The 44,141-nt window shown below is 63.4% G+C and carries 38 protein-coding genes and 1 pseudogene (1 of these 39 cut by a window edge); 25 read left to right on the top strand and 14 right to left on the bottom strand.

Annotated elements, in window-relative coordinates:
* Positions 1–157 precede the first annotated feature (157 nt).
* Both ACIQUF_RS19740 and ACIQUF_RS19735 read right to left on the bottom strand, forming a co-directional pair.
* Complete coding sequence (locus ACIQUF_RS19740) at positions 158–1,651, bottom strand: CoA-acylating methylmalonate-semialdehyde dehydrogenase (protein ID WP_403134435.1); 1,494 nt, start codon at positions 1,649–1,651, stop codon at positions 158–160.
* Between the two features lie 71 nt (positions 1,652–1,722).
* Positions 1,723–3,069, bottom strand: coding sequence for an aspartate aminotransferase family protein (locus ACIQUF_RS19735; RefSeq protein WP_403134433.1), 1,347 nt, complete (start codon positions 3,067–3,069; stop codon positions 1,723–1,725).
* Between the two features lie 118 nt (positions 3,070–3,187).
* On the opposite strand from ACIQUF_RS19735, the gene ACIQUF_RS19730 reads away from it, so the two are divergent.
* From ACIQUF_RS19730 to ACIQUF_RS19710, 5 genes are all read left to right on the top strand, one after another.
* Positions 3,188–4,105 (top strand): LysR family transcriptional regulator, encoded by a 918-nt coding sequence (locus ACIQUF_RS19730; RefSeq protein ID WP_403134430.1) that lies wholly within the window; start codon positions 3,188–3,190, stop codon positions 4,103–4,105.
* Positions 4,106–4,195: 90 nt separating this feature from the next.
* Complete coding sequence (locus tag ACIQUF_RS19725) at positions 4,196–4,858, top strand: TetR/AcrR family transcriptional regulator (protein WP_403134428.1); 663 nt, start codon at positions 4,196–4,198, stop codon at positions 4,856–4,858.
* A gap of 9 nt (positions 4,859–4,867) precedes the next feature.
* Positions 4,868–5,452, top strand: a complete 585-nt coding sequence (locus ACIQUF_RS19720; protein ID WP_403134426.1) for an IMPACT family protein — start codon at positions 4,868–4,870, stop codon at positions 5,450–5,452.
* A gap of 366 nt (positions 5,453–5,818) precedes the next feature.
* Complete coding sequence (locus ACIQUF_RS19715) at positions 5,819–6,505, top strand: SDR family oxidoreductase (protein WP_403134424.1); 687 nt, start codon at positions 5,819–5,821, stop codon at positions 6,503–6,505.
* 82 nt (positions 6,506–6,587) lie between these two features.
* On the top strand, positions 6,588–7,535 hold the full coding sequence (locus tag ACIQUF_RS19710) for an adenosine deaminase (RefSeq protein ID WP_403134422.1): 948 nt from the start codon (positions 6,588–6,590) through the stop codon (positions 7,533–7,535).
* An 18-nt stretch (positions 7,536–7,553) separates the two neighbouring features.
* Here ACIQUF_RS19710 and ACIQUF_RS19705 read toward each other — a convergent pair whose 3' ends face one another.
* Complete coding sequence (locus tag ACIQUF_RS19705; RefSeq protein WP_403134419.1) at positions 7,554–8,261, bottom strand: transcriptional regulator; 708 nt, start codon at positions 8,259–8,261, stop codon at positions 7,554–7,556.
* 486 nt (positions 8,262–8,747) lie between these two features.
* Between ACIQUF_RS19705 and ACIQUF_RS19700 the strand changes: the two genes are divergently transcribed.
* A complete protein-coding gene (locus ACIQUF_RS19700) occupies positions 8,748–8,945 on the top strand; it encodes a hypothetical protein (RefSeq protein WP_403134416.1) in 198 nt (65 codons plus the stop codon).
* Here ACIQUF_RS19700 and ACIQUF_RS19695 read toward each other — a convergent pair.
* Both ACIQUF_RS19695 and ACIQUF_RS19690 read right to left on the bottom strand, forming a co-directional pair.
* Positions 8,896–10,077, bottom strand: coding sequence for a multidrug effflux MFS transporter (locus ACIQUF_RS19695; protein WP_403134414.1), 1,182 nt, complete (start codon positions 10,075–10,077; stop codon positions 8,896–8,898). The two genes, ACIQUF_RS19700 and ACIQUF_RS19695, sit on opposite strands and share 50 nt — an antisense overlap.
* Before the next feature lie 105 nt (positions 10,078–10,182).
* Positions 10,183–10,380, bottom strand: a complete 198-nt coding sequence (locus ACIQUF_RS19690) for a heavy-metal-associated domain-containing protein (RefSeq protein ID WP_403134411.1) — start codon at positions 10,378–10,380, stop codon at positions 10,183–10,185.
* A 145-nt stretch (positions 10,381–10,525) separates the two neighbouring features.
* On the opposite strand from ACIQUF_RS19690, the gene ACIQUF_RS19685 reads away from it, so the two are divergent.
* From ACIQUF_RS19685 to ACIQUF_RS19665, 5 genes and pseudogenes are all read left to right on the top strand, one after another.
* Positions 10,526–10,912: a hypothetical protein gene (locus ACIQUF_RS19685; RefSeq protein ID WP_403134409.1), complete on the top strand. Its 387-nt coding sequence runs from the start codon at positions 10,526–10,528 to the stop codon at positions 10,910–10,912.
* A gap of 53 nt (positions 10,913–10,965) precedes the next feature.
* Positions 10,966–13,365 (top strand): heavy metal translocating P-type ATPase, encoded by a 2,400-nt coding sequence (locus ACIQUF_RS19680; RefSeq protein ID WP_403134406.1) that lies wholly within the window; start codon positions 10,966–10,968, stop codon positions 13,363–13,365.
* Positions 13,362–13,766 carry a Cu(I)-responsive transcriptional regulator gene (gene cueR / locus ACIQUF_RS19675; RefSeq protein ID WP_403134403.1) on the top strand — a complete coding sequence of 135 codons (405 nt, stop codon included), beginning with the start codon at positions 13,362–13,364 and terminating at the stop codon, positions 13,764–13,766. The genes ACIQUF_RS19680 and cueR overlap by 4 nt, the downstream gene beginning before the upstream one ends.
* Positions 13,767–13,886: 120 nt before the next feature.
* Positions 13,887–15,029, top strand: a pseudogene (locus ACIQUF_RS19670) (sensor histidine kinase); the annotation flags it as partial.
* 90 nt (positions 15,030–15,119) lie between these two features.
* Complete coding sequence (locus tag ACIQUF_RS19665) at positions 15,120–15,887, top strand: methyl-accepting chemotaxis protein (protein ID WP_403134495.1); 768 nt, start codon at positions 15,120–15,122, stop codon at positions 15,885–15,887.
* A 1-nt stretch (position 15,888) separates the two neighbouring features.
* Here the strand turns inward: ACIQUF_RS19665 and ACIQUF_RS19660 are convergent, their stop codons facing one another.
* A complete protein-coding gene (locus tag ACIQUF_RS19660) occupies positions 15,889–16,668 on the bottom strand; it encodes an AraC family transcriptional regulator (protein ID WP_403134400.1) in 780 nt (259 codons plus the stop codon).
* A gap of 55 nt (positions 16,669–16,723) precedes the next feature.
* Positions 16,724–18,001 (bottom strand): acetyl-CoA C-acetyltransferase, encoded by a 1,278-nt coding sequence (locus ACIQUF_RS19655; protein WP_403134397.1) that lies wholly within the window; start codon positions 17,999–18,001, stop codon positions 16,724–16,726.
* 117 nt (positions 18,002–18,118) lie between these two features.
* Here ACIQUF_RS19655 and ACIQUF_RS19650 point away from each other — a divergent pair, with 117 nt between their 5' ends.
* The 8 genes from ACIQUF_RS19650 to ACIQUF_RS19615 all read left to right on the top strand — a co-directional run bounded on the left by ACIQUF_RS19650 (position 18,119) and on the right by ACIQUF_RS19615 (position 24,201).
* Positions 18,119–19,471: a 3-oxoacyl-ACP reductase gene (locus tag ACIQUF_RS19650; protein WP_403134394.1), complete on the top strand. Its 1,353-nt coding sequence runs from the start codon at positions 18,119–18,121 to the stop codon at positions 19,469–19,471.
* A gap of 2 nt (positions 19,472–19,473) precedes the next feature.
* A complete protein-coding gene (locus tag ACIQUF_RS19645; RefSeq protein ID WP_403134391.1) occupies positions 19,474–20,325 on the top strand; it encodes a MaoC family dehydratase in 852 nt (283 codons plus the stop codon).
* Positions 20,326–20,439: 114 nt separating this feature from the next.
* Positions 20,440–20,745: a MazG-like family protein gene (locus ACIQUF_RS19640; RefSeq protein WP_403134388.1), complete on the top strand. Its 306-nt coding sequence runs from the start codon at positions 20,440–20,442 to the stop codon at positions 20,743–20,745.
* Positions 20,742–21,491, top strand: a complete 750-nt coding sequence (locus tag ACIQUF_RS19635) for a methyltransferase (protein WP_400797050.1) — start codon at positions 20,742–20,744, stop codon at positions 21,489–21,491. The genes ACIQUF_RS19640 and ACIQUF_RS19635 overlap by 4 nt, the downstream gene beginning before the upstream one ends.
* A 21-nt stretch (positions 21,492–21,512) precedes the next feature.
* Entirely contained in the window at positions 21,513–22,148 is a 636-nt protein-coding gene (locus ACIQUF_RS19630) for a DUF4136 domain-containing protein (protein ID WP_403134385.1), read from the top strand.
* 19 nt (positions 22,149–22,167) lie between these two features.
* Entirely contained in the window at positions 22,168–22,737 is a 570-nt protein-coding gene (locus ACIQUF_RS19625; protein ID WP_403134383.1) for a DUF4136 domain-containing protein, read from the top strand.
* Between the two features lie 97 nt (positions 22,738–22,834).
* Entirely contained in the window at positions 22,835–23,305 is a 471-nt protein-coding gene (locus ACIQUF_RS19620) for an A24 family peptidase (protein ID WP_403134380.1), read from the top strand.
* Positions 23,306–23,418: 113 nt separating this feature from the next.
* Entirely contained in the window at positions 23,419–24,201 is a 783-nt protein-coding gene (locus ACIQUF_RS19615; RefSeq protein WP_403134378.1) for a response regulator, read from the top strand.
* 129 nt (positions 24,202–24,330) lie between these two features.
* On the opposite strand, the gene ACIQUF_RS19610 is transcribed toward ACIQUF_RS19615, so the two are convergent.
* On the bottom strand, positions 24,331–25,851 hold the full coding sequence (locus ACIQUF_RS19610; RefSeq protein ID WP_403134375.1) for a ShlB/FhaC/HecB family hemolysin secretion/activation protein: 1,521 nt from the start codon (positions 25,849–25,851) through the stop codon (positions 24,331–24,333).
* A 92-nt stretch (positions 25,852–25,943) separates the two neighbouring features.
* Positions 25,944–28,298, bottom strand: a complete 2,355-nt coding sequence (pbpC, locus tag ACIQUF_RS19605) for a peptidoglycan glycosyltransferase PbpC (protein ID WP_403134373.1) — start codon at positions 28,296–28,298, stop codon at positions 25,944–25,946.
* A gap of 77 nt (positions 28,299–28,375) precedes the next feature.
* Between pbpC and ACIQUF_RS19600 the strand changes: the two genes are divergently transcribed.
* Entirely contained in the window at positions 28,376–28,669 is a 294-nt protein-coding gene (locus ACIQUF_RS19600) for a hypothetical protein (RefSeq protein WP_403134371.1), read from the top strand.
* Between the two features lie 24 nt (positions 28,670–28,693).
* Here ACIQUF_RS19600 and ACIQUF_RS19595 read toward each other — a convergent pair whose 3' ends face one another.
* Complete coding sequence (locus ACIQUF_RS19595; RefSeq protein ID WP_403134369.1) at positions 28,694–33,595, bottom strand: alpha-2-macroglobulin; 4,902 nt, start codon at positions 33,593–33,595, stop codon at positions 28,694–28,696.
* 118 nt (positions 33,596–33,713) lie between these two features.
* On the opposite strand from ACIQUF_RS19595, the gene ACIQUF_RS19590 reads away from it, so the two are divergent.
* A complete protein-coding gene (locus tag ACIQUF_RS19590; RefSeq protein ID WP_403134367.1) occupies positions 33,714–35,051 on the top strand; it encodes an MATE family efflux transporter in 1,338 nt (445 codons plus the stop codon).
* 263 nt (positions 35,052–35,314) lie between these two features.
* A complete protein-coding gene (locus ACIQUF_RS19585) occupies positions 35,315–35,647 on the top strand; it encodes a hypothetical protein (RefSeq protein WP_403134365.1) in 333 nt (110 codons plus the stop codon).
* A 38-nt stretch (positions 35,648–35,685) separates the two neighbouring features.
* On the opposite strand, the gene speA is transcribed toward ACIQUF_RS19585, so the two are convergent.
* The 4 genes from speA to ACIQUF_RS19565 all read right to left on the bottom strand — a co-directional run bounded on the left by speA (position 35,686) and on the right by ACIQUF_RS19565 (position 39,935).
* A complete protein-coding gene (gene speA / locus ACIQUF_RS19580) occupies positions 35,686–37,599 on the bottom strand; it encodes an arginine decarboxylase (RefSeq protein WP_400797026.1) in 1,914 nt (637 codons plus the stop codon).
* Between the two features lie 151 nt (positions 37,600–37,750).
* Positions 37,751–38,122, bottom strand: a complete 372-nt coding sequence (locus tag ACIQUF_RS19575; RefSeq protein WP_400797023.1) for a translation initiation factor Sui1 — start codon at positions 38,120–38,122, stop codon at positions 37,751–37,753.
* Between the two features lie 206 nt (positions 38,123–38,328).
* Positions 38,329–38,865 (bottom strand): NUDIX hydrolase, encoded by a 537-nt coding sequence (locus ACIQUF_RS19570; RefSeq protein ID WP_403134361.1) that lies wholly within the window; start codon positions 38,863–38,865, stop codon positions 38,329–38,331.
* 2 nt (positions 38,866–38,867) lie between these two features.
* Complete coding sequence (locus ACIQUF_RS19565) at positions 38,868–39,935, bottom strand: DUF2333 family protein (protein WP_400797017.1); 1,068 nt, start codon at positions 39,933–39,935, stop codon at positions 38,868–38,870.
* A gap of 247 nt (positions 39,936–40,182) precedes the next feature.
* Here ACIQUF_RS19565 and ACIQUF_RS19560 point away from each other — a divergent pair, with 247 nt between their 5' ends.
* The 3 genes from ACIQUF_RS19560 to ACIQUF_RS19550 form a co-directional block, all read left to right on the top strand.
* Positions 40,183–41,562, top strand: a complete 1,380-nt coding sequence (locus ACIQUF_RS19560; protein ID WP_403134356.1) for a diguanylate cyclase — start codon at positions 40,183–40,185, stop codon at positions 41,560–41,562.
* Positions 41,563–41,684: 122 nt separating this feature from the next.
* Complete coding sequence (locus tag ACIQUF_RS19555) at positions 41,685–43,646, top strand: methyl-accepting chemotaxis protein (RefSeq protein WP_403134352.1); 1,962 nt, start codon at positions 41,685–41,687, stop codon at positions 43,644–43,646.
* Between the two features lie 121 nt (positions 43,647–43,767).
* Positions 43,768–44,141, top strand: the beginning of a protein-coding gene (locus tag ACIQUF_RS19550) for a protein-disulfide reductase DsbD (RefSeq protein ID WP_403134350.1). Its footprint extends 1,390 nt past the window's final position; the window shows 374 of its 1,764 coding nt (coding positions 1–374); the start codon lies at positions 43,768–43,770; its stop codon lies beyond the right edge, outside the window.

Below are 44,141 nucleotides of genomic sequence, written 5' to 3'. Positions count from 1 at the left end.
CATTGAATTTCAAGGAGTTTGTCGTTCCGATGTCGCTGGAAGTGGGGCGCATTATAAGGGGATTCGAAAGTGCGTCAAGGCTTAATTTCAAGAAAGCTTCATATTGCTGAAAAACAAAGCGGGGAGGCCTGCCGGCCTCCCCGCTTCATCTCATCCCTTAAAGACTAGGGAACGCGAACTGCGATGCCTCATGGCTGGCACGTTGCGGCCAGCGTTGGGTAATCGCTTTGCGACGCGTATAGAAGCGCACACCATCCGGACCATATGCATGCAGGTCACCAAACAGCGAGCGCTTCCAGCCACCAAAGCTGTGATAAGCCACCGGCACCGGCAACGGCACGTTGACGCCGACCATACCCACTTCGATTTCGTCACAGAACAGCCGCGCGGCCTCACCGTCACGGGTGAAGATGCAGGTGCCGTTGCCATACTCGTGATCATTGATCAGTTGCATGGCCTGCTCGAGGCTGTTCACACGCACCACGCACAGTACTGGGCCGAAGATCTCTTCTTTATATATACGCATTTCAGGGGTCACCTTGTCGAACAAGGTGCCACCGACGAAGTAACCATCTTCGTTACCTGCAACACGCAAGCCACGGCCATCCACCACCAGCCTGGCGCCGGCTGCGACACCATCATCGATGTAGCCGACCACTTTGTCTCGGGCAGCTGCCGTTACCAGCGGGCCCATGTCCAGGCCACAAGACGTGCCCGCACCGATTTTCAAGGCCTTGATCTGCGGCTCCAGCTTGGCAATCAGCGCATCGGCAACCTGGTCACCCACACACACCGCCACCGAAATCGCCATGCAGCGCTCGCCGCAAGAACCGTAGGCTGCGCCCATCAGCGCGCTGACTGCATTATCCAGGTCGGCATCAGGCATCAGCACCGCATGGTTCTTCGCGCCGCCCAGAGCCTGAACACGCTTGCCGCGCTTGGTACCTTCGGCATAGATGTACTCGGCGATCGGGGTCGAGCCGACGAAGCTCAGCGCCTTCACCTCTGGCGCTTCGATCAGCGCGTCCACGGCTTCCTTGTCGCCATGCACGACGTTGAGGATGCCCTTCGGCAGCCCGGCCTCCAGTAGCAGCTGGGCGATATACAGAGTTGAACTCGGGTCACGCTCGGACGGTTTCAGGATAAAGGCGTTACCACAGGCAATGGCCAGCGGGTACATCCACAGCGGGACCATGGCCGGGAAGTTGAACGGGGTGATACCGGCCACCACGCCCAGCGGCTGGAAGTCGGACCAGGCGTCGATGTTCGGGCCGACGTTACGGCTGTACTCGCCCTTCAGCACTTCAGGCGCCGCGCAGGCAAACTCGACGTTCTCGATGCCACGCTTCAGTTCGCCAGCGGCATCTTCCAGGGTCTTGCCATGCTCTTCGCTGATCATCTGCGAGATGCGGGCTTCGTTCTGCTCCAGTAGTTGCTTGAAGCGGAACATCACCTGGGCGCGCTTGGCCGGTGGGGTATTGCGCCAGGCCGGAAAGGCAGCCTTGGCCGAGTCGATCGCTTCCTGCACGGTCGCACGGCTGGCCAGCTCGACCTTGCGTACCGCCTGGCCCGTCGACGGGTTGAAGACATCGGCGGTGCGCTCACCCTTGGTAACCAGCTCGCCGTGAATCAGGTGCTGAACAATGCTCATGAAAACTCCAGATAAAGAAGGTTGATACCGGCGCGCAATCGGCTCACGCGCCTTACTCAAATTCGGAAAGATCAGTCGACCTTGTTCAGCGCTTCACCGACCGCGTCGAACAGGCGGTCCAGCTCTTGCGGCTGGGTATTGAAGGTTGGGCCGAATTGCAGGGTGTCGCCACCGAAGCGAACATAGAAGCCGGCTTGCCACAGTTTCATCGCAGCCTCGTAGGGGCGGACGATGGCATCACCATCGCGGCCAGCGATCTGGATCGCCCCCGCCAGACCGTAGTTGCGGATGTCGACGACGTTCTTGGTACCTTTTATCCCGTGCAGCAACTTCTCGAAGTGGGGTGCCAGTTCGGCAGCCGATTGCACCAGGTTTTCCTTCTGCAGCAGGTCGAGCGCGGCGATACCGGCGGCGCAGGCGACCGGGTGCGCCGAGTAGGTATAGCCGTGTGGGAATTCCACGGCATATTCCGGGGTCGGCTGGTTCATGAAGGTCTGGTAGATCTCGCTGCTGGCGATCACCGCGCCCATTGGGATGGCGCCGTTGGTGACCTGCTTGGCGATGCACATCAGGTCCGGGGTGACGCCAAAGGCTTCGGCCCCCGTCATGGCGCCCATGCGACCGAAACCGGTGATGACTTCGTCGAAGATCAGCAGGATGTTGTGCTGGGTGCAGATTTCACGCAGGCGTTTCAGATAACCCTTCGGCGGAGGCAGTACACCGGCAGAACCTGCAAGCGGCTCGACGATTACGGCCGCGATGTTCGAGGCATCGTGCAGTTCGATCAGCTTGAGCATCTCGTCAGCCAGAGCGATACCGCCCTCTTCCGGCAGGCCCTTGGAGAAGGCGTTCACCGGCAACACGGTGTGCGGCAGGTGGTCGACGTCGAGCAACTGGCCAAACATCTTGCGGTTGCCGTTGACGCCGCCCAGGCTGGTGCCGGCGATGTTCACACCGTGATAACCACGCGCGCGGCCGATAATCTTGGTCTTGGTGGCCTGCCCTTTAAGGCGCCAATAGGCACGTACCATTTTCAGCGCGGTGTCGGCACACTCGGAACCGGAGTTGGTATAGAAGACATGATTTAGATCGCCCGGCGTCAGCTCGGTGATCTTTTCGGCCAGCTGAAACGACAGCGGGTGGCCGAACTGGAATGCCGGGGAGTAGTCCAGGGTATTCAGCTGACGCGAGACTGCCTCGGCGATCTCCTTGCGGGTATGCCCGGCGCCGCAGGTCCACAGACCCGACAGGGCGTCGAAGATCTTGCGCCCTTTGTCGTCGACCAGGTAATTGCCCTCGGCTGCCACGATCAGCCGTGGGTCGCGATGGAAGTTGCGGTTGGCGGTGTAGGGCATCCAGTGCGCATCCAGCTTGAGCTGGCTGGCAATACTGGTGGTGGCGGTTTCGGGCATGTTCATCGGCGGTTCCTCGAAAGACGATTAGGCAACGATGGCTGTTGTTGCAGCTAAATTGGCATGCGGATAAAGTCTGGAAAAGCCTGCATTTCTAATCTTCAGGTAGCACAAGACTAAACTTATGAGCCGACGCCCCGACCCTCTGGCACAAGTCAGCGATTTCGACATCCGCCTGCTGAAAATCTACCGAAGCGTAGTTGAATGCGGTGGCTTCTCGGCCGCCGAGAATGTGCTGGGCATCGGCCGTTCAGCTATCAGCCAGCAAATGAATGACCTCGAGCAGCGCCTGGGCCTGCGCCTGTGCCAGCGCGGGCGCGCCGGTTTTTCGCTGACTGAAGAAGGCCGCGAGGTCTACCACTCGGCGCTGCAGTTGCTCAGTGCGCTGGAAACGTTTCGCACCGAGGTCAATGGCCTGCACCAGCATTTGCGCGGCGAGCTGAACATCGGCCTGACCGACAACCTGGTGACGCTGCCGCACATGCGCATCACTCATGCCCTGGCCGAGCTGAAGGACCGAGGCCCGGATGTGCGCATCCAGATCCGCATGATCGCGCCCAGCCAGGTCGAGCAAGGGGTGCTCGACGGCAGCCTGCATGTCGGCGTGGTGCCACAGACCAGTCCACTCTCTGGCCTGGAATACCAGCCGCTGTATAGCGAACGCTCGCTGCTCTACTGCGCGGTCGGCCACCCATTGTTCTACGCCGATGACCAGCAGATCATCGATGAACGCCTCAACGGCCAGGAAGCGATTGCGCCGACCTTCCGTTTGCCGGCCGATATCCAGGCCCATTATCAGGTGCTGAACTGCACCGCCAGCGCGTCCGACCGGGAAGGCATGGCGTTTCTGATCCTGACCGGCCGCTATATCGGCTACCTGCCTGACCACTACGCCAGCTTTTGGGTTCAGCAAGGCCGACTGCGCGCACTCAAACCTGACCAGCGCTTCTACGATCTGGGCCTGAGCTGGGTAACGCGCAAAGGCCGACGGCCAAACCTGGTACTGGAAAGCTTCCTCGAAAGCCTGGCTGCGACACGCTGATGCCTGCTTGTGACGCTAATGCTTGTTACTTGCGCGCAGGCAGGTAATCTTGTCCGACATCCGTTGCCACAGACCCGTACGGAATCGTCCATGACCCTAGAAGTCCCTGCGCATCGCCCTCCCGCCTCGGGCAAGCCCGCCGGCCGCATTCGTCAGAAGAACGAACAGGCCATCATCCAGGCCGCCGAAGACGAATTCGCCCGCCACGGCTTCAAGGGCACCAGCATGAATACCATCGCGCTGAAAGCCGGCTTGCCCAAGGCCAACCTGCATTATTACTTCACCAATAAGCTCGGCCTGTACATCGCCGTGCTGAGCAACATCATCGAACTGTGGGACAGCACCTTCAACGCCTTGAGCGTCGAGGACGACCCCGCTGCCGCGCTGAGCCAGTACATCCGCACCAAAATGGAATTTTCCCGGCGCAATCCGCAGGCCTCACGCATCTTCGCCATGGAGGTGATCAGCGGCGGCACCTGCCTGACCGAATACTTCAGCGCCGACTACCGCGAGTGGTTCCGAGGCCGGGCTGCGGTGTTCCAGGCCTGGATCGAAGCGGGCAAGATGGATCCGGTCGACCCGGTACACCTGATTTTCCTGCTGTGGGGCAGCACCCAGCACTACGCCGACTTCGCCACTCAGATCTGCCAGGTCACCGGCCGCAGCCGCCTGACCAAGCAGGACATGGAAGACGCGAGCAACAACCTTATCCACATCATCCTCAAGGGGTGCGGCATCAAGCCGAATGCCTGACTTCTATTTATGCCTTCTACCCTGCTCGACCTCTGCGAGTTTCGCGAGGAAATCCGCAAGAGCCGTTTCATTACGTTCGCCGGCCCTATCGCCAGCGCCGCCGAAGCGATGAGCTTCATCGAACGCCATAGCGACCTGGCGGCCACTCACAACTGCTGGGCCTGGAAACTGGGCGGACAATACCGCAGCAGCGATGACGGCGAGCCTGGCGGCACGGCCGGCAGGCCGATCCTGGCCGCCATAGAAGCCCAGGACTGCGACCAGGTGGTGGTGTTGGTGATTCGCTGGTACGGCGGCATTCAGCTGGGCACCGGCGGTTTGGCCCGGGCTTATGGCGGCGGTGCCAACAAGTGCCTGCAGCAGGCACCGAAAAGGCTGCTGGTGCAACGTAGCGAGTATTGCTGTAGCTGCAGTTTCAGCGAATTGGCGCTGGTGAAGTTGCGTTTGGCCGAAGTCGATGGCCTGGTGCTGGACGAACAGTTCACCGCCAATGGGGTAGACCTGCAGATTGCTGTTGGCCAGGCGCATATTGGTGTGCTCCAGCAGCAACTGGCAGACATCAGCCGTGGTCGGATTCTCCTGGAGGCCTGCTGAAGGTTGCTCACAACAACTGTGGGCCTGCCTGTGGATAAGCTTGGGGCACTCTGTTGCGGCCCTTGCTGATCAAGGCTTGTAGCGCTTTGAGCATATTTTGATCACTGTTTGATGACAGCCGTAAAGTACTGAGTCGTTGAGAGTTATCCCCAGTGTCTCAAGCAGAGGTCGTTGCCACTTAGGCCCACATTGCACACATTAACTGTGGACCATCCTGTGGATAACCCGTTAGCCAACCAGCGAAGCGCCCGTCTGCGCAAGGCCAAACGCAAGTGATCATTTTTTAGGCAGGCGCAATCTGGGCGTATATCCACAGCCTGCAGTATGCTGGCTTCCTTTTCTCAACACCGATAAAGGAATGTTCCAATGGCAACTTCAAGAACTGCCCTCATCATCGGCGCCTCCCGCGGGCTTGGTTTGGGTTTGGTACAACGTCTGCGGGAGGACGGCTGGAACATCACTGCCACGGTTCGTGACCCCAAGAACCCCGGCGACCTGAAAGATGTGCCTGGTGTCCACATTGAACAGCTGGAAATGAATGACACCGCGCAACTCGACGGACTGAAGCAGCGCTTGAATGGCCAGGTTTTCGACCTGGTGTTCGTCAATGCCGGGGTCATGGGCCCTCTTCCGCAAGACATTGAAACCGTGCAACCCACGGACATCGGCAGCCTGTTCATGACCAATGCCGTGGCGCCGATCCGTGTCGCCCGACGCCTGGCCGGCCAGATCCGCGAGGGCAGCGGGGTGCTGGCATTCATGAGCTCGATCCTGGGCAGCGTGACCATCCCCGACGGCGGCGAAATCTGCCTGTACAAAGCCAGCAAGGCCGCACTGAACTCGATGATCAACAGTTTCGTCGTCGACCTGCAGCGCCCCGACCTGTGCGTGCTGGCCATGCACCCCGGCTGGGTGAAAACCGACATGGGCGGTGAGAATGCTGAAATCGATGTCCACACCAGCACCCGCGGCATGCTCGACCAGATCAATGAACAGAGCGGCAACGGCGGCCTGCGCTTCATCAACTACAAGGGCGAGTCGCTCACCTGGTGAGCCGATTAGCGACCAGCCGGGCGCAATGCCCGGCCAGGCCCTGTAGAATGGCGGCAACCGTACCTGATTCGAGACATCCCCTATGTATGACTGGCTCAATGCCCTGCCCAAGGCCGAACTGCACCTGCACCTCGAAGGTTCACTGGAACCCGAGTTGTTGTTCGCCCTCGCCGAGCGCAACAAGATCGCCCTGCCCTGGAACGACGTCGAAGCCCTGCGCAGTGCCTATGCCTTCAACAACCTGCAAGAATTCCTCGACCTCTATTACCAAGGCGCGGACGTGCTGCGCACCGAGCAGGACTTCTACGACCTGACCTGGGCCTACCTGCAGCGCTGCAAGGCGCAGAACGTCATCCACACCGAACCCTTCTTCGACCCGCAAACTCACACCGACCGCGGCATCCCGTTCGAAGTCGTGCTCAACGGCATCGACAAGGCACTCAAAGATGGCCGTGAACAACTGGGTATCAGCAGCGGGCTGATCCTGAGCTTCCTGCGCCACCTGAGTGAAGACGAGGCCCAGAAGACCCTCGATCAGGCCCTGCCCTTCCGCGACGCGTTCATCGCTGTGGGCCTGGACAGCTCTGAAAAAGGCCACCCGCCGAGCAAGTTCCAGCGCGTCTTCGACCGCGCCCGCAGCGAAGGCTTCGTCGCAGTGGCCCATGCCGGCGAGGAGGGCCCGCCCGAGTACATCTGGGAAGCCCTGGACCTGCTCAAGATCAAGCGTATCGACCATGGCGTACGTGCCATTGAAGACGAACGCCTGATGCAGCGGATCATCGACGAGCAGATCCCGCTCACCGTGTGCCCCTTGTCCAACACCAAGCTCTGCGTGTTCGACCACATGAGCCAACACAACATCCTCGACATGCTCGAACGTGGCGTGAAGGTAACGGTGAACTCGGACGACCCGGCCTACTTCGGCGGCTACGTGACCGAGAACTTCCATGCCTTGCACACCCACCTGGGCATGACCGAAGACCAAGCTCGACGACTGGCTCAGAATAGCCTGGACGCCCGTTTGGTCTGACCCGATACGGCGTTGCAGTCACCCCATCTGCAACGCCGGTAAGCGGGCAATGCGGTTGATCTGCTGTACACCCAGTGCAGTGATCTGCAACGCACGTGTATCCTCGGCTTCACGAATCCAGCCTGACTGCAGGAAAAGCTTGAGCAAAGCCTCGCCCAGACTCCCCCCCAGGTGCGGCCCTTGATCACTCCACTCGTTGCAATGGCAGATCACGCAGCCGCGTTTCTGACGCGGTGCCAGAGCATCGATGTAGACACCAAAAGCCGCCAATTGCACGCGCCCTTCCTCGCTGACCATCAGCTGCTGCTCGTTACCCTCCAACCAGCCCGCAACCACCAGCCGGTGATACAACTCACCCGCCAGCTCCCCCCCCAGGTGATCGCCACAACGACGGGCCCGGCGCATCGACATCGGCAGTTGCAATGGCGTTGCTTGCCCGCCCTTGATGCGCCCAAGCTGCACGCTGGCCAGAGCTTCTACTGCCGCTCCTACCTGAGGTGTAGCCAGCCTGAAGTAGCGTTTGCGCCCACGCGCTTCCAGCCTGAGCAGGCCTGCCGAAGACAACAACGACAGGTGGGCGCAGGCTGAAGATGACGTCAACCCGGTCATCACCGCCAGCTCATCGGTCGGCCGCGGCATGCCATCAATCAACGCCCATAACATTGCGCTGCGCTTGGGGTCGGCCATCAGGCCGGCGATCTGACTGATACTGCTGACTGTATTCATGCCCCTTCAACTCCCTGCAAAACCCCATGTGATTTTCACTGGCCAACCTTGGCAACGCCGATTGCCACCCCAGCAGCTGCCGGCCTGACACTTGCGCCAGTATAAGCCGCAAGATCCATCTCTCCGGCAGCCAAGCCCGTAGGCGGATGCCCTGAAACAGGCATGGGTAGGGCGACCCTCGCACTATTTGCATAGGCAGGCAGAATGTGCGGTGAAGGGCAAAAAGGCCGTAAGCAACTGGGAAGCGGCGACGCAATAGGAATCGTACCCCCGGGACATCTGAGATTCTGCCCACAGGGGAAGCCTAAAAATCACGCAAAAGAAAACGAAGCTTCCGCACCTGCTCAAATTTTGCATCTGGGTGTTTCAGATACGCTTGCAAACGGCATCCCGACCGCCAGTCAGGACACTCATTCAAGCCGTGGCGTCGGGTGACCGCAGCGCTACACTTGATCCGCTATCCCCACCGTTCGGAGGTATGCCGCGATGAAGATTGTCGTCAGTGCGTCGAACCGCAACCCCAACTGCCCCTGGCAGGTGAGGCTTGACCAGCATGTGGTCAGTTTCCGCAGCGAGGCCGAAGCACGCGCCTTCGTCGCCACGCTGGAAACGCGCCTGCAGGCACCCCACTCGCTTATGCCGAACGCCTGGCCTGCAAACGCCGGGTCAGCAGCGCGACACTGACCACCAGTGCCCCGCACAAGCTGATAACCAAAGTCATTGGCACAGCACTGCCGTCATGCAGCACGCCCACCAACGCCGCCGCGCCTGCGGCGACGCTGAACTGCAGGCAGCCCATCAAGGCCGAGGCGCTGCCGGCCCGTGCGCCCTGCCCGCTCATGGCACACGCCGAAGCATTGGGAATGATGCAGCCCAGGCTGGCAATGCAGACGAACAGCGGTACCAGCAATGGCCACAGTTGCGCCGGGCGCATTGCGGCCACACCGAGCAATACCAGCCCCGCCGCAAGGTACAGCCAGACTGCACGCACCAGCAGGAACGCCGGGCCCCGCTTGGCCAGCAGGCGTGCATTGAGTTGCGCAACGAGAATGAACCCCGCTGCGTTAGTGCCGAACAGCCAGCCGTAATGCTCAGCGGGTACTCCGTAAAGCTTGATAAATACGAAAGGAGACCCGGCGATGTAGGCAAACATCCCGGCAATGGCAATTCCCCCCGTCAGTGCATGCCCCACGAACACGCGGTCAGCGAAAAGCCGCAAGTATTGACGTAAAGCGCCCGAGAGCGGCTGGCGCGGCATATACGCGGGCAAGCTCTCAGGTAATCCCAGCCCGACCGCAACCAGACAGGCAGCACTGAACAGGCTCAAGGCCAGGAAGATCGACTGCCACCCGGCCAGGTTCACCAGTACCCCACCGAGCATCGGCGCGAGAATCGGCGCCAGCCCCATCACCAGCATCAATTGCGAGAACACCTTGGCCGAGGCCACCGGGTCGCATTTGTCGCTGACGATCGCCCGCGACAACACCATGCCGGCGCACCCGCCCAGCGCCTGAACGAAGCGCGCCAGGATCAGTGTGTCGAGGTTGGGCGCGTAGGCGCAGGCCAATGAGGCCAAGGTAAACAGGCCGACGCCAAACAGCAGCGGAATGCGCCGGCCAAAGCGGTCGGCCACCGGCCCGTAAGCCAGTTGCCCGAGCGACAGGCCGAGGAAATAGGCAGCCAGTGTGGTCTGGACATGTTTTTCATCGGTGGCGAACGCCTGCGCCATTGCCGGGAAGGCGGGCAGGTAGAAGTCGATCGCCAAGGGCCCGAACGCACTGAGTGCACCCAGGATCAGCACCATTCTCAGGTTCATCAGGAATCCATAGCAGGCTAAGCAAGCGCACAAGTCTACCTGCAGTGGACGCCATCAGTATGAAAACATTTGCAACAATACAGGGCCGCCAAGCGGCCCCTGGCCTCACGCCACTTCGGCCTGATAGCCCTCGTCACGTATCGCCGCCAGCAGTTGCTCGGCAGCCAGCGTGCTTTGCACACGCACCTGCTTGCCCGCCAGGTCGACTTCGACTTGAGCCGTTGCGTCCTGCTCCTGCACCGCGCGGGTCACCGCTTTCACGCAATGGCCACAGGTCATGCCTTGTACATTGAACACTTGCATCGGTAGCACCTCCTTCAGGGTTTTGCGCAGTTTCAAGCTTGCCATCGGGGCAAGGTCAAGTTCTGACTGCAACGGCCGGGCTGGAAATCCATGCAAACCTCGGCCAAGCTGCGCCTTTGACGATTTGGCAAGCAGGAGATACTTCATGTTCAGGGCAGCAGTGAGCGTAGTCGGGCTATTGGCCGCACTGGCCGTTGTGCCACCGGCCAGCGCCGAGGGCAACTCGGACTACAGCGTGCTGATCATTTCGCGGGAGCGCCTGGAAGTAGCCACCAGTTGTGAAATCGGCGTGTACCTCAACGATCAGCTTTCCGGGCGCGTGTTCCAGGAGCAGTCGACTTCGTTCAACCTGCCGCCCGGCCCGGTCGATGTACGTTTGCGTCTGCTGCCAGGGCAGATGCCCGGTTGCGCCCCCGGCATCGAGGACCAGCGCAGCACCCGGCTGACCCTGCGGGCGGGCCAGATCAGCAAATACCGCATTGCCATGGGCCACAATGGGCTGGAGCTCAAACGCGCCAATCTGGGGTATTGACCTTCCCCACATGGCAAGGTTGATGCTGAAGGCCTGTCCAAGGAGGAGAGCCCATGCCTGCATCCACCACTTTCGACCTGCCGATCTCCGGCATGACCTGCGCCAGCTGTGCCGGCCGCGTCGAGCGCGCCCTGCGCAAGGTCAGCGGCGCTGACCACGTCAGCGTCAATCTCGCCACCGAACAGGCCCGGGTCCAGGCCCCGGCCGGCAGCCTGCCCGCCCTGGTCGACGCCGTGCGTGACGCGGGCTACGGCGTGCCGACCCGCACCGTGGAGTTGCAGATCGGCGGCATGACCTGCGCCAGCTGCGTCGGCCGTGTCGAACGCGCCCTCGGCAAACTGCCAGGCGTCGAACAAGTCAGCGTCAACCTGGCCAGCGAACGCGCCCATCTGGAGGTATTGAAAGCGCTGGATGACAGCACGCTGATCGACGCTGTCGAGAAAGCCGGCTACAGCGCCAGCCTGCCGCAGTTGGCCAACGACGACCAACAAGAGGCTCAGCGCCGCCTGCATAAAGAGCGCCTGGCGGTCGCTGCCGCCTTGATACTGGCCCTGCCACTGGTACTGCCGATGGTCGTACAGCCGTTCGGCCTGCACTGGATGTTGCCGGCCTGGGCACAATTCCTGTTGGCCACACCGGTGCAGTTCATTCTTGGCGCACGCTTTTATGTGGCGGCCTACAAGGCCGTGCGCGCCGGTGCCGGCAACATGGACCTGCTGGTGGCACTGGGCACCAGCGCGGGTTACGGCCTGAGCCTGTACCAGTGGGGCCAGGCCCCGGCCGGCACAACCCCGCACCTGTACTTCGAAGCATCGGCGGTGGTCATCGCCCTGGTGCTGCTGGGCAAATACCTGGAAAGCCGCGCCAAACGCCAGACCGCCAGTGCCATCCGCGCGCTCGAAGCGCTGCGCCCCGAACGCGCAGTCCGGCTGGTCGATGGCCGTGAGGAAGATGTCGCAATTGCCCAACTGCGGCTTGGTGACCTGGTGCTGGTCAAACCCGGTGAGCGCTTCCCGGTCGATGGCGAAGTGGAAGAAGGCAGCAGCCACGCCGACGAAGCCCTGATCAGCGGCGAGAGCCTGCCGGTACCCAAGCAGCCCGGCGACAGCGTGACGGGTGGCGCCATCAACGGCGAAGGCCGCCTGCTGATACGCACCCAGGCTTTGGGCACCGAGACTGTGCTGGCCCGGATCATCCGCCTGGTCGAGGACGCCCAGGCGGCCAAGGCGCCGATCCAGAAACTGGTGGACCGGGTCAGCCAGGTATTCGTCCCGGCCGTGCTGGTCATCGCCTTGATCACCCTCGTCGGCTGGTGGCTGGCCGGCGCGCCGCTGGAGACCGCGCTGATCAACGCCGTTGCCGTATTGGTAATTGCCTGCCCTTGTGCCCTGGGCCTTGCCACGCCAGCAGCGATCATGGCCGGAACCGGAGTCGCGGCACGTCACGGCATCCTGATCAAGGACGCAGAAGCATTGGAGCGCGCCCATGCGGTGAACCGTGTGGTGTTCGACAAGACCGGCACGCTCACCTCCGGCAGGCCGCGTGTGGTGCATAGCCAGGCCGTGACGGGTGATACCGGCGAGCTGCATCGCCTCGCCGGGGCCTTGCAACGCGGCAGCGAACATCCATTGGCCAAGGCCGTACTGGAGGCCTGCAGCGAGCAAGGCCTGATTGTTCCCGATGTGGCCAACAGCCAGTCGCTGACTGGGCGGGGTATCGCAGGCCTTGTGGAAGGCCGCGACCTGGCGCTGGGCAACCGCCGCCTGCTCGACGAAAGCGGCTTGCAGCCCGGAGACTTGGCCAGCAAAGCCGATGCCTGGGAGGCCGAAGGTCGTACCCTGTCATGGCTCATCAAGCGTGGCGCGCAGCCCCGAGTCATCGGTCTGTTCGCCTTCGGTGACAGCCTCAAGCCCGGTGCCGGACAGGCGATCACTGCCCTGCACCAGCAACGCATCAGCAGCCACCTGCTGACCGGTGACAACCGTGGCAGCGCCAAGGTGGTGGCCGAGGCCCTCGGCATCGACGACGTACACGCCGAAGTGCTGCCCGCCGACAAGGCCGCCACCGTGGCCGAGCTGAAAAAGGACGGCGTGGTGGCGATGGTCGGCGACGGCATCAACGATGCCCCGGCCCTGGCCGCCGCCGACATCGGCATCGCCATGGGCGGCGGCACCGATGTGGCCATGCAGGCCGCCGGCATCACCTTGATGCGCGGCGACCCGCGCCTGGTACCGGCCGCCCTGGAAATCAGCCGCAAGACCTATGCGAAAATTCGCCAGAACCTGTTCTGGGCCTTTATCTTCAACCTCGTCGGCATCCCTCTGGCCGCGCTGGGCTATCTCAACCCGGTCCTCGCCGGCGCCGCCATGGCGCTGTCCAGCGTCAGCGTGGTGAGCAATGCCCTGTGGCTGAAAACCTGGAAACCCACCAGCACCTCGCAGGAGGCCCCATGAACATCGGCCAGGCCGCCCGCCGCAGCGGGCTCAGCACCAAGATGATCCGCTATTACGAGTCCATCGGCCTGCTCAAGCCAGCCACCCGCAGCGACAGCGGCTACCGCCTGTACCAGCCGGAAGACCTGCACAGCCTGGCCTTCATCAAGCGCTCACGCGATTTGGGGTTTTCGCTGGAGGAAGTGGGCAAGCTGCTGACCCTCTGGCAGGACCGGCAACGCGCCAGTGCCGACGTCAAGGCGCTGGCCTTGCAGCACATCGATGAGCTGAACCGGCGCATCGAGGAACTGGTAAGCCTGCGTGACACGCTGAGCGAACTGGTTGCCCACTGCAAGGGCAACGACCGGCCTGACTGCCCGATTCTCAAAGACCTGGCGAACGGCGGCGAGTGCTGCCACTGACGAAGTCGAACACGCCGCCAGCCTTTTGGTATGCCGTATTAGCCTAAACCCGACCGAATAGTCACCAAATGCGACTTCGCTCAATGATTACGGGCATTTGCGCTCAAAAAAATCCGGACGATGCCGATGCAGATGTACCTGCCTCGCGTATCGAAAAAAATAATTCCGGGAGCGTCGATGAACATCAAACAGAAACTGACCTGGGCCTTCGCGGTGATTGCCGCGTTGCCCATCGTCCTCGTGGCCACGCTGGTGGTCATCAACTTGCGGGGTGAAGCCCGCGAAGGCTTTCTCGACAGCAGCAGCCGGGAAATCCGCCAGGTCAGCAACGCGATGGATATCTTCTTCCAGGGCATCGACCAGAACGTCGCCTACCTGGCTTCGCAGCCGATGGTCGCCGCCACGGGCAGCAACCTGAACAAGTTCATGAGCGCCAACCCTTCCTACGAGCTGGGCGAGCAGGACAAGCAACTGCTGGAATTCTTCACCCGCCTGGCAGAATCCCACCCTGGTTATGCCTACGTTTCCTACGGAGTCAGTGACGGTGGCTACGTCGGCTGGCCCGCCGGCCAGAAGTTCACCAATTACGACCCGCGCCCGCGCCCCTGGTATCAGCTGGCCATGGCCAACCCCGGCAAGACGCTGCGCACCGGCGCCTACTACTGGGCCGCCGACGACGCCGTGTTGGTCAGCACGGTGCGCGCCGTGGCCAACCAATTGGGTAACCCAGGTGGTGTGGTGAACATCGACGTCTCCCTCAAGGGCCTGACCGAAATCGTCAAGCAGATCAAACTGGGCGAAAGCGGCTACCTGATGCTCATGGAAAACAACGGCAACGTGATGGTCGACCCACGCGATGCCAGCCATAACTTCAAGCAGCTGGCCAGCTTCGGTGACGGCTACGCAGAGCTGGCCAAGGCCGGCAAAGGTTTGGTCGAAGTCGAGCTCGGCGGCGTGCGCTACATGGCCAACATCTATCCCGACGAGAAGCTCGGTTGGACCTTCATCGGCCTGATCCAGCAAAGCGAAGTGATGCAGACCACCACCCGTCTGACCTGGCTGGTGGGCAGCATCGCGCTGATTCTCGCCGCCTTGTTCGCCGTGGTTGGCGCCGCTTTCGCCAAGCTCATCGTGCGCCCGATCAACAGTGTCTCCAGCGGCCTGGAAGACATCGCCCAGGGCGAAGGCGACCTGACCCGCAACCTCGACGTGCGTGGCCGCGACGAAACCGCGCAACTGGCCAGCTGGTTCAACCAGTTCCTCGGCGCCATCCGCAGCCTGATCCAGCACATCGGCGCGGCTGCCGGCAACATCCTCGCCACCTCCACCCGCTCGACCCAGGTTTCCGGCGATATGGCCGAGGCCGCCGGGCGCCAGCGTGAGGCCGTGGACATGGTCTCTACCGCCTTCCACGAAATGGTCGCCACCGCCAACGAGGTCGCCCGCTCCTGCAGCCAGGCCGCGCAGTCGGCCGACAGCGGCCAGCAGCAGGCCCGTGAAGGCCAGCAGCAGATCGATGCGGCGGTGAACAGCGTCGACCGGCTGAGCCAGGAAATCGAACAGTCGGCGCAGTCGATCCAACAACTGGAGCGCGACAGCAACGCCATCCAGTCGATCCTCGGCACCATTCGGTCAATTGCCGAACAAACCAATTTGCTGGCGCTGAACGCGGCGATCGAGGCGGCCCGCGCAGGCGAACAGGGTCGTGGCTTTGCCGTGGTTGCCGACGAGGTGCGGGCCTTGGCCAAGCGTACCGCCGATTCCACCGCCGAGATCGATGGCTTGCTCGGCAATCTTGCCAACCGCACTGCCGAAGTGGCCGAGCAGATGCATGCCAGCCTTGAAGTGTCGCAGCAGTCGGTCAGCCGCATTGGCCTGGCCCGCGACAGCTTTGGCCAGATCCGCGAGTCGGTGGACATCATCCGCGACATGAACACGCAGATCGCCACGGCGGCGGAAGAACAGCACCAGGTGGCCGAGGACATCAATCGCCATATCAGCCAGATTCATGGCGATGCGCAGCTGGTGGCCGATCTGGCCCAGGCGGCGCGACAGGATTCGCAGAGCCTGGCCGGGTTGTCCAACGAGCTGGATGCGCTGGTGCGGCGCTTCCGGACCTGATCTACAGCTTCAGTTCACCTGGAGTTGAGCCAAACAACTGCTTGAAGGCGGCGATGTAAGCTGAGGTCGAATCATAACCACAGCCCAACGCCGCCTCTGTCACACTTTCCCCGGCCTCAAGCAATGCCAGCGACGACAGCAGCCGCATGCGCTGGCGCCAGTTTCGGAAGCTCAGCCCGGTTTCACGCTGGAACAGGCGCATCAGGGTCTTCTCCGAACAGCCTAGTTCCAGTGACCACTGCTGCAGCGTCTGCTGCTGATCCGGCGCGGCAATCAGGCCGTTGCACAGTGCCAGCAACCCTGGGTGGCGTGGCAGCGGCAGAGAAAACCCAACCTCGGGCAAGGTGCGCAACTGATCGAGCAGCACCCCAACCAAGCGGGCTTCGTTGCTGTCGCCTTCCGGGTAATGCACCGGGAACAGGCAGAACGCCTTGATCAGCTCGCGCGCCAGCGGCGTCACCTCAAGCACACGGCAATGCGCCGAAGCCCATGGGCAGGCATCGCGGCGCACGTACAGGCTGCGCATCTCGGCTTGCCCGGAGGTGACCACTTCGTGCTCGGCATCCGCTGGAATCCACACCCCCCACTGCGGCGGCGCGAAATAACTGCCGTCACGGGTATACACACCCAATACGCCACTGATGGCATACGAGAATTGCACCCAGTCATGGTGGTGGCGGGTAGTCCAGGAGCCCGCGCCCAGGCTTTCGGCGCGGGCATACAGCGGCCTGGGCAGATGGTCCAGAGCGGGGATGGCGCGGGGATGTCCGACAGTCGACATAGTGGTTTCTTGTAGTTTTCAGCAGGCAAGGTTACCACCGCACTGCCCGGGAGACTTACCGCTCGACGATAACCGTCACGCCTTGCCCACCCGCCGCGCAAATCGAAATCAGCCCTCGCCCCTTCCCCGCCGTGGCCAACAGCTTGGCCAGGTTGGCCAGAATCCGCCCCCCGGTCGCCGCAAACGGGTGCCCGGCCGCCAACGAACTGCCCTTGACGTTGAGCTTGCTACGGTCGATGGCACCCAGCGGTGCCTCCAGCCCCAGCCGCTCACGGCAGAAGTCGGCATCTTCCCAGGCTTTGAGCGTGCACAGCACTTGGGCGGCGAAGGCCTCGTGGATTTCGTAGTAGTCGAAGTCCTGCAGGTTCAGGCCATTGCGGGCCAGCAGCCGCGGCACCGCGTAGACCGGCGCCATCAGCAGGCCGTCCTGGCCTCTGACAAAGTCCACTGCGGCAGTTTCGCCATCGACCAGGTAGGCCAGCACCGGCAATCCCTGGGCCTCGGCCCACGCCTCGCTGCCCAGCAACACCAATGACGCACCATCGGTCAGCGGTGTGGAGTTACCTGGCGTCAGCGTGCCCTGAACACTGTGGTCGAAAGACGGCTTGAGCTTGCTCAATTGCTCCAGGGTCAGGTCCGGCCGCAGGTTGTTGTCGCGGGTCAGGCCGAAAAACGGCGTCAGCAGGTCGTCCTGCCAGCCTTCGGCATAGGAAGCCGTCAGGTGCTGATGGCTGAGCAATGCCAGTTCGTCCTGCTCGGCGCGGCCGATCTGCCAGGTTTGCGCCATGCGCTCGCAATGCTCGCCCATCGACAGACCGGTGCGTGGCTCGCCATTGCGTGGCAACTCAGGCTTCAGATGCCCAGGACGCATCTGCACAAAGGGCTTGAGCCGCTCGCCCAGCGTCTTGCCTCGGTTGGCCTGCAACAGAATTCGCCGCAGGCCTTCATTGACCGCGATCGGCGCATCGGATGTGGTGTCGACGCCGCCGGCAATGCCGCTGTCGATTTGCCCCAGGGCAATCTTGTTGGCCACCAACAGCGCCGCTTCCAGGCCCGTACCGCAGGCTTGCTGGATGTCGTAGGCCGGCGTTTGCGGCGACAGGCGCGAACCGAGCACGCATTCGCGGGTGAGGCTCATGTCGCGCGAGTGCTTGAGCACGGCGCCCGCCACCACTTCGCCCAGGCGCAGCCCGTGCAGGCGATAACGCTCGATCAGGCCCTCCAGGGTGACCGTGAGCATCGCCTGGTTGCTGGCAGTGGCGTAGGCGCCGTTGGAGCGGGCGAAGGGGATTCGGTTGCCGCCCAGAATCGCGACCCGGCGAAGTGAACGCATGCGTGGCTTCCTCCTGAAACAATTAGATCCGAACAGACTAGGTGTTTTTACCGCATTCGAACGACCCTGCCACAAAGTTGGTCCACACTGCATGCTTGCCTTCAGGGAGACCCGCACATGAGTGATCGCTACCTCGGCTTTGCCAACTCCAACCTCGGCCGCCGCCTCGTCGATGCCCTCGGGCTGCCACGCCCGGCCCCGCTGGAGCGCTGGCAGGCCGGCCGTCTGCGTCCGGTGGAAGGCGCGCTGGTCATGGGCGGCGGTCCGCTGGCCCACACAGTCGAAGCCATCGCTCCACGCCTGACCGACGAACTCTACAGCTTCAATGGTGAAGGCCTGCAGGCGCCCGCCTGGGTCGCAGGTCTAGGCCCCAGGCTCAAGGCCGTGGTGTTCGATGCCAGTCACCTGTCCGACAGCGACCAGCTGAAGCAGTTGCGCGAATTCTTCCAGCCGTTGCTGCGCAGCCTGGCGCCGTGCGCGCATATCGTGATTCTCGGCCGTGCGCCGGATGCCATCGACGACCCACTGGCCAGCGTCGCCCAACGCGCGCTGGAGGGCTTCAGCCGTTCACTGGCCAAAGAGCTGCGCAACGGCGCGACGGCCCAGCTGCTGTATGTCGACGAGGGTGCCGATGATCAGCTGGAGGGCGCCTTGCGCTTCTTCCTGTCGCCCAAGAGTGCGTTCATTTCTGGTCAGGTCCTGCGCCTGCAAGCCTGCGCCAGTCAAGTCGGGGACTGGACCCGCCCACTCGCCGGCCGACGCGCGCTGGTGACCGGGGCCGCGCGCGGCATTGGCGCCGCCATCGCCGAAACCCTGGCCCGCGATGGCGCCGAGGTGATGCTGCTGGACGTGCCTCAAGCACAACAAGACCTCGACGCCCTCGCCGCGCGCCTGGGCGGCAAGGCGCTGGCCCTGGACATCTGCGCCAGCGACGCCGCCGCGCAATTGCTTCAGGCGCTGCCCGACGGGATCGACATTGTCGTACACAATGCCGGTATAACCCGCGATAAAACCCTCGCCAACATGACCCCGGACTACTGGGACGCCGTGATGGCGGTCAACCTCAAAGCCCCGCAGGTGCTCACCCAGGCGTTATTCGACGCGGGCGCGCTGGGCGAAAACGCACGCATCACCCTGCTGGCCTCGGTCAGCGGCATCGCCGGCAACCGCGGCCAGGCCAACTATGCCGCGAGCAAGGCCGGGTTGATCGGTTTCGCCCAAGCCTGGGCGCCGAAGCTCGCCGAGCGCGGAGGCAGCATCAATGCCGTAGCCCCCGGCTTCATCGAAACCCATATGACCGCCGCCATGCCCATGGGCCTGCGCGAAGCCGGGCGGCGTTTGAGTTCGCTGGGCCAGGGCGGGCGCCCGCAGGATGTTGCCGAGGCCATCGCCTGGCTCAGCCAGCCGGGCTCCGGTGCGGTCAACGGCCAGGTGCTGCGCGTCTGTGGCCAGGCACTGATGGGGGCATGAACATGAATCGGCACTGGCACGACCTGCACAGCCCCGACTCACGCGCCAGCCTCTACCTGCGCGCGGCCGGCAAGCGCAAGATCAGCGGCGACACACTGCCCGCAGACGGCCTGCGCTGTTTCATTCGCGTACAGCCCGACAACCTCGCCGCGTACCGGCGGCTTTGCCACTTCACCGAAGATGGCCGCCTGCCGGGCACCTATCCGCACGTGATGGCCTTCACCTTGCAGTTGCAACTGCTGACGGCCCATGACTTCCCGTTCCCGCTGCTCGGCCTGGTGCACCTGCACAACCGCATCGAAGTGCTGCGCCCCTTGGGTGGCATTGATGGGCTGCGCTTCGCCGTGCATGCCGACAACCTGCAGCCGCATCCCAAGGGCGGCACCTTTGACCTGGTTACCGAAGCCGAGGATGGGCTTGGTCTGCTGTGGCGCGAGACCAGCCGCATGCTGGTGCGTGGCTTGAAGCTTGAAGGCCAGTCCGAACAAAGCGAAGAACGTGAGCCCCAGACTCTCCCCGAGGCGACTCGCTGGTACGCCGACGGTGACATTGGCCGGCGCTACGCCAAGGTCTGTGGCGATTACAACCCGATTCACCTGAGCGCCGCCAGTGCCCGGCTGTTCGGCTTTCCCAAGGCGATTGCCCACGGCATGTGGAGCAAGGCCATGGCCTTGGCCGCACTGCGCGGGCACCTGCCGAACAGTGGTTATGCCTTCGAAGTGGATTTCCGCAAGCCGGTGCGATTGCCTTCAGAGGTGATACTAAGCGCCAGCGAAGTGGGGCCTGCAGGTGATCTGCGCTTGGATGGCCATGGCGAACTGTTGCACATGGTCGGGAGATGGGCTGAGCTTTAGGCCGTCTTCGCGGGGCGATCCGGCTTGCCCCGCGAATGGGTTGCGCAGCGGCCCAATTACACTTGCTTTGCAACAGGCCTCCATCGAAGCTATGCAGCATTAGGAGAGCCCCCGATGAACCTGCAAGAACTCACTCAACGTCTGCACCAGATCCGTGACAACAACGCCTGGCGCGGTTTCCACAGCCCGAAGAACCTGGCCATGGCCGCCAGCGTGGAAATGGCCGAGCTGGTGGAAATCTTCCAGTGGCTGAGCGAGGACGAATCGCGCCAGTTACCAGAAGACAAACTCGCCCACGCCGGCCAGGAGGTAGGCGACGTCGTCCTCTATCTGCTGCTGTTGTGCAGCGAACTGGGTCTGGACATGGAGCAAGTGGTACGGGCCAAGCTGGCCGACACTGAAAGGCGCTTCGCAAAATGAATGACCGTCACTTCGATGAGCTGGCCACCCGCTTCGCCGAGAAGATCTACGGCGGCGCCAAGGGCGCCATCCGCCTGGCTGTGCTCCAGGCCGACCTCGCCGACGCCCTGCCCGACCGACCGCTGCGCGTGCTCGACATCGGCGCCGGGCTCGGCCACATGGCGCTATGGCTGGCCCAGCGCGGTCACCATGTAACCTTGGCCGAACCGGCCGCCCCGATGCTCGAAGGTGCCCGTGCGCGCTTTGCCGAAGCCGGCCAGCCGGCCACGTTCATCCAGGCGCCCTGGCAGGACCTGCTTGGACAGCTCACCGAGCCTTACGACCTGGTGCTGTGCCACGCCGTGCTCGAATGGCTGGCCGAACCTGAGAGCATCCTGCCGGTGCTGCATCAGCTGACCGCACCCGGCGGCTGGCTGTCGCTGGCGTTCTACAACCGCGATGCGCTGGTGTATCGCAACCTGCTCAAGGGCCATTTCCGCAAGTTGCGCAGCAACCGCCTGGAAGGTGAAAAGCAGAGCCTTACCCCGCAGAAACCACTTGATCCACGTGAGCTCAAGGCGCAACTTGAGCCTATCTGGCAAGTCGAAAGCGAAAGTGGCGTGAGGGTGTTCCACGACTACATGCCCAAGGACTTCCAGGCCAAGGCCGAGTTGCTCGATCTGCTGGAAATGGAACTGGCCCACCGCCGTCACCCAAGCTTCGCCGGGCTTGGCCGCTACCTGCACTGGATGTGCCGCCCCCGCTGACCCGCCCGCCGGGAGGAATTCATGCCGTATCGCCTGTTGTGCCTGGCCTTGTTGCCGCTCACCCTGTGCGCCTGCCAGGGCAGCAACCCCTATGTTGCCAGCAGCCGACCGTTGCCGCCTGCCCCGCCACAGGCGGCCTCAACCTTTGACGCCAGTGCCTATCCGGCAGCGCCACGCGACTATGGGCGCTACCGCAGCTGGAGCTGGCGAGGCGGCCAACTGCCCAGCGGCACGGCCGATGCCGACCCGGCGCAGCTGGCCGACGCCGTCAGCGGCGCACTCGACCAGCATGGCCTGCGCCCGGCCCGGGGCAATAGCGCCGACCTGCTGGTCAGCGCCGACATGCGCCTGGAACGTCGCTTACGCCAGGTGCGCGACTATGACTACTACGATCCTTACTACGGCCCGTACCCCTACGGCGGCGTCGGTGTCGGCGGCTACCGTAATGGATACGGCGCCTATGGCAGTGTGCCGATCGTGCGTACTTACGAAGTTGAAGTGATGGTGGTGCGTATCGACCTGTTCGATGCCCGCAACGGCCAGCCGGTGTGGAGCGCGAGCGCTGAAAGCGGCAGCGACAAGAGCTCGCCGCGCGATCGCGAAAGCGCCTTGCGCGAAGCGGTACACAAGGCGCTCAGCGGCTATCCTCCCAGTTAACCACTCACGGAGAACCATCATGTTGCGTCGCCTCGTTCTACTGTCATTCGCGTTGCTGCTGGCGGCCTGCTCCAGCAACAACGTCCAGCAGGATTTCGACGCCAGTCGCGATTTCGCCGCCTATCGCAGCTGGGCGTGGCAAGAGCCGGGCTTGCAATACCGTCCGGATGATCCGCGCATCAAGAGTGACCTCACCGAGCAGCGCATCCGCGCCGCCGTCGCCGACCAGCTCGACCAGCGCGGCCTGCGCCCGGCCCAGGGCAACGCCCGGGCTGACCTCAAGGTGCGCGCCTACCTGATCGTCGAACAGCGCCAGCAGCAGATCACCACCAATTACGGCGGTGGCTGGGGTGGCTATTGGGGCGGCTACTGGGGCGGGCCGATGTACAACGAGACCCGCAGCGTCGACTACAAGGTGGCGACCATCCAGGTCGACATGTTCGACGGCCGCGACGGCAAACTGGTGTGGCGCGGCAGTGCCGAACAGATCATGAACAACTACCCGCCAAGCCCCGAAGAGCGCAACAGCGCGATTCAGAAGACCGTGAGCCAGGTGCTGGGCAACTATCCGCCAGGCAGGGCCAAATAATCGTCACGTAGCCCGTTCGTCAGATCGCGTCTACCCTGAAGGAGAAACCTGACTGAACGGGTAGACGTGTTTAACGAATAGGGATGACGACCAGCCAATGCAAAGCATTGTTCTCCTGATGTGGCTTGCCTTGTGCGCTGAACAAGATATCCGCCAACGCCAGATCGCCGACCTGCTGACCCTGGGCGCCGCCTCAGGCGCGTTGGTCTGGTTGTTCGTGACTGGTCACAGCTGGATCGGCGCCGACGCCAGCGATGCTGGCTGGGCACTGGCCATCGTCATGCTGCTGACCCTGCCCGGCTACATGCTCGGCCGCTTTGGCGCCGACGACGTCAAGCTGATGGGCGCTTTAGCCTTGGCGACCAGCCCGCAATACGTGCTCGGCACCTTCATTGGCGCTGGCGTCAGCGTGCTGCTGTGGTTACTGACGCGCCGGCGGCTTTGGACCTTGGCCAACCCCAAAGTGAAGAAGCGCCTGCAGGCGCTGACCGAAGAAATGGGCGACAAACAAGCCTTCGTCCCTTATGTATTGGCCGGTTTCCTGCTGACTGCAGTATGGATCCAATGATTAATTCGGTTGTCCGATAACTTGTACACGCGTTGTACAGGCTGGCCAGCAGCGTCTATGGTTAAGCTGCCAGAGCGTCTGGCCCGGGAGCAGGGCCGCTTACGAACAGGGAGTTGATCGTGAACAAGTCAAACGCAGAGGTCAAGGTACTGGTGGTCGATGACCAGCCCCTGATCGTCGAACAGTTGTGCGAGTATCTCGAAAGCCAGGGCCACCCGTGCGTGCGCGCCCACTCCACCGATGAAGCCATTGAACGTTATCTGGCCGATGAGGCCATTGGCCTGGTGCTGTGCGACCTGCACATGCCCGAGCGCGATGGCATCGAACTGGTCCGCGCGTTGAAGGACGTTGCCGGGCGCCAGCGCATGTTCGAAGCCATCATGCTCACTGGCCGTGCGGAGAAGCAGGATGTGATCCGCGCCCTGCGCGAGGGCTTTGCCGACTACTACCAGAAACCCATGGACCTCGACGAGCTACTCGAAGGCGTGCGCCGTCAAGAGCAGGTGTTGCTGGAGCGCAAGGCCAACTTCCAGGACCTGGGCAACCTCAACCAGCGCCTGCAGGATTTGGCGGGGTGCATTGACGAGCTGTATCAGGACCTGGAGAAAGCCCGCGGCCAAGGCGTTCACCGCCGCGCCAGCGATGCCGAAGAAAGCGAAAGTGACCTGCCCGCCGCGTTCGAGAAACTGTCCCCGCGCCAGCTGGAAGTGGCCCGGCTGGTGAGCAAGGGCAAGACCAACTACCAGATTGCCTGTGAGCTGGGGATTACCGAGAACACGGTCAAGCTCTATGTCTCGCAGGTGCTGCGCCTGACCCACATGCACAATCGCACGCAGCTCGCGCTGGCGCTGACGCCAAGCTCATCGCCCGTGCATCAGCGGTTTACTACCCACTGAAATCATTTCACGCCAAGCCCTGTAGGAGCGGCTTCAGCCGCGAAGCAAACGACGCGGTGGATGGCACCGGCTTTGCCGGTGTTCGCGGCTGAAGCCGCTCCTACAGGGACCGTGCAAGTATCCATCCAATCATTCCAGTTGATAGCTGAAGCTCAACATCACCCGCGGCCCACGGTTCAGGCTATCCAGCGCAACATCCGCCAGCGGCTTGGCCACCTCCAGCGCCACATACCCCAAGCGCACCCCCAGCGCCACCGAACTCAGGTGCGCATCCTCGAACGGCCCGCCGTTGTACCAAGCCTCAGCGGCATCGACCACTGCATAAGGCTGCACCCGCTTCGGCCAGCCGCTCCGATGGATGCTGTAGTTCAGTTCGTAAGCCACCCCCCAGCCCTTGTCGCCAGCCGCTTGGTCACGGGGGTAACCTCGACCGAACTGCTGCCCGCCAAACACCGCCCGCTCACTGTCAGGGAGCCTGTCGTCACTCCAGTACAGCGCCCCAGACGCTACACCCTGCCAATGGTCGAACAGCTGATCGCTCTGCACGCCAGACACCCGAAAGCGCAAGAAGTCCATGTCGTAGTCGGCATCGCTGCGCGCCCCCAGATAGTCCAGGCCCTGGTAGACCCCGGCACTGACGATGCGCTGGCGACGAGCAGCAGCCTGGCGCCAATCACCCTCGAACGACAAAGCGCGAACATAGGAATCGTTGTCACGCAGAGCTCCAGACCGATACTGGATATGCTCAGTGATCGAATAAACCCGCCCAGACAGGTTGATCCACTCATCAGGCGCCACCCTCAGTGCTTGACCGAGGCCGAGCGAAAAGCGCTCGCCTCTACGGCGCTCGGTCAAATCGGTACCGTCTTCCAACCGAATGCGGGTGCCCGACTCGCTGCGAAAACGCGCCGCCGATAACAACAGTTGGCTACCCTGCGCGTCCAGGAACTGGCTGTAATCCAGGCGCTGAAATTGCGTGTGATCATCACCGAGCGGTTGCAAGAAACTCGCAGTCAACTGTTCGGCAAAGCGCGTCTGGGCATTGCTGGAAAGCGTGAGCAGCGCCTCTGGATCGCCCCTGCTACCGTCATTCAACGCCAAAGCCGCATCGAACGCTTTGCGTTGCACATGGAGCCTGAGGCGGTTCGATTCATCCCGCCCCTGCGCCGCTGCCAACTCAGCCTGCACGGTGAGCCCGGGAAGCCGCTGTACCAAGCCTATGGCACGCTCCAGCGATTCACGGGTCAACGGCCGCTCAGCTTGCAAATGCTCCATCACCTGCGCAATGAACCTCGCTGCCGGGCCAATATCACCCAGCAACTCGTAGCCCCGGACGTACCCTTCCACCAGCACCACCTGCACCCTGCCATCGGCAAGGTCCTGTGGCGGCAGGTAGGCATACGACAGGGGGTAGCCGTCACGCTGGTAACGCTGGGTAAGGCGCTCGGTAAACTGCTGCAACTCATTGATCGTGATCGTGTGGCCAATCAGCGGTTGGTAATGCTCGCGCAGCTCACTCAGCGGATAGACTGTGCCACCCTCGAAGCGCACTTTGTGCAGGACCAGGCGGGTGTCGCCCGGCAGCGGCTCGCCAAGGGCCATGCTGACCCAGGCCAGCAACAACAGCAGGGGCACGACCAGAGAACGCATAGGACGCTCCACAATCCCTTGGGCGCCGGGGCGTCGGCCGGTCACACCCGTCACCAGCAAGCGTAGGTGCTGCCCCGGCAAACGTCGAACAGTTACTCGCTGACCTGGAACGCCACCCGCGCGGTTTCTCCGCTTTCATCCAGCGCGCTCAGCTCGATCTGCCCGACGCGGTCGAAGCGTACCAGCAGGCTGTCCTGGCCGTCTGTCTCGCCCAACGGCTGACCATTGAGGAACCACCAGCGCCGGCCGCCGCCACCGAGTGCCGACACGTGCAATTGCAGCGGCTCGCTGCTGGTGGCGGGGCGCCGCAGGCTGTCACCGGGGCGCACACCCACGATGGACAGCGGTGGAGCACTGGCCGGCACCTGTGGCGGGCAGCTTGGGTCCACCGCCGGCAAGCGTGCGGCACGCCGCTCCACGCGCCCCAACCAGGGCTCCAGCGGTGCCGGCCACAGGGCGATGTCGCGGGGTGTGGCACCTGGGCAACTGCCATCGACCCGCAGGCCCTGGGCATTGACCCAGACGCTTTCGCGCAAACCCAACCCGAGCGGTTGATCGGCCGCCTGCAGGGTGGGTGGCGTGGTGCCGTCCAGCGTCCAGGCAAAACGCTGGCGCCTGCAGTTGGGGTCCTGGCGGCTCATCGGCTGGCCCAACGGCCAGCAGATCGCAGCAACACCGACGCTGGCGGGCACCTGCTCGACCGGGACGGGCAGGCCACGCTGGCTGTCGCGGTTGCTCAGCAGGTCGTGCACCTGCAGCATCAGCGGTGCCGCCGAGGCCAAGCCGAATTGCCCGGGCACCGGCGTGCCGTCGGGGCGGCCGATCCATACGCCAATCAGGTAGCGCGGCCCGACGCCGATCGACCAGGCATCGCGAAAGCCATAGCTGGTGCCGGTCTTCCAGGCCAGTTGCGGGCGTTGCACCAGTTCGGCATGCGGGTCACGATCGGGCCGCGCCTGGCCGCTGAGAATGCGCCGGATGATCCACGCCGCACCCGGCGACAGCAAACGCCGCTCCAGCAAAGGGTCCTGGGGTTGCAGGCGTATGCGAGCACTGTTGCCGCCCCGCGCCAATGCGGCATAACCCCCGACCAAGTCTTCCAGGCGACTGCCAGCACCGCCGAGGATCAACGACAGGTTGGGCTCGGCCAAGGGCGGCAGTGCCAGCGGCATGCCGGCCATGCGCAACTGCGCGGCGAAACGCTTGGGGCCGTAGGCTTCGAGCAGTTGCACCGCCGGCAAGTTGAGCGACAGGGCCAGCGCCGAGCTGGCTGACACCGGGCCGCTGAAGCCCATCGAGAAATTGCCGGGGCGGTAGTCGCCATAGCGGCGCGGCACGTCCTGCAGCAGCGATTCGGAATGGATCAGGCCGTCGTCCAGGGCCATGCCATAGAGGAACGGTTTGAGCGTCGAGCCCGGTGAGCGCAACGAACGGACCATGTCGACATGGCCGAAACGGCGTTCATCGGCCAGGTCGATCGAGCCCAGGTAGGCGCGCACGGCCATGCTCTGCGCATCCACCACCAGTACGGCCGCGGACGTGCGCTCGGGCAGGCGCGCGCGCCAGCCCAGCAACAGGTCCTCCAGGCGCCGCTGCAACGAGGCATCGAGGGTGGTGCGGATCAGCGGTGGGCTGTTGGCGGTGTTCAGCCGGCGCGCCAGCAGCGGCGCCAGGGCCGGCTCCTGACGCGGGGCCAGCAGCAAGGGTTCTTCGGCGGCTTCCTTGATCTGCAGGGCGGGCCACACCTGGTATTCGCCCAGGCGCTGCAACACCTTGTCGCGGGCACGCTGGGCGCGCGCCGGGTGGCGGTCGGGTCGCAAGCGGCTGGGCGCCTGCGGCAGCACTGCCAACAGTGCCGCTTCGGCTGGCGTCAGGTGCATCGGCGACTTGCCCAGGTAGGCCCAACTGGCGGCTGCCACACCCTGCAAGGTACCGCCGAAAGGCGCACGATTCAGGTAGATCTGCAGAATATCGCGCTTGGACAGGTGCCACTCCAGTTGCGCCGTACGCCATAGCTGCCGCAGTTTGCCGGCCAAGGTGCGGTCGTGAGGGTCGAGCAAGCGCGCCACCTGCATCGACAGGGTACTGCCGCCCGACACCACGCGGCCGTCGCGCAGGTTCAGCCAGGCCGCACGCACCAGCGCTAGAGGATTGACCCCTGGGTGGCGGTAGAACCAGCGGTCTTCGTAAGTCAGCAGCGCCTGCAAGTACAACGGCGACACCTGTTCCGGGCTGACCGGATAGCGCCATACGCCATCGGCATCGGCAAAGCGCCACAGCGGCGTACCGTCTTCGGCAAGCACCACGCGCGCCAGGTCGTCGGCGGGCATGGGCAGGGGCCAAATGCGATCAGCCAACCACAGCAGGCCGAGCACCACCACCACGGTGACAACACTGGCTCGCAGCAACCTTCCCGCTCGGGTGCGCGGCCGGGCTAAGCTTGGCATCGGGAACCGACCTGGCCAGGTAATGGCCAAAGGCTTGGGAACGGCAACCTCGCCGATTCGTTCATCAGGAAGCAACTATGCATGTAGAAGGTTTTTTCGAGTGGCTTGGCCAGGCACTGGGTTCATTGATCCGCTTCATCGTCGACGCTTTGAGCGGCCTGTTCAACTGGTTGGCCAACGCTGGCGGCAACTTCATCGATGGCCTGGCGCGCACCCTGGGCATGGACACCTCGCTGGTCAGCATCCTCGCCCTGATCGTTGGCCTGATGCTGCTGTACTCGGCGATCCGCGCCTTCATGCGCGCCTCGATCATCCTCGGGATCATCTGGCTGGTGCTGGGGCTGTGGGTGATGAGCTGGGTGATCCACTGACTCAGTGGACCACCCCACCCGAGGTCAACGCGCCTTGACCGTCATTTCACCCTGCCCATCGCCCACCGCCTGCAGGTTCGGCCGGTACATCGACTCGACCTGCGGTGGCGGCACACGGTAGGTACCCGGGGTTACCGCGCGGGCCAGGTAGAGCAGATGGGTGGTGCCGTAGCCGTCGAGCTTGAGCGCCGCCACATAGCGATCATCGCGGTACTCCTGATGCACCACGCTGGCGTTCTGCATCGACTCGCGCCACTGCTTCACTGCGCTGCTGGCGTTGTCCAGGCTGGCGGCGCTTTGCGCCAGGTTCTGGTTTTCCAGCTCCAGGCCTGCCGGCAGCAAATCGACGACCAAGGCATCCGGGACCGGGTCGCTGGCCTTGAGTGCCAGGTGCACCAGGACCAGGTCACCGCTGCGCAGGTTGTGCAGGTCCAGGGCCTGGCCGTTCATGCCCAGGTACTCGCGGCGAATTTCCATACCGTTGCCGCCTGCGGCAGGCGCCTGGCGTGGGTAGCCCGAAAGCGTGAGCTGCTGATAAACGGTTTCGCTGCCTTCGTTCTGCACGCTCAACGGCGATGCCAGCAACGGCCCTTCGAGCTTCATGCCAGACTCGCCATTGTTGAACTCGCGTACCTCGCCCGCGCTGTCCAGGCGCACTTTCCACGATGCCTCCGGCTTGCCAAGCAGGCCGCGACCGGCGAGGAACAGCGCGTTGCGCTCCTGAGTCGACAGCCAGCGGTTGGCCGCCAGTTCATCGGACAGGGCAAACAGGCGCTGGTCGACCTGATTACCGGCCAGGTTGCTCTCCTGCAACAGCGCCAGGATCAACGCCTGATCCCGCAGGCTGCTGCCGTAATCGGCCATCCAGCCTTTGCTGCGGCTGATGCCCAGCCCCGCCTGCAGCGCCTCCTGCGAACGCGGCTTGTCGCCCATCTTCTCCAGCGCCACCGCCAGTTGCACCAGCGGCAGGCCGGAGCGAGCATCGGCGCGGCGCTCGAACAGGCTGCGCAACGCGCCCAGCGGCGCCTGCTGACTGCGCGCCAGCACCAACGCGGCATACGCCTGGACGGCGAAGCGGGTGTGCTCGGCGTTCTCGCTGTAGTCGACCTCGATCAGGTTACGCTCCTGCAGGTAGCGCAGCAGCCTTTCGCTGGCCTTCTTCAGCGCTTCGGCAGGTACGCCATAGCCTTGGTCACGGGCACGCAGCAGGAAGTCGGTGACGTAGGCGGTCAGCCAGTATTCCTCTTCGCTGTCCGAACTCCACAGGCCGAAGCTGCCGTTATAGCGCTGCAAGCCCAGCAGGTGCTCGATACCCATCTCGATCTTGCGCTTGCGCACGTCGGCAGGTTCGCCCTTGATGCCCAGGCGCTTGAGGCTCTCGGCATCGGCGTACAGCGACGGGTAGAGGCCGCTGGTGGTTTGTTCCAGGCAACCGTAGGGGTAGGCTTCGAGGGCGCGGATCTGCTCGGCCAGGTTCAGTGGTGGGCGGCTCGACAGCGCAAGGCTGGCTTCCAGGCCCGCAGGCTCGAAGGCGGCCAGGTCGCCTTCCGGTAAGGTCCACGGCTGGTCCTTGAGGGCCACCCGGTAGTGCTTGAGCATCGCCGGGTAGGCCGGGCGGATGCCCAGGGTCCATTCACGCTCGAAGGCATTCACGCTTTCGCCGGGCAACTGCAGACCATTGACCCGCACATGTACCTTGCCCTGGCCCAGGCCACCCTGGGCCTGAACCGGAATCATCAGCGTGGTGCGCTGACCCTCGGCCAGGGCAACGGCCTGCTGTGCGCTCGCCGCCAGGCTCAATTGGCCCTCGGTGGTGATATCGACACTGAGTTGCTGTTTGCTGCCAGACAGATTGGCCAGGTCCAGCGCCAGATTGGTGCGGTCACCACCGGCGAGGAAGCGCGGCGCCGACAGCTCGGCGATCAGCGGCGCGGCTACCACCGTCTTGCCTTCGGCCATGCCGAAGTGCTCTTCGGTCCAGGCCTGAGCCATCAGCCGCAGTTCACCGTTGAAGTCGGGGATATCGACCGTCGCTTCCCCCTCGCCCTGCTCGTTCAGGGTCACCGGCACACTCTGCTGGGCGACGATGGTGACCGTGGTGTTGGGGCGCTTGCCGCCTTTGGCCATGGCCGCATCACCGCCGAACGCCAGGCTGGCCAGACGGCCCTGGCCGGCTTCGATCAGCTGGCCGTAGATGTCCAGCTGGTCTGCGCCGTAGGCCTTGCGGCCGAACAGGCTGGCAAACGGGTCGGGGGTCTTGAAGTCAGTGATGTTGAGGATACCCACGTCGACCGCGGACAGCAGCACATGCACCTGCTTGGGAATGCTGCCGTCGGCATTGGCGGCCTTGAACTTGACCGTCAGCGGTTGCTTGGGCCGCATCTTCTCCGGTGCCTGCAGGCTGAGCGCGAGCTTGCGCTCGGCGCGGCCCAGCGGCAGGTGCAGCACGCCCACGGCGCGCTTGGGCGTGGCATTGGCCTTGCGCTCACCCGGGCGGATCACCAAGGCACTGATGTACAGGTCGTGACGCGCCCACTGTTTGTCCAGCTGCACGTCGAAGGTCTTGCCCTCGGCCGGCACGTCGATTTCCTGCCACCACAACGGGCCATTGCTGGATTCGATCATCAGGTAGCCGGTGCCAGCGGCCGGTGGGGTGACGGTGACTTTGGCGGTCGCGCCGTCGGCATAAGCGGGTTTGTCCAACGCCAGCTTGACCTGGTCAGGGCGCACCGCGCCGCCTTCGGCATTGTCCTGGGCGCGATAACCTGCCCAGAAGCGTTCGCTGGACACCAGGCCCGTCTCAGGGTCCTCCACCTCGACCCGGTACGGGCCCCACTCGACCTGGAAGGTCAGCTTGGCGGTGGAACCGGCTTTGACGCTGATGTTTTCCTCGCTCTGGGTGAGGAATTTCTCGTTGTAGTTGTAGCTCCAGCCGTCGCTCTGCGAGTAATTCCAGTAGTAGTCACGGCGCTCGCGGACCAAGCGCACCTTGAGGCCGTTGGCCGCGAGCTTGTTGCCGTCGCGGTCGGCGACCAGGAACTCGAATTCCACCGGGCCGTCGCTGTCGGTTTCCTCGCCGTCGAACAAGCCGCGCAATCCGGGCAGGCGCTCGGCGGGCCAGATCGGTTGTTCGAGGCGACGGGTGATCGGTCGGCCACCGGATTCCTGCAGGCTGGCCTGTACGGTCAGTTGCAGTGGTGAACGGGCCTCGGCCCAACGGCTTTCGATATCGAGGGTAGCCTTGCCGGACTGGTCGAGGGTGATTTCATCCAGCTCCAGGTCCTGATTCAGTTCAGTTTCGGTCACCGAGCCGAACTGGTAGCCAGGCAATGCCGGCACAGCCTCGCGCAGCGGGCGCACATACGCCTGGCCACTCAGGCGGTTGCCCGCAGCCGGTGCACCGTAGAGGTAACGACCATTGACCTGGATCTGAGCGGTTTCTTCAGGTGAGAGTGGCGTGCTGCTGCCCTTGAGTTCCAGGGCCAGGCGCTCGGGCAGAAAGTCTTCGACGAGGAATTCGTAGACCTGCTTGCGCCCGCCGCCAAGATCCAGCAACAGCTGCCAGCGCCCCGTCGGTGCTTCAGTGGCCAATTGCAGTTGGTATTGATAGAGGCCGTTCGCATCGGCCTCCCAGACGAATTTGCGGCTCACTTGTTCATCCGGCCGCCGCACTTCGACGCTGACCGGCTGGGCCTTCACCGGCTTGCCATCCTGGTCGCGCAGCAAGCCGTTGAGCAGCACCGTTTCCCCTGGGCGATAGAGGTCACGCGGGCCGAAAATGAAGAACTGCAAGGGGTTGGCCTGCGGGCCGGTGATGTCGAATTCAGCCAGGTCCAGTGCTGCGGTGTTCAGGCGCAGCAGCGTGGTATGCACGCCCTGGGTCGCGATCAGGGTGTCGGCCTTGGCCGTAATGGGCAGTTGGGCATGGCCTTGGCCATCGGTCTTGGCCTGGGCCAGCAGCTTGCCTTTGTCGTCATGCAGTTCGAGGTTCACTTCCTTCAGCGCCTTGCCCCCATCCAGCGCCTGGGCGAACACATCGAGGCGGTCGCGGTAACGGTGGGCGGACACGCCGATGTCGCTGAGGGTGAACAGCGTTGCCGGCTGCGAATAGTCGTAGGTACCGGATGCACGCATCACCGCCAGATAGACACCGGGCTCCTGCAGCGGCTTGATCCCGGCGATCGGCAGCAGCACGGTCTCGCGGGTGTTGCGCGCCGGGTTGAGGTCGAAGCGGCCGCTGTAGACCAGATCGGCCAGGGCCAGGGTTTCCTTGGACTGGTAGTAGTACAGGCTGCTGTTGCGGCCCCAGTTGACCAGGAAGGTCGAGAGCATCTCCGGTTTGACCCGGAAGAACTCGACATCGACCTTGTCGACGTTCAAGGCGATCACCGGCAGGCCCTCGGCCAGGTGTGTGGGCAGCAGCGAGCCACGGCTGGCAAAGCCGATGGTCGGTTGCATGTCGCGGGTTTCCAGGCGGGTCACCGACTCGCTGTCGAGCTGCTTGCCATTGACCGCCAGCAAGCCTTTGTCGACCGTCAGCACCAGCTTGCGCTGCGGCTCGAGGTGGCGCAGGCGCAGTTCCATCTGGTTGTCGGAGAGCTCCCAGGCGCCGTCGACCTTGCCTTTGACGGTGTCCACCAAATGCAGCTTGCTGGCGAAGTCCTGCTTGGCATCGAGCGGCGCGGAGAAACTGACCGACAGGGTGCTGGCACCGTCGAGCTGCACTTCAGAGACATCCAGCACACTGAGCTCGCGGCCCTCGTAGCGTTTGGCGAGCACAGCGGGATCTTCGCGCTTGGGCGCCGGGGCATCGACCGCAGCGCTCGCCGCAGGTGTCTCCGTGGTAGCAGGTTTATCCGGCGTCGAGGAATCACAGGCACTGAGCAGGGCCAGCGCGCAGGCCAGCAACAATCCTTTGTTGAACATGGAGTCGGGACTCTTTGGCAGCGTGTACGTGAGGCCGCAACTATAGCGCAACGGCCGGTGGCTGGCCGGTACAATGCGGCCATTCGTTTGTAAGAAACCCGCATTTCCAGGAACAAAAATGTCGCAAATTGCCGCCGACTGGCGCCACCGCCTCACCCACCGCAAAGTCTGGGCGCTGGCGGCGCCAATGATCCTCTCCAATATCTCGGTGCCGCTGGTGGCGCTGGTCGACAGCACCGTCATCGGCCACCTGCCCCACGCCCACCAGCTTGGCGCGGTGGCCGTGGGCGCCACCCTGTTCACCTTCATGGTCGGCCTGATGGGCTTCCTGCGCATGGGCTCCACCGGCTTCGCCGCCCAGGCCGCCGGACGTGCCGACGGTGCCGCGCTGCGCCAGGTCCTGGTGCAAGGCATGCTGCTGGCAATAGGTTTCGCCGTGCTCATCGGCCTGCTTGCCCTGCCCTTCAGCCAACTTGCGCTGCACGCGATGCAACCGAGCGAAGCACTGCAGCAATCGACCGAGGCGTTCTTTCACACGCGCTTGCTCGGCCTGCCCGCAGCATTGGCCAGCTACGCGCTGGTCGGCTGGTTTCTAGGCACGCAGAACGCCCGCGCGCCGCTCGCCATTCTGCTGACCACCAACCTGCTGAACATCGTTCTCAATCTATGGTTCGTACTGGGCCTGGACTGGGGGGTGCTGGGCTCGGCGCGGGCGTCGGTAATTGCCGAATGGAGTGCCGCGCTGCTGGGTCTTGCCCTGACCCGTCCCGCTCTGCGCGGTTACCCTGGGCAGATCGCTTGGGCAGCACTCAAACGCTGGCAAGCCTGGCGGCCATTGCTGGCCGTCAACCGCGATATCTTTCTACGCAGCCTGGCGTTGCAGCTGGTGTTCATGCTGATCACCGTGCAAGGCGCGCGCCTCGGCGAAGCCACCGTGGCGGCCAATGCACTGCTGCTCAACGGATTGCTGCTTACCGCCTACGCCCTCGATGGCTTGGCGCATGCCGTGGAAGCCCTGTGCGGTCACGCCATTGGCGCGCGTGATCGCGACACCTTGCGCCGCTCGTTGGTAGTGGCCTGTGGTTGGTCTCTGATTACAAGCTTGGGCTTTGCCGGATTGTTCCTGCTGGGTGGTCACCTGTTCATCGACCTGCAGACCGATATCGACAGCGTACGCGCGGCGGCCTACCCGTACCTGCCGTACCTGGCGGTGCTGCCGTTGATTGCGGTGTGGAGTTACTTGCTCGACGGGCTGTTCATTGGCGCGACACGGGCGCGGGAGATGCGCAATGCGATGTTGGTTTCAGTGCTGATCGCTCTGCCGGTGGCGTGGGCCATGAGCGGGTTTGGCAACCATGGGTTGTGGTTGGCGTTTCTCGGGTTCATGGCGTTGCGGGCGGTGACGCTGGGGTGGGTGGGGTGGCGGTTGCAACAACAGAAACGTTGGATCAGCTGAATCCCCTGTGGGAGCGGCTTCAGCCTCGAACACCGGCGAAGCCGTTGCCATCCACCGCGTCGCCTGCTTCGCGGCTAAAGCCGCTCCCACAGCGTTCAGCGGCGTCTGTAAACGCACCGCTATACCCTAGCTGATCACCATATAGACCAAAGCAGGTATCAGATATGCGAAGTCATTCGGCTACTAAGTGGTTGATAGCGGTCTTGCTCATACTCACCCTTGGACAGGCCCTATGGATTTACACCGGAAGCTCGAAGCCAGTCTTGAGCAAGGTGGTCTCAGCAACGCCAATTGGCAAGCACAGCGCAGTATATGAAGTGCTCAGCGATGCTGGCGGTGCGACCGTGCCGCTGGTCTACCTATATTTCGTTGCAGACCAGACTCAAAATATGGACAAGCTATTGCCCAGCCTCGAACGGCTTACACCGTTCCTGGTGACTCGACAATCTGGGGCGATAGAGTCTGTGGAAGGCTTGAAAGTGGCGGCCCGAACTGAAGAGCAGGTCTACAGCTATTCAAGCACCACAGTGATCAGAGAGAACGGGGCCGTCGTGCCTGTCTCAATCGAACTCAAAGCAACAACTCGCCCAGAGTAAAAGCAGAGAAGGGCCGCATTAGCGGCCCTTCTTTGTCATCAAGACGACAGGTACGAAGATCGGGTCAACCCCAACCGCAGCGCATCCAGGAACTGGGTCCGCTCACGCGCCGTGATCTTCGCGCTGGCGACCTTGTCACGGTAGTGAGTCATCAACTCCTCCGGCGACAAGTGCACATAGCGCAACATGTCTTCGATGGTGTCGTGGGTCTCGATACCGGCGTGATAAACGCTGCCATCGGCGTTCTGGTAGATGTTCACCGAGTCGGTGTCACCGAACAGGTTATGCATGTCACCGAGAATTTCCTGGTACGCGCCGACCAGGAACACGCCCAGCAGGTAGTCCTCACCTTCATTGAGCGCATGCACCGGCATGCTGGTCTCGATGCTCTGCTCGTCGACGTACTGGTTGATCTTGCCGTCGGAGTCGCAGGTCAGGTCCTGCAGCACCGCGCGGCGCAGCGGTTCTTCGTCCAGGCGGTGCAGCGGAATGATCGGCAGCACCTGGCCGATGGCCCAGGTATCGGGCAGGCTCTGGAACACCGAGAAGTTGCAGATGTACTTGTCGGCCAGCTTGTCGTTGAGCTCATCCAGCACTTGGCGGTGCGAGCGTTGGCGGGCCTTCAGCGAGTTGTGCAGGCGGCGGCACACGGCGAAGTAGCACTGCTCGGCCAGGGCTTTCTCGGCCAGGGTGAGCTTGCCGTCGGCATATTGCGCGGCCACGTCACCCATGTAGTGGGTCGCGCGCCAGTAGGTTTCGGTGACCATTTCGATGTCGGTCGGGCCGAGCAGGTCGGCCAGCCACTGCACGGTCTCGGGCAGGGCTTCCTTGTTTTCGATGGTCGGCACGTCGTCGTTGTGCTTCTCGACGTCGGTGACCTGAATCACCAGCATGGCGTGGTGCGCGGTCAGCGAGCGGCCGCTCTCGGAGAAGATGTGCGGGTGCGGAAGGCCCTGCGCATCGCAGAACTCCTTGAGCATGCCCACCACCACGCCGGCGTAGTCATCCATGTCGTAGTTGATCGAGCTGGCGTTGCGCGAGTGGGTACCGTCGTAGTCGACACCCAGGCCACCGCCCACGTCGATGTGATCGACCGGCAGGCCCAGCGCACGTAGCTCGCCGTAGTATCGGATGGCTTCCTTGAAGCCGTGCTGGTAGTCGGCCAGGTTGGCGATCTGCGAACCCATGTGGAAGTGCAGCAGGCGGATGCCCTGGTCCAGGCCGGCATCGCGGAAGCGCTGCACCACGGAGATCAGCTGGGCAGCGGACAGACCGAACTTGGATTTCTCGCCCCCGGTATCGGCCCACTTGCTCGACGCCAGCGACGACAGGCGCACACGCAGGCCGACCTGCGGCTTGACCTTGAGGTCCGCGGCTTCTTCGATCACCAGCGCCACTTCGGACTCTTTCTCGATGACGATAAAGACGTTGTGGCCAAGCTTCTGGCCCATCAGCGCCAGGCGGATGAACTCGCGGTCCTTGTAGCCGTTGCAGACGATGGTGCCCCCCTTGGGCGCCAGTGCCAGCACCGCCAGCAGCTCAGGCTTGGAGCCGGCTTCCAGGCCGATGGAAACGTTCTGGGTGGCGATGATGTTTTCCACCACCGCTTCCTGCTGGTTGACCTTGATCGGGTACAGCGCGGTGTACTGGCTCTGGTACTCCAGGCGCGCGATATTGGCGTCGAACGCGCCGGTCAGCTGGCGCACGCGGTCTTGCAGGATGTCGGGGAAGCGCACCAGCAGCGGCAGCGACAGGCCGCTCTGGCGCAGCTCGTCGACCTGCTCGAACAGGTCGATTGGGGCGCTCTGGGGGCCGTTGGGGCGCACTTCGACGCGCCCGGCTTCATTGATGGCGAAGTAACCAGCGCCCCAATGGCGGATACCATAAACACTGCGGCTGTCGGCCACGGTCCACTGGCTACCATCGTCTTTGCGTGTGCGTCGTACGGACATTAAAGTCCCCTATAGATAAGTCGAAGACACTGCCCCGCAGGCAGCGGAGCGAGTGTAAAAGCTGAAAATGACGATTCATCCGTGTCCAGGCATAGACCCTGACCACGGGAACGAGTTTAGAAAGCGCTGGGCAAAAAATCGCGCGACGGCCTCAGCCGCCAGACTTTTTCGCCTTGAAACCCTGTTTGGTCAGCTCGCCGATCAACAGCTCGACATGGTCGCCCTGGATCTCGATAACCCCGTCCTTCAAGGCACCACCGGTACCGCAGCGGCGCTTGAGCGTGGCGGCCAACTCCTTGAGCTGGTCGGGCGGCAGCGGCACGCCGGTGACGGTGGTCACGGTCTTGCCGCCACGGCCTTTGCTCTCGCGGCGCACGCGGGCGATGCCGTCGCCTTCGGGGATGGTTTGCTGCTTGCAGATGCAGGCATCCACCGGCTGGCTACAGTCGGGGCAATGCCGACCGGCGTCGGTGGAAAAAACGAGACCGCCGAGGGCGGAAAAGGAAGAAGCTTTCTTGGCCACTTTTGTTCCTCTGTGCTGAGGACAAAAACTGGTCGGGCCCCTTGTGCAGAGACCGACCGCGAAGCCCCACTCTGGCAGGGGCGGCGCTACTGCCGCAAGTTCCTGCGACAGCCCGAAAAGGGCGCGCAGTGTAACGATAAATCAGGCAATTGCTAAGTACTGGAATGCGCCATTTTGCGAATGATTTGCGACCCGACAATCCAGCGTTACCGCAGGCTGGCCTTGTATCGCTGCATTGCCGCCAGCGAGTCCGGGCAATAAGGCAACACCTTGCTCTCTGCCTCGGCCTGGGCGAGGCTGACGAACTTGGCCTCGATCACCTCTTCCGGCTGCAACCGCAATGGCGCATCGGACACCGCCGAATACACCGCGCACCACAAGTGGTTGTCCGGCTGGTCGAAGTAGAACCGTTCATGGAAACGCAGTTCGGCCCCTTCGATCCCCAACTCCTCGGCCAACTCGCGGGCTGCCGAATCGGCATACGCCTCACCCGCCGCCACCATGCCACCTGCGGCCACATCCCAATAACCGGGATACAGCGCCTTGCTCAAGGTGCGCCGGTGCACGCACAGCTCACCAGCGCCGTTGAACAACAGGATGAAGGTACAACGGCCGATCAGGCCACGTTCACGCAATTCAGCCCTGGGCAGCGCGCCGAGCACCTGATCGGCTTCGTCCACCCAGGTGACCAGTTCGCGGTCGGAGGCCGCCCGGTGGGCGGCCTCATTGGCGCTGATGGCCATGCTCAACCCTGCGACAGCAGCTGACGCAGGTCGATCACCGCAGCATTGGCCCGCGAGATGTAGTTGGCCATGACCAGCGAGTGGTTGGCCCACATGCCAAAGCCGCTGCCGTTGAGCACCATCGGGCTCCACAGCGGCTCTTGCGAGGCTTCCAGCTCACGGATGATCTGGCGCACGCTGACGGTGGCGTTCTTCTTCGCCAGCACGTCGGCGAAGTCCACCTCGATGGCGCGCAGCAGGTGCGACAGCGCCCAAGCCTGGCCACGGGCTTCGTAGAAGACGTTGTCGATCTGCAGCCAAGGGGTTTCCACCACTTCCTCGTCCACCTGCGGCGCCTGGCCAGCAACCACCGACTCGGTTTTCAGGTTGGTGTTGAGCTTGACCCGGCCGACACTGGCCGACAGGCGCTGCGACAGCGAGCCCAGGCGGGTGGCGACATCACCCAGCCAGTTGTTCAGGTTGTCGGCACGGGTGTAGAAGATCGCGCCTTTGTCACCGGCTGCCAGACGGGTCTGGTAGCGGCTCAGCGACTTGATGCCCTCTTCGAACTCCGACTCGCTCGACGGCAGGATCCAGCTCTTGTTGTCGAAGTTGAAGCGTGGCTCGGCCTTGGCCAGGTCGGCGTCCTCAGTGGACTGCGACTGCGAACGGGCGAAGTCCTTGCGCAGCGCGCGGGACAGGTCGCGCACCTGGACCAGCACGCCATATTCCCAGCTCGGCATGTTGTCCATCCACAGGCCCGGCGGGAAGCGGTCGTTGGAAATGTAGCCGCCCGGCTTGTTCAGCAGGGTATTGGCCACGGTCTTGAGGGTTTCGATCGTGGTGTAGCCGATCACCATCTGCTGGCCATTGCGCTCGGCCGCAGCCTGGGCACTCTGCTGCACCGGGAACAGCTCCGGCTCTTGGCTCCAGTACCAGCCCAGGCCGATACAGACCAGCAGGTACAACCCGATCAGGGTCCCCAGGGCACGGCTCCAGAGGCCGCCCAAGTAGCTACGGGCGGCTGCGCCGCGGCCGTCGACACGCTCACGGGGCTCGGCTTTGGCCTCGCGGTTTTTCCAGTCCAGCATGGCTTTGTCCTTAATCAGTCACGACGGTTCAGGGGCTTGGACCACAGGCGTTCGCCAGGGTGCCACGGCAAGCCCGCGTTGCTGCACTATAAAGCAGACACCGCCGTACGCATAAGCGACCAATCGGTCAGTAACTGAATATTCGTTTTCAACGCTTTGTTGATGCGGCGCACTCGCAGGCCGGAAAAGAGCTGCTAGCATAGAGCCATCATTGCACCTGCACCTCCAACCAATAAGTAGTCAGGACATGACCCAAGCCGCGGAGCCGAGCCAAGAGCGCCTCAAGCAGGAGCTCGATCACCTGCTGCAACGCCTGTCGCGAATCCGTTTGCGCAAGGGTGACCAGCCCGACCAGGTGGCGCTGCGCCCTGCGCGCAAACCGGTGTACCTGCTGTTGCGCGACCCAGAGCGTGCCGAGCGCCTGGCCCAGCAGCTGGAGTTCTTCGGCCTGTGTGCTCAACCGCTGTTCGGTGCCGACGCGTTTCTGGCATCGGTGGCCGAGCAGCTGCCGGCGGCCATCGTCATGGATGTCGATTTCACCGGGCCAGGCTGCGGCGTGCCGCTGGCCGCTCGGGCACAGCAAGGTCGCGAACACGCTATCCCGTTGCTGTTTTTCAGCCACCACGAAACCGACACCCCGACCCGCCTGGCGGCCGTGCGCGCAGGCGGGCAAGCCTTTCTGACCGGCACCCTGGAAGCCTCCAGCCTGCTGGAAAAACTCGAGGCCATCACCAGTACTGCTGCCCATGAGCCTCTGCGCGTGTTGATCATCGACGACTCGCGCACCCAGGCTCTGCATGCTGAGCGGGTGCTGGGCAGCGCCGGCATGATCACCCGCAGCCTGACCGATCCGATCGGTACGATGGCGGAACTGGCCGAGTTCCAGCCCGACCTGATCATCCTCGATATGTACATGCCGGGCTGCTCCGGCCCGGAGCTGGCCAAGGTGATCCGCCACAACGACCGCTACGTCAGCGTGCCGATCATCTACCTGTCCGCCGAAGACGACCTGGACAAGCAGCTCGACGCCATGAGCGAAGGCGGCGACGACTTTCTGACCAAACCGATTCGCTCACGCCACTTGATCACCACGGTGCGCAACCGCGCTGCCCGCGCCCGCAACCTGAAGTCGCGCATGGTCCGGGACAGCCTTACCGGGCTGTACAACCACACTCATATCCTGCAACTGCTCGAAGACTGCAGCTTCCGTGCGCGCCGGGAGGGCCAGCCGCTGAGCTTCGCCATGCTCGACATCGACCACTTCAAGAAAATCAACGACCACCACGGCCACCCCATGGGTGACCGGGTAATCAAGAGCCTGGCGCTGTTCCTCAAGCAGCGCTTGCGCAAGACCGATTTCATCGGCCGCTACGGCGGTGAAGAGTTCGCCATCGTCATGCCCAATACCGCGCTGGAGGCCGCGCACAAGGTGCTCGACGAGATTCGTCGGCGCTTTGCCGAAATCCTCTATCCGGCGCAGCCCGGCGACCTGCAGTGCACCTTCAGTGCCGGGGTGGTGCAGCTGGATGAGGAGCTCGATGCGCTGACAATGGCCAGCGCGGCGGATGAGGCGCTGTATCGGGCCAAGCATGCGGGGCGTAACTGTGTGGTGCGGGTCGAGCCCTAGCCGACTGAAGGCACATCGCCAGTTTTTTATGACGCCAAGCCACTGACGTCATCACCACGTCACAAAACCGCAATAACTTCAGGCACCTACCTCTCCACTCCCCCCGCAGGAAGTTCGCGGCTATGCGCCTGAAGTGGCTGACCAATTTCAACACCCTGTTGCTGGTGACCGTGTGTATCGCCCTGGGCGCGACCCTGTGGTGGTCGCAGCGTGCGCTGGAGCGGCCTTATCAATTGATGGAACGCTACCTGGGCCTGTCGCAGCAGTTCCAGAACCAGACCGCACGTAACATCCAGGCCTACCTGGGCAGCGGCGATGCCCTGCGCCATGCGGCCGCAGTGGAAGCCAACAATCAGTTGCAGGCTGCGCTGGCCGACTGGCCGGATGAACTGGCCGGCAAACTGCGCCCGAGCCTGGGCACCCTGCAGGCCTTCACTGCCAACGAACTGCTGGCCGCCGGCAAGCTAGCCGGCGACCCGCAGGCCTTGTTGCTGCAAGCCGAGCGCGAGCTGGGCGCCAACTTCGAACAACTGGCCGGCTATGCCCGCGACAGCGGTAGTGCTGATGCCACGCGCTACCTGCTGCCGCTGCTCGACGCCAGCGTGCACCTGGGCCGGCTGTCGCTGGCCCGTGACAAACTGATCAGCAGCGGCCGCGCCGAGCTGGCCGACGAAGTCGAACGCGAACTGCAGCTTATCCGCGCCCAGGCGCAGATCATCGACGCCCTGCCCCTGCTGGGCGTGACCCGCGCCGCCGAATCCAACGCCGACGACTTCGCCGCGATGATGGGCCTGGAAAGCCAGGCCAGCGAGCAGCAGGAAGACGTTACCGTGGGCCTCAAGCGCGAGCTGCAGAGCCTGCTCAACCGCTACCCCGCCGAGTTGCAACGCACCCGCGAACAGATAGAACGGCGCACCGCCCTGGCCGCCAGCACCAGCGAGCGCCTCGACGCCGTGCAACAGGCCATCGCGGGCCTTGAGCCCGAAGTACGTGCCCAGCACGCCAAGATCGCCAGTGAAGTGCGCATCATGCAGGGGCTGATGATCGGCCTGATCCTGCTGATCGCCCTGCTCATCGACACGCTGCAACGGCGCCTGACCCGCACCCTGACCGGCCTGGCACCGGCCTTGTCGCGCTGGGCCGAAGGCGACTTCGCCGCGCCCATCGTCCTGGGCAAGACCAACCGCGAGCTGCACGATATCCAGGAATCGCTCAACCGCTTGCGCCAGTATCTGGTCGAACTGGTCGGCACCATTCGCCATAACGCCGAGCAGGTGGCAGGCAGCAGCCACGCACTGGCCGGCATGAGCGCGGCGCTGCACGACGGCGCCGAGCGCCAGGCCGGTGACACCGGGCAGATCCGCGACGCCCTGGGCGAGCTGGAAGCGACCATCCAGCAAGTGGCGGGTGACGCCAGTTCCGCCGCCGATGCCAGCCGCGACGCCGGCCGTGCCGTGGAGCAAGGCCAGACGGTGATCGGCCAAAGCCTTTCAGGCCTGCGCGCGCTGGTTGACGAAGTACAGGGCAATGCCCGCATGATCGAACAGCTGGCTGAAGAATCGGCGACCATCGGCGGTGTGCTGACGGTGATCCGCTCGATTGCCGAGCAGACCAATCTGCTGGCATTGAATGCCGCCATCGAAGCCGCGCGTGCCGGTGAAATGGGCCGCGGTTTTGCGGTAGTGGCCGATGAGGTCCGCTCACTGGCACAACGTACCACCGGCGCCACGGGTGAAATCCAGGCCTTGATCGACCGTTTGCAACAGGCGGCGCGTGGGTCGGTGGCGGGCATGCGGGCGCAGCTGGAACATGCCGAAGCCACCGCTGCCCAGGCACAGGCGGCCGATGGTGCGCTGGATGAAATCGTCAGCGCGATCCGCACGATTGCCGAAACGGCGGTGCGCATTGCCGATGTCACGGCGCAGCAGAGCGGCGCGGTGAGTGAGATTCGCGGGCACAGTGAGCGGATTCATGAATTGGGTGAAGATAACTTGCAGCGCATTGGCGAAGGGCGCGAGCAGGGCGAACAGCTGTTGGATCTAGGTGATGAACTGAAAAAAGCGGTGCTGGCTTTTAGAGTCTGAGACTGCCTGTGCCGGCCTCATCGCGGCTAAAGCCGCGAAGAGGCCCGTACGACCGACACCAAACCCCAATCCTCGCCAACTCCGTTATCATGCCCGCCACGTTCCACCTCGCGAGTCTGCCATGCGCCGCCTGTTTTTCCTGCTGTTCCTGCTGCTGGCCAGCCCTGCCTTTGCCTCCGGCCTGCTCGACAACCGCCCCAGCGCCACGCTCGGCGCCGCCTCGCTGAGCAAAAGCGCAGATTTTCTGCCAGTACACGAAGCGTTCAAGCTCAGCCTGGTGCAGGCCGATGCGCAAACCCTCAAACTGCGCTTCGTCGCTACCGACGGCTATTACCTCTACCGCCACCGCTTCCAGTTCCGTACCGAACCGGCGGACATTACCCTCGGCACCCCGAAGATCCCCAAGGGCGAGGCCAAGCACGATGAGTTCTTCGGCGATGTCGAGGTTTACCACGGTGTAGTGGACATCGAACTGCCGCGCACCGATGCCCGCGC

This window comes from Pseudomonas sp. NPDC090233 (genome assembly GCF_044772285.1).
GTDB lineage: Bacteria > Pseudomonadota > Gammaproteobacteria > Pseudomonadales > Pseudomonadaceae > Aquipseudomonas.
Note: the sequence above shows the minus strand (reverse complement) of the source record. Positions and strands in the feature narration are given on the sequence as shown.

Bases quoted from the DNA above. Each gene is read 5' to 3' on its own strand.
- ACIQUF_RS19700 (WP_403134416.1), top strand. From the start codon at position 8,748: ATGAAGATTGTCGTCAGTGCGTCGAACCGCAACCCCAACTGCCCCTGG.
- ACIQUF_RS19660 (WP_403134400.1), bottom strand. From the start codon at position 16,668: ATGTCGACTGTCGGACATCCCCGCGCCATCCCCGCTCTGGACCATCTG.
- ACIQUF_RS19735 (WP_403134433.1), bottom strand. From the start codon at position 3,069: ATGAACATGCCCGAAACCGCCACCACCAGTATTGCCAGCCAGCTCAAG.
- ACIQUF_RS19560 (WP_403134356.1), top strand. From the start codon at position 40,183: ATGACCCAAGCCGCGGAGCCGAGCCAAGAGCGCCTCAAGCAGGAGCTC.
- ACIQUF_RS19570 (WP_403134361.1), bottom strand. From the start codon at position 38,865: ATGGCCATCAGCGCCAATGAGGCCGCCCACCGGGCGGCCTCCGACCGC.
- ACIQUF_RS19640 (WP_403134388.1), top strand. From the start codon at position 20,440: ATGAACCTGCAAGAACTCACTCAACGTCTGCACCAGATCCGTGACAAC.
- ACIQUF_RS19655 (WP_403134397.1), bottom strand. From the start codon at position 18,001: ATGCGTTCACTTCGCCGGGTCGCGATTCTGGGCGGCAACCGAATCCCC.
- ACIQUF_RS19590 (WP_403134367.1), top strand. From the start codon at position 33,714: ATGTCGCAAATTGCCGCCGACTGGCGCCACCGCCTCACCCACCGCAAA.
- ACIQUF_RS19665 (WP_403134495.1), top strand. From the start codon at position 15,120: ATGGCCGAGGCCGCCGGGCGCCAGCGTGAGGCCGTGGACATGGTCTCT.
- cueR (WP_403134403.1), top strand. From the start codon at position 13,362: ATGAACATCGGCCAGGCCGCCCGCCGCAGCGGGCTCAGCACCAAGATG.
- speA (WP_400797026.1), bottom strand. From the start codon at position 37,599: ATGTCCGTACGACGCACACGCAAAGACGATGGTAGCCAGTGGACCGTG.
- ACIQUF_RS19565 (WP_400797017.1), bottom strand. From the start codon at position 39,935: ATGCTGGACTGGAAAAACCGCGAGGCCAAAGCCGAGCCCCGTGAGCGT.
- ACIQUF_RS19635 (WP_400797050.1), top strand. From the start codon at position 20,742: ATGAATGACCGTCACTTCGATGAGCTGGCCACCCGCTTCGCCGAGAAG.
- ACIQUF_RS19705 (WP_403134419.1), bottom strand. From the start codon at position 8,261: ATGAATACAGTCAGCAGTATCAGTCAGATCGCCGGCCTGATGGCCGAC.
- ACIQUF_RS19680 (WP_403134406.1), top strand. From the start codon at position 10,966: ATGCCTGCATCCACCACTTTCGACCTGCCGATCTCCGGCATGACCTGC.
- ACIQUF_RS19595 (WP_403134369.1), bottom strand. From the start codon at position 33,595: ATGTTCAACAAAGGATTGTTGCTGGCCTGCGCGCTGGCCCTGCTCAGT.
- ACIQUF_RS19725 (WP_403134428.1), top strand. From the start codon at position 4,196: ATGACCCTAGAAGTCCCTGCGCATCGCCCTCCCGCCTCGGGCAAGCCC.
- ACIQUF_RS19555 (WP_403134352.1), top strand. From the start codon at position 41,685: ATGCGCCTGAAGTGGCTGACCAATTTCAACACCCTGTTGCTGGTGACC.
- ACIQUF_RS19690 (WP_403134411.1), bottom strand. From the start codon at position 10,380: ATGCAAGTGTTCAATGTACAAGGCATGACCTGTGGCCATTGCGTGAAA.
- pbpC (WP_403134373.1), bottom strand. From the start codon at position 28,298: ATGCCAAGCTTAGCCCGGCCGCGCACCCGAGCGGGAAGGTTGCTGCGA.
- ACIQUF_RS19600 (WP_403134371.1), top strand. From the start codon at position 28,376: ATGCATGTAGAAGGTTTTTTCGAGTGGCTTGGCCAGGCACTGGGTTCA.
- ACIQUF_RS19610 (WP_403134375.1), bottom strand. From the start codon at position 25,851: ATGCGTTCTCTGGTCGTGCCCCTGCTGTTGTTGCTGGCCTGGGTCAGC.
- ACIQUF_RS19620 (WP_403134380.1), top strand. From the start codon at position 22,835: ATGCAAAGCATTGTTCTCCTGATGTGGCTTGCCTTGTGCGCTGAACAA.
- ACIQUF_RS19710 (WP_403134422.1), top strand. From the start codon at position 6,588: ATGTATGACTGGCTCAATGCCCTGCCCAAGGCCGAACTGCACCTGCAC.
- ACIQUF_RS19685 (WP_403134409.1), top strand. From the start codon at position 10,526: ATGTTCAGGGCAGCAGTGAGCGTAGTCGGGCTATTGGCCGCACTGGCC.
- ACIQUF_RS19625 (WP_403134383.1), top strand. From the start codon at position 22,168: ATGTTGCGTCGCCTCGTTCTACTGTCATTCGCGTTGCTGCTGGCGGCC.
- ACIQUF_RS19650 (WP_403134394.1), top strand. From the start codon at position 18,119: ATGAGTGATCGCTACCTCGGCTTTGCCAACTCCAACCTCGGCCGCCGC.
- ACIQUF_RS19740 (WP_403134435.1), bottom strand. From the start codon at position 1,651: ATGAGCATTGTTCAGCACCTGATTCACGGCGAGCTGGTTACCAAGGGT.
- ACIQUF_RS19715 (WP_403134424.1), top strand. From the start codon at position 5,819: ATGGCAACTTCAAGAACTGCCCTCATCATCGGCGCCTCCCGCGGGCTT.
- ACIQUF_RS19645 (WP_403134391.1), top strand. From the start codon at position 19,474: ATGAATCGGCACTGGCACGACCTGCACAGCCCCGACTCACGCGCCAGC.
- ACIQUF_RS19695 (WP_403134414.1), bottom strand. From the start codon at position 10,077: ATGAACCTGAGAATGGTGCTGATCCTGGGTGCACTCAGTGCGTTCGGG.
- ACIQUF_RS19730 (WP_403134430.1), top strand. From the start codon at position 3,188: ATGAGCCGACGCCCCGACCCTCTGGCACAAGTCAGCGATTTCGACATC.
- ACIQUF_RS19630 (WP_403134385.1), top strand. From the start codon at position 21,513: ATGCCGTATCGCCTGTTGTGCCTGGCCTTGTTGCCGCTCACCCTGTGC.
- ACIQUF_RS19720 (WP_403134426.1), top strand. From the start codon at position 4,868: ATGCCTTCTACCCTGCTCGACCTCTGCGAGTTTCGCGAGGAAATCCGC.